This window comes from Hydrogenovibrio marinus, from assembly GCF_013340845.1.
GTDB lineage: Bacteria > Pseudomonadota > Gammaproteobacteria > Thiomicrospirales > Thiomicrospiraceae > Hydrogenovibrio > Hydrogenovibrio marinus.
Genome location: NZ_AP020335.1, coordinates 1,960,831 through 2,017,031, shown reverse-complemented (window position 1 = coordinate 2,017,031; position 56,201 = coordinate 1,960,831). Strand labels below are relative to the sequence as shown.

The window sequence follows — 56,201 nt, the reverse complement described above, 5'->3', positions numbered from 1 at the left end:
AAACAAGGTTGAAAACACTGCTGCTATGCAATTGATTCGCGGCCTGCATAATTTGGATCGAGTGAGACATGCCTTTCAAAAAGGCAGCGTGCTGACGATTGGAAATTTCGATGGTGTTCATCTTGGACATCAGCGGATTTTAGATCAGGTTGCGGCTGATGCTGCAGTGGCTGGTCTGCCTAGTATCGTGATGTTGTTTGAACCCTTGCCAGTCGAGTTTTTTGCGCCGGAAAAAGCGCCTGTAAGATTGATGAATCTTCGTGAAAAACTGGATGCTTTTGGCAATACCCACGTTGATTATGTTCTGGTGTGCCGGTTCGACGAACGTTTTGCTCAGATGAGTGCCAATGCATTTGTCGAGGAGCTGTTGGTGGGCAGGCTGAATGTAAAGCAACTGGTGGTCGGCGATGACTTTCGTTTTGCCAAGAACCGTGAAGGCTCATTCCAAACTTTGGTGGACAGCGGTAAAAAGTATGGCTTTGTGGTCGAGGATATGTCTACGCTGCTGCATCAGGGCGAGAGAGTCAGTAGCACTCGTATTCGACAAGCACTGGCCGCACATGACTTGGACTTGGTTCAGCACTTGTTGAACAAGCCTTTTTACTTTAAGGGCCGAGTGATCCACGGCAAACAACTGGGACGACAGCTAGGCTTTAGAACGCTGAACTTGAACCCTAAGCGATTGCAAATGCCTGTAGAGGGCGTTTATACCGTTTATGTTTCAGGCTTAGCGGATGAAGACTGGCCGGGTATTGCCAATATTGGCGTGCGTCCAACAGTTGATGGGCTTCGCCCTTCGATAGAAGTGCATTTGTTTAACTGGACAAAAGACATCTACGGCTGTCACGTTGGCGTGAAGTTGCATCAGTTCATTCGTTCTGAAATGAAGTTTGATTCGCTGGATGCGTTGAAAGACCAGATATCGAAAGATGTGCAGCAAGCCAAACAGATTTTAAACCTAAATTAAACGCTTAGAAATTAACCGAAACGAAACCGAATTTTCAAAATTTGATTTAACGACTTAACGAAACTTAGAAGCAGATTATGGCCAAAGACTATAAACCGACTTTAAACCTTCCTGAAACGGATTTTCCGATGCGCGGTAACCTACCGAATCGTGAGCCGAATCAAGTGGAACAATGGGAAACTGAAGCACTTTATCAAACTGTGCGTGATGCTATGAAAGGGCGTCCGAAGTTTATCCTACATGATGGCCCTCCATATGCTAACGGCAATATTCATATCGGGCATGCGGTCAACAAAGTGTTGAAGGATATGATTGTTAAGTCAAAAGGCTTAAGTGGTTTTGATGCCCCTTACGTTCCAGGTTGGGACTGCCATGGTCTGCCGATTGAATTGAATGTTGAGAAGAAAAAAGGCAAGGTCGGCCAAAAAATTTCGGCAACAGAATTCAGACAGGCTTGTCGTGACTATGCCCAAAAACAGGTTGAAGGTCAGATGCAAGACTTCAAGCGTTTGGGTGTGATGGGTGACTGGGAAAATCCTTACCTGACAAAAGACTTTAAATACGAAGCGGATGAGATCCGTGCTTTGGCGAAGATGATTGAAAACGGCCATTTGGTGAAAGGCACCAAGCCGGTTTACTGGAGTGTTGGTGGACATTCTGCATTGGCGGAAGCTGAAGTCGAATATGAAGACAAGCGTTCACATGCGATTGATGTGCGCTTCAAAGTACTTGATGAAGAAGCTTTCTTCAAGCGTTGCCATCATGTCGAAAATCATTTAGGTGAAGGGTCATTATCGGTTGTTATCTGGACAACCACGCCTTGGACACTGCCTGCTAACCAAGCGGTCTCCATTAACCCAGAGTTGGAATATGTTGTCGTACAAGTTACCGGTGAGCACGGACCAGAAAGATTGTTTGTGGCCGAGGCCTTATTGAAAGACGTGATGGATAAATGGGGCTTTGAAACATATCGTGTGATTGCTTACGGTCGCGGTGACCAGTTTGACTTGATTCGTCTACAGCATCCATTTTATGACAGAGTTGTGCCAATTATTTTGGGTGACCACGTCACGACTGATGCGGGTACCGGGTGTGTACACACCGCACCTGGTCACGGTCAGGAAGACTATGCCGTTGGTTTGAAATATGACCTGGAAGTCGATTGTCCGGTTGATGGCAATGGTAATTTCGTTGCGGGGACACCACTGTTTGAAGGTGAAAATGTTCTTAAGGTTGATAGCCATGTCATCGAAGTGTTGCAAGAACACAAAGCGTTGGTGCATCACGAAGCCATTACTCACAGCTATCCGCATTGCTGGCGTACCAAGACGCCTTTGATTTTTCGTGCAACGCCTCAGTGGTTTATCAGTATGACTCAGTCAGGATTGCGTGAAGCGGCTTTGAAAGAAATTAAGCAGGTTCAGTGGGTTCCTGATTGGGGGCAAAGCCGTATCGAAGGGATGGTGGAAGGTCGCCCGGATTGGTGTATTTCCAGACAACGTTTCTGGGGTGTGCCGATCACTATTTTCGTACATAAAGTCACGGGAGAAATGCATCCGGACACCTTAGCGTTGATGGAAAAAGTTGCGAAAATGGTCGAAGAAAAATCTATCGATGCTTGGTATGACCTAGATGTTGCCTCTTTGCTAGGGGATGAAGCCGATGATTATGAACAGGTCACCGATATTCTGGATGTCTGGTTTGACTCAGGTGTTTCTCACTATGCGGTTTTGGGTCAACGCGAAGATTTATGTTCTCCTGCCGACTTGTATCTGGAAGGGTCGGATCAGCATAGAGGTTGGTTCCAGTCTTCAATGCTGACTTCCTTAGCGATTCACGGTCGAGCGCCATACAAGCAAGTATTGACTCATGGTTTCACTGTCGATAAAGACGGTAAGAAAATGTCTAAGTCCAAGGGGAACGTTGTAGCACCTCAGGATATTGCCAATAAATATGGTGCAGATATTTTACGTCTGTGGATTTCGGCAGCGGATTATCGCTACGAAATGACCGTATCGGATGAAATTATCAATCGTACGGCTGATTCCTATCGTCGTATCCGAAATACCTCTAGATTCTTGTTGGCAAACATCAATGGCTTCAATCCTGAAACTGATCAGGTTGCTTATGCCGATTTATTGCCATTGGATCAATGGGTTATTGGTCGTGCGTATAACTTGCAGCAAGAAATTATCGCTGCTTATGAAGCTTATAATTTCCATGCCATTTACCAAGCGGTAACCCACTTCTGTTCTATGGACTTGGGGGCGTTCTATCTGGATGTCATCAAAGATAGACAATACACCTGTAAGCCAGATGGCTTGCCAAGACGTTCAGCACAAACAGCGCTGTACCATATTGTGGAAGCACTGACGCGTTGGATTGCGCCTATCCTGAGCTTTACCGCAGAAGAAATCTGGGCAACCTTGCCGGGAGATCGCAGTAAGACAATTTTTGTCGAGCAGTGGTATGAAGGTTTGACGGCTCTGGACGAAAGTCAGGCGATGAACTCTGCTTATTGGGATACCATCATGGCGGTGCGTTCTGCTGTTGCAAAACAGCTTGAATTGCTACGTAATGAAGGTGCTGTAAAAGGTTCTTTGACCGCAGAAGTTACGCTGTATGCTGAAGACGCATTGTTGGCGCAGATTGAGAGCTTGGAAGATGAGTTGCGTTTTGTCCTGATTACGTCTTACGCCAAAGTTTTGCCGATCAGTGCCAAGACTGATGCAGCGGTTGAGTCTGAAATGGATGGCCTGTGGCTGGAAGCCAAAGCAACGGATAAACCGAAGTGTGGTCGCTGCTGGCATCACCGAGAAGATGTCGGTACGCATTCTGAAGATGAAGAGCTTTGCCAACGTTGTATTGATAACGTTCATGGTGACGGCGAAACGCGCCATTTTGCATAGGGTTTAGGTTTGACAAACGCAATGAATGGATGGCGATCAACCGGACTAGTCACTTTGTGGCTGGCGCTGTTGATAATTGTGTTGGATCAACTCACCAAATACTGGGCGAATAGCGCGCTGGAGTTTGGCGTGCCGGTTGCGGTATTGCCGCATTTGAATTTCACGTTGGTGTATAACGAAGGTGCGGCATTCAGCTTCTTAGCGGATATGGGCGGCTGGCAACGTTGGTTGTTTTCTGCTTTAGCGGTGGCTGTGAGTTTGGTGCTTATCTTCTGGTTAAAACGTTTGCCAAGCAAATGGACCTTGGAAGTCGTGGGTATCAATTTGGTATTAAGCGGCGCGCAGGGTAATGTGATTGATCGTTTGATTGAAGGCAGAGTGACCGACTTTGTCGATTTCTATATCGGGCTTTGGCACTATGCGACGTTCAATGTCGCTGATATCGCTATTTCAATTGGTGCGGTTGTTCTTCTCTGGTCAGAGTTCTTTTCTAAGAAGCCAAAAGAAACTGAATAACAAGATTCTTTAACGCGTTTTCTTTGTGAAAATCTGCCAGGTTGGGGGGGTAATGACACTCTCCCAACCTGGCAGATTTTTTTGTTTTAAGGCTGTGTATCTGATGCTTTGAGGGCAGAAGAGCGCTTTTGCTTTACTTCCTCATTATTAAGTTTGGTGAGTTTGCACATCAACTTCCAGAACTGATAGGCGCTTGGATAAGCGGCAGACGTTCGGTTGGACGAACGTATGTCTGTATCAATAGTGGATGTGTCGAAAGATGGCATGGATGTCATTTGTGACCAATTCTTGTTATTTATCGTTAAAGCATTAAATCTCGTTAATGCCTATTTTAACCTTTTTAATTCAATAGGTTAAATTCGAAAATAAGCTTATAAAAAGCGTTATCCCCCGACAGGGAAAAACGCTTAATTATTCTCCCTGATTCTTTCTCAGGATTTCCAGCATACGATAGGAAGGGTAACCATCCGGTGGTAGGTTGTTGTTGATCTGATAATTGCGAACTGCCTGGCGTGTTTTTCCGCCAATAATGCCGTCCAGAACCCTAATGTCATAGTGATCGCGTTTTAGTCGATCCTGTAGCTCGATGATTTGCTGATGTGAAAGCGAGCGATCATCTTTTGGTTGTGTTTTGGTGAGCCCAGGGCGTCCGACGAGGCGATCAGCCAAATGCGCGACGGCAAGCGCATAACTGTCAGAGTTGTTCCAGCGCTTGATGACGAAATAGTTGTCATAAACCAAGAATGCAGGTCCGCGATAGTCATAAGGCAAGACAAGTGCAGCGTCCATGACTTCATTAGGCAGAGCACGGCCATCGGCAAGTTTTATTCCAAGCTTTTGCCAGTAAGCAAGAGGGTGTTTGGTTTTGCCATCTGCAAGAGTTAGGTCAAAGCCTTTAGGTAGCGCAACTTCTCTCCCCCAGTTTTCACCGCGTTGCCAGCCAAGTTTTTCTAGGAAGTTCCCCATGGAGTTGAAGACATCAGGCAAGCTGTTCCATAGATCTTTCGTACCGGAATTGTCGCCATCAACCGCGTATTTAAGGTAGTTACTGGGCATGAACTGACATTGTCCCATGGCACCAGCCCAAGAGCCTTTCATTTCGTCGACAGTCACATTGCCTTGGTCGAGAATTTCTAAAGCGCTAATCAACTCTTTGGTGAAAAAGTTGGAACGACGGTCATCGTAGGATAGCGTCGCTAAAGATTCGATAATCGGTGTATTACCGGTATAGCCACCGAAATTGGTTTCCATGCCCCAGAAGGCAACCAGAAAGCGTTCAGGTACGCCGTATTTCTTAGTGACTTCTGAGAGTTCGGAGTGGTATTTCTGAAGGAAGAATTTTCCTTTCACGATACGCCAGCTAGTGACGGCACGATTGAAGTATTGCCAAAAAGTTTGGGCGAACTCAGGCTGTCTTCTATCTAACTCCAATACACGTAAATTTAAATGGACGTCTTTGAAGGCAATATTTAATGTTTTCTGCGAAATACCCTGCTTGAGTGCTTGCTTTTTAAAGTCAGTCACCCACTTTTGGAAGTCAGCTTCGTTTTGCGTTGGTGGTGGCGTGTAAGTGCTGGCAGTAGCTGGTTGTAGTATAAATAGTACCGCAAAAAAACTGAGTAGGGTTCTCAGTGCAAGCGATGTTAGTCGAGAGTGTTTTGTGCCCAAAGTCATGCGTCCAAAGTGGTTAGTGTTATAGGTTTTATTCTTTGTATGAACGTTTTATTTTACTAAGAGGACAGTCCGAATGCAGTAAAATAAAGCTTATTTTCCGAGAATATTTTCATGTGTCGTTTTTTTGCTACCTCCCCTAAAGGCCTTTCCGAACTACTAAGAGAAGAGTTGTTGTCTTTTGGGGCAGACAGTCCAAAAGTTCAACCGACGGGCGTAACCTTTGAAGGGAGCCTGGAAGTTGGTTATCGCACGTGCCTGTGGTCTCGTTTGGCGAATCGCGTATATAAAGTCATTTTGCAAACCAAGCTGGATAATCAGGAGGATTTAACTGAGCAGGTTGCAACAATCGATTGGCGTAAGCACTTAGTGGCAAATGGAACCTTCGCCGTTTCTTTTTCCGGGCAAGGCATGGGGATTACCCATAGTCATTATGGTGCCCTAAAAGTCAAAGATGGCATTGTCGATTTCTTCCAAAATCGTGGTCATCAACGCCCAGTGGTAGATACTGAAAACCCAGATTTACGTATCCATGCCCACTTGAATCGCAATGAGCTGACGTTAAGTATCGACTTGATTGGTTACTCATTACACCAACGCGGTTATCGTGAAGGTCAGCAAGTTACAGCGCCATTGAAAGAGAACGTTGCTGCTGCAATATTGATGCGTAGCCAATGGCCGGAAATCGCTAAGTCTGGTGGTTGTTTGTATGACCCTATGTGCGGTTCAGGAACCTTTTTGGTTGAGGCCGCGATGATGGCTTCTGATTGTGCGCCGGGATTGTTCAAAGCGGAGCGCATGTTATTGACCCGTTGGAAGGGTCATGATTCGTCTTTATGGCAGACACTGGTTACCGAGGCTGAAACGCGAGAAGCAGATGGTTTACAAAACCTGCCGAATATTTATGGCTCCGATTTGTCTCACCGCTCGTTGGACATAGCACGTGAAGCGGTTATGGCTGCGGGCTACGATGATGTGATTGAAATCAAACAAATGTCTGTGGAGCAAGGTCGACGGTGGGGGGATTGGCAATCGGGCTTGATCGTCAGCAACCCGCCTTATGGTGAACGTCTGGGAGACGAAGAAACTGTTAAGCAGATCTATCAGGCATTGGGTCAATATCTAAAAGCCGAATTTGTCGGTTGGCAGGCTTCTGTACTAACGTGTCATTCTGAACTCGGTTTGTATATCGGTATCAAAGCCAAGCGATCTCATGATTTCTTTAACGGCGCCATGCCGTGTCGCTTGTTCCGTTTTGATGTTGAAGAAACCTGGTTCCGTGAGCCAGCGCTGGAAATCAGCACAGATTTAGCAACACAAGTTCAAAGACATTTCCCTGAATTATCGGCTTCTGAAAATGCGGTGATGATTGCCAACCGTATCAAGAAAAACCTTAAAGGTTTAAAGCCATGGTTAAAGAAGGAAGATATCCAAGCCTACCGTGTCTATGATGCGGATATTCCTGAGTATGCGTTGGCAATAGACGTTTATGAAACCGAAGAATCGGGTCGACATTTGGTAGTGGCGGAATACGCACCACCGAAAACGGTGAATCCTGCAAAGGCAAAAAAACGCCTTTATGAAGCCATGTCGGTGCTGCCAGAAGTATTTGATATTGATCCAAACGATATCCATTTTAAAGTTCGGGAGCGACAAAAAGGCAGTGCCCAGTATGAACGTATGGATGAGCAAAAACGCTACTATACCATCACGGAAAATCAGGCAAAAATCCGCGTCAATTTCACCGATTACCTTGATACTGGTTTGTTTTTGGATCACCGTACCGTGCGCCAGAAAGTGGCAGAACTGAGTCATGGCAAAAGTCTGTTGAACTTGTTTTGCTATACCGCAACGGCTACCACTGAAGCAGCGGTTGCGGGTTGTAAATCCAGCTTAAGTATCGATATGTCCAAAACCTATCTTTATTGGGCGACGCATAACTTTATGTGTAATGGCATTGATGAAAAGCGTCATGTGCTGTTGCAGGAAAACGTCCTTGAATGGTTGGATAAAGAAGCTGAAAAACCGAGTCAAACTTACGATGTGATCTTTATCGATCCACCCTCCTTTTCGACTTCTAAACGAATGGAAGGAACGCTCGATATTCAACGCGATCATGTTGATATATTAGAAAAAACCTTGAAATTACTGAGTCAAAGTGGCAAGCTGATTTTCTCGAACAATTTGCGTAAGTTTAAATTGGAACGATCCGCTTTTGATGCAATGTGGCATATTGAAGACATTACGCAATCTACTATGCCGCAAGACTTTAAGCGTAACCCTAAAATACATCAAGCTTGGATTTTTTCACGGCAATAGGGCGGTAAAAAGTCATGTTTCAGCTATTTCATGAAATCCCAGAACAGCATTTGTCTTTTTTGGATAAGCTGGAAATGGAAGTCTTTAAGGCGCAATTATCCGAGAGAGCTTCGGACTTCAATACGGCTTTGCCGCGATGGAAAAAACAACTGGAAATAACACAAGAAGACCATGCGTTATTGATAGAAGGTTTTTATCCTAATCTCTTTTCTGATGTACTTCATGACGACTTTTACGCCTTGTTTTATAAGCAAGCCATCTTTTGGTTAGACAGTGGACTTAGTCAAAATAAAGCGCTGAGGCTTTTGGATTTCGTCCGCGCTGAACTTCTAAAATATTCTGATGACTTAGACAGCCCAGCATTGGGCGCTGCCTTGTCTAACTTCTGTCAAATTGGCGCATTGACGGTGCGTCTGGTCTACGACCTATCCTCGTCATTGGAGCAAATCAAACAGCGCTCAACCAATGAAATTCGACGTTTGAGAAACTTTTACGACCTCTTGGCGCATCCTGCAGCAGAGGATGTGTTTGATGTGTGTTTTCAACATCAAGCGTGGAAAGAGTTGGCATTTGAGTTGGCGCTGGGCAGAAATGCTGACCTTCAAGCGTTTGACCCCGACCATTTGAAATCCAGAGTGGCAGAGTGGCTTGAAGCCGACGGGAAAACGAAGATTCCAGAAAGGGAAATTCGTCAATTTATCCAAGCCCATGAAAAAGTTCACTTGCTTGGGGTTATGGCGGTGGATGCATCAAGAAATAGTCGTTCTAAAGACATTATCGCATTGTTGAATGAAATGGAGCGCAACTCTCAAATTGTTATGGATACGCTACTGGATATTCTTGAGAGAGAACTGGTGAGTAATGTCAATGACGATGCGCTTAAAGGTTTTTTGAACGGCAATTTACTGGAAATCGAGATGGAGCGAACCTGTGCCTTTGCAAAAAGGCATGACTTCTGGCTGGATTTGATTGTTGTCGGGCTTGGAGATTACAAAGAATCTCGTGTTGCTCTCGATCATATCGCTCAAGCGATTAAGTTGCTGGCAAGAACCGAAGATATGTTGTTCTATGTAGAAGAACAACAGGTTTTCGTGATTTTGTCGCTGGGTAAAGAAACCGAGGGCGCGCACATTTTTGCCAACCGGGTGTTTAACTCCATTGAGCATGACCATGTGGTTTTAGAAGATGGTCGTTCGGTGAAAATTGATATTCCATGCGGTGCTTTGAGCTATTGGGCAGGGTTGAGTTTACCGACGAATGATGTCATGGAAGCACTCATGCACCAACTGCATTTGGCTGAGAGTTCTCCAAAAGCATCAGTCAAATATACGGTATTGGATGTTATTAAACATCCTGCTCAGGAAGGTAGGTCGGGGAGCCAAAGCCAGGATCTGGAAGAGGATGCGGATGACGTTTGGTGCTAGTTTATTGACCTAGATCATTTTAAAGAAATTAATGATTTCTTCTGCGCTCGGGTGAGCGATAATGTGCGCCAATCCTGTGTCTGAAGAAATAAATCAAGGGAAATGTTGTGGAACAAACTATCCGATTTGATGAAGAATTAATAAAACGCTACAACCAAACTGGACCAAGATACACGTCCTATCCGACGGCGCTTCAGTTTGAAAGTGATTTCGGTATTGCCGACTATGAAGCGGCCGCTGAGCGCAGCAATGTTTCTGGCAGAAACCTATCCTTGTATTTCCATATTCCATTCTGCGATACCGTTTGTTTCTTCTGTGCCTGTAATAAAGTCTGGACGAGAGACCGCTCAAAAACCACGCCTTATCTGCAACGTTTGTATAAAGAAATCGAGATGCAATCAAAGCTGTTCGACCCAAGTAGAAAAGTCGATCAACTGCATTGGGGCGGTGGCACACCTACTTTCATCAATATGGATGAAATGTCTGAACTGATGGAAACCACAAGACGTTTCTTTAACCTGCATGATGATGACACCGGTGAATACTCGATAGAAATCGATCCGCGCGAAGCCAGTAAAGAGTCAGTAAAGCTATTGCGTCGTTTGGGCTTTAATCGCATGAGTCTTGGGGTGCAGGATTTTGATGAAAAGGTGCAGAAGGCGGTTAATCGTATTCAAACACAAGAGCAAACGTTTGCTGTGTTGGAAGGTGCTCGTGAAGCTGGCTTCATGTCGGTGAATGTCGATTTGATTTACGGTCTGCCGTTCCAGACAGAAGCTGGATTCATGCGCACGTTGGATCGTGTACTGGAAGCAGAGCCAGATCGTTTTTCCATCTTTAACTATGCGCACATGCCGAGCCTTTTCCCAACGCAGAAAAAAATGAATGAAGCGGATATGCCTTCTCCGGATGAGAAGTTGGCGATCTTGCATGCCACCACTAACCGTCTGTTGGAAGCAGGGTATGTCTATATCGGTATGGATCACTTTGCTAAGCCTGATGATGAGTTGGCGATTGCACAGCGTAATGAAACGCTATACCGTAACTTCCAAGGCTATTCGACGCATGCCGAATGCGACTTGATTGGAATGGGGGCGACATCCATCTCTTTGATCGACAACACCTATGCGCAAAACTATAAAGGCTTGGATGAATATTATCAGGCGATTGATGCAGGGCATCTGGCAACCTTCAGAGGCGTACACCTAACAGAAGATGATGAGTTGCGTCGTGATGTGATTACCCGTTTGATTTGTCACTTCCACTTGAACTTCGACAAGGTTGATCAGCATTGGGGTATTCATTTCGAAGAATATTTCGCAAAAGAATTGCAGGCACTGAAGCCGATGGTGGAAGATGGATTGATTCAGTTAACGGATAAAGACATTTTCGTGACGCCAGCAGGACGTTTGTTGATTCGTAACATCTGTATGGTGTTTGATGCTTATATGAAGCCGGAAGTACAAAATCGTTTTTCTAAAGTGATTTAGGCAGCTTTGCCAGACAAAAATCTACCAGGTTGGGGGAATTATCTCAAAACTTGGTGGACTTCATCCATTAGGCGTTGTAACGCGCCTGTCTGTTTTTTGAAACATTCGTAAGCTTTTTCCGCAGCTTCATTTCTTTGAGATTCGTTTTCGGCTAAGGCAATCAGTTGTTGCCCAAGTTCTTCGGCATCGTTTGAAATGATGACCGCATCGTCCTGCTTGAATGAATCATAAAGAGCTTGAAGGTTTTTGTGGTACTGGCCGGACAGCACAGGCTTCTTAAGTGCAGCAGGTTCCAAGATATTATGCCCACCAAAGTTGACAAGGCTACCGCCAATAAACGAAACGTTCGATACTTGAAACCAAAGCATTAGTTCACCAATGGTATCTGCCAAGTACACTTGTGTGCTCTCTGTGACAGTTTCATTCTTGGAGCGTATGGCTGCGGTGGAGGGCTCAAGAAGTTGCGCGACTTCCGCAAAGCGGTCGGTGTGACGTGGTACCAGAATCAGTAAAGCATCTGGTTGATGTTTTAACAGGGCTTGATGTGCTTGTAGCATCAACTCCTCTTCATGTTTGTGTGTGCTGGCGGCTACCCAAATGAAGCGTTGCTCAGCTTGGCTTTCCCAACGCCAATACTTGGCTTTTTCAACTAAATCATTCGGTACTTCAATATCAAATTTGAGGTTTCCTAGCACTTTGATTTTTGCGGTATCTGTGCCTAAGGCTTCGAGGTTGTTTTTGTCTTGTTCGAACTGCGCTGCGATGAGATGTGTTTGATTCAAGGCATTTTTGACAAGTGATCCGCCGTATTTCAGATAGGCCTGAAAGGACTTATTTTTGAGACGTGCATTGGCCAAGATCAAAGGAATGTTTCTGTTGGCGCAAGCCTGGTAGAGGTTTGGCCAAATTTCCGTTTCAATCATGATGACCAGCTTTGGCTGAACCTGATTTAAAAAGCGGTTAACGGCAAAAGGATAGTCGTAAGGAATCATTTGATGCTGCAGCTCGACAGGTGCAAATTTCAAAGCTTGAATTGCCCCCTGTGTTGAACCACTTGTCAGGGTGATCGGTAGTTCAGGGTAAGTTTCTTTAAGAGATTTTAGCAGTGGAAAAATCGATCGGGTTTCGCCTACCGATACTGCATGAACCCAAATACCGTTTTGCTTGAATGGGGTTGGGTTGAATCCAAAGCGCGCGGACAGGCAGTGAGGAATACTTGGGGTTTGTTCATCTCTGGTTTGCTCGGCTTTGCGGCATCGTTTGGCGGCTTTGTAGAGCACAAGCGGGAAGGCCAACCAAAGTAATAGACGATAAAGCAGAGCATTCATAATCGACAGAGAGCTTTAATGAGGGTTTAAGTCGTAAATTTGAATGACACCTGCAACCTGATCGTTTTCTTTGACCAAAAGAGATGTAATCTTATTTTGGTTCATTACGTCTTCAGCATCGGATAAGCGGGCGTCAGCTTCAATGGTTTTCGGATTCAGGTTCATGATGTCGGCAGCAGTTTTTTCCATCAAGCCAATCAAATCGGCTTCCATGTGGCGTCGCAAATCACCATCTGTGATAATACCTTTGCCATTATCCACAATGCATAACCCCAAACGACCTTCTGTCATGGTTTGAATGACGGTTTTGATGTCATCTGACCCTTTTACGAAAGGAAGGTTTTCCGATTTCATTTCATGACGGACGCGAGTTAAAAGCTTACGACCAAGACTTCCGCCTGGATGGAAGCGGGCAAAGTCATGCGGCTGGAAGTTTCTCGATTCCATCAGTGCCACGGCAAGTGCATCGCCCATGACTAAAGTCGCTGTGGTAGATGAAGTCGGTGCCAATTGAAGTGGGCAAGCTTCCTGTGGTACAGCGATATTAAGGTGGAAGTGGGAGTTTTGCGCCAGCGTTGATTCGGGTTTGCCAGTAATTGAGATAATGACATTACCATTGTCTTTCAGGAAAGGTAGCAGTTTGATAACTTCCTCTGTTTCCCCGGAATTTGAAAGCGCAATAAAGACATCATTTGGTGTCACCATGCCCAAGTCACCGTGAAAGGCTTCACCCGGGTGCATGAAAAAGCATGGCGTTCCTGTGCTGGCAAGTGTGGCCATGATTTTTTTACCGATCAAGCCGGATTTTCCCATGCCGCAGATGACGACACGGCCTTTGGCGGCAAGAATAGCTTTCACTGAGCCATCGAACTGCTCGTCTAACAAGGTTTCAAGGTGTTTGATGGCGTCCGCTTCAATTTGGAAGACGCGTTTGGCAATGGCGATTGTATCCATAATGTCCGTTAAATAACTCCTGATTGACTAGAACTTATAACCGATATGAAGGTTATGAAAGTCTGTACCCGGGTTAGGTAGTTCTATATTAGCATTAGAAATATGTAAATAACGATAACCTATTTCAAAGTGTTTGGTTGTGAAGCCGATGCCTAGAATATCACCAAACTGGAATTGGGTAGATTTGTATTCATTTTCTATTGTGATGTCCGAGATAAAATGAGGGCCGGCGCCTGCTTCAATATATGGGGTCAACCCGCTCAATTTCCAGTTGTAGTGGAAAATAGGCGTAAGCCCAATAATCCAGCCACTTTTGTTTTTTGGGTTCTTACGAGTTGAGTGCCATTCATTCGCACTGACTTCCCAACGACCATTAATGCTGAACCGATCACTGTCATATAAGGGTTTGTTCCAGTCGGCGCCTAAACCAATACGTGTCTGCTTCACACTGTCATCCGCGCCACCGTCCAGAGAAACAGTGGTCTTATCGGTATTGATGTCAGGGTGTAAAGAGCAAGGTGCTTGACCTTGATAACAAGCAAAACCTAAAGAGGCAATCCCGCTCCAAATCGCCAAATTCATGAATGAACTATTATCTAAAGCCTTTGCGGGTGTCGAAATTCCTAGTGAAAGAAAAGCTGCCATTAAGGCAGGAAAAATAGATTTTTTGTGCGAAAAATGAATCATGTTTTTATGGTTACTGGTTTGCTAACGATTGTGCCAGCCTATGATAGAATAGTCAGTCGTTAAAATTTGAAATTACCGTATTCTAATCCAATCATGGAATGAATGAAAATCGAATTCAATTAAATCCATTGTTCTAGAGCTGTTTATGCACGATTTTTCTAATGCCAAAATTCTAGTCGTCGGAGATGTGATGTTAGACCAATATTGGTCTGGTTCCGCGCGACGTATCTCACCTGAAGCCCCAGTTCCGGTTGTTAAAGTCAATAAAGATGAAGTACGTGCCGGTGGCGCAGCTAACGTTGCGATGAACATTGCAGCATTGGGCGCTCAAGTGACCTTGATTGGAACCGTCGGCAATGACGCGTTTGGCGATCAGTTAACGCAAGTGGTTTCTGATGCCGGCGTTCGACCCGTGTGGGTGAGCTCCGAGAGCGGTACGATTTGTAAGTTGAGAGTGCTGAGCCACCATCAGCAGTTGATTCGTATGGACTTTGAAAATGCCATTCCAGAAACGACAGCGCAAGGTATTGTAGAAAAAGTGGCAGCCGAGGTTTCTAACTTTGATGTTCTGGTCATTTCTGATTACGCCAAAGGTACGTTGCAATTTGTTGAACAGATCATTGCAAAAGCAAAGCAAGCCCAAGTCCCTGTTTTGGTTGATCCTAAAGGGTTGGATTTTGCGCGCTATCATGGCGCGACTTTAATTAAACCGAATCAACATGAATTCGAGCAGATTGTTGGAGAGTGCGTGGATACGACGGATTTGATTGCCAAGGCGGAAGAGCTGATTAAGACTCTTGGGTTGGATGCGCTATTGGTGACGCGTAGTGAAAATGGGATGGCATTGGTTGAGACCGATAACAAGCCTTTCCTATTAAAATCTAAAGCTCAGGAAGTGTTTGATGTTACGGGTGCAGGTGATACTGTCATGGCGGCACTTGCAACCGCATTCGCCAGTGGATTAGGGCTGAAAAAAGCTATGCAACTGGCGAATGAAGCGGCCAGTATCGTTGTGAGAAAAGTTGGCACTTCAACCGTCACCAAGGCAGAATTGGATGAGCAATTGAACGTTGCAATGCGCTACCAGGGCTATGTCGCCATGAGTGCCGAAGAGGTTAAGTCCTTGGTCGAGCTTTCTCAAGAGAAAGGTGAGCGTGTTGTTATGACCAATGGTTGTTTTGATATCTTGCATAGCGGGCATGTCCGTTATTTGAATGAAGCCGCTAAACAAGGTAACCGCCTCATTGTTGCCGTTAACTCAGATGATTCTGTCAAACGCCTGAAGGGCGAATCGCGTCCGATTGTTCCACTGGATAGTCGTATGGAGCTTTTATCTGCGTTGAGTTGTGTGGACTGGGTGGTACCATTTGATGAAGATACGCCGGAAAATCTGATCTGTTTTCTGAAACCCGATGTTCTAGTCAAAGGGGGAGATTATCGCCCTGAAGATATTGCAGGTTCAAAGTGTGTTTGGGAAAATGGTGGAGAGGTTGCGGTGCTTTCTTTTTGGGAAGGGTATTCAACCACCAAGCTTGTCGAAAAAATTCAAGAAGATTAACGTCTCAAAAAGGAATTGCATGAATATCGAAGCCGCCTATCAAGAGCATCAAAAAGCGATTGAATCAGTACTGAAGTCCGGTGACCTATTGCAGGAAGTGGTACAAAAGATGATTGCGGCGTTGGAATCGGGCGCCAAAGTACTATGGATGGGTAATGGTGGTAGTGCGGCAGAAGCACAACACATGGCAGCGGAACTGATGGTACGTTATGTCATCAATCGTCAGCCGTTGGCCTCCATCGCTTTGACAACCGATAGCTCTTTATTGACCGCACACTCCAATGACTTTGAATTTGAAACGATCTTCTCCCGTCAAGTTGAAGCACTTGCTCAACCGGGTGATGTTGTAATTGGTATGAGTACCTCCGGTACCAGTGCGAATGTCCTAAAGGCGATGGAAGTGGCTCAAGAAAAGGGCTGTTTGACGATTGCTTTGATTGGAAGCAAGGTTTCACCGCTATCGGAAACCGCTGATTATTGTTTTCCTATCCATTCCCAACAAACTGCGCGTATTCAAGAAGCGCATACGTTTTTAAATCATTTAATCTGTGAAGGCTTGGATGCGCATTTTGCCGATGGCAATGCGTAATTGATAAGCTTTAGAAAAGATTCAATTGGTCGGGACAGTAGGATTTGAACCTACGACCCCCGCCACCCCATTTAAAACTGATCTTATACAAGAATATACGAGAATATTCTTGTATATTCAAAAAAAACTATAAAAACAACGTCTTAACTTTAGTCTCTACTGGGCGTGTTTGTTTTTTTTTTGCATGCTGATGTATCTAAATGTATCACTTTGTATAGTCAGTTTGCTACCTATTTGCTACCTGAAAAATTAGTCAATAATATAAGAAATGGATTTAAATGAAGTGCAATCTCCATTGCATTCACAGATTCTCTAGCTAAATAGATTTGGTCAAAAACTAGCTTGTTCGTATTCAAAACTGAACTTAGCTGAGAAGTTTCTAGAACTTTAGTGGCAATTCAGAAGATGTTTTTGCTGCACTATATAAGAGGCACGGGTGAATGTTGAAGGTGTATTTGTACGCTTTGGAAAAGGTGTGGGTAAGTTAGAAGAGTGCAGAGTGGTGATAGATATCTATAAGGTTTTAGTGGGGCTTCAATTGTATTGATTTTGTAGGGCTTAAAAATAAAAGCGAGTTTGTTTGGAGAGTTTGATAATGTCTTCGTTATCAATGTTAGTCGATTCTTTTCTACTTCTTCCTTTCGGCGTTAGTATATTAATTTCTTGCGAATCTTTAAGCTCTGCAAGAGCTTTTGCAAAATGATTTCTTCCAGCAGGCGTAGAAGTTCCAATCTGTTCCTCTAGTAGTGAAGAAAAAGTTTTTTGCAGTGTTGTATTGTTTCTAAGATACTTTAAGAGGTCTTCGATCAATGTCTGGTGAACAGCCTCTTCATCTTTGCAGTTAAACTCAAATTCAAAACCAGATTGAACATCGTTGATAGGGTCGTACTCAAACATTTTTGTGCCTGAACCTGCATCTTGCACAAAGCCATTCTTTGTTTCCCAAATAACGCTATTCATTTCATCTCGAGCTCTAAAATTATTTGAAAGATGAAGGTATAAATAAGCACCATTTGCGCTTTCTCGTGATCTAATAAATAAGACGTTACTCCAACGAGCTCCTGATTGCATAATGATATCTCGAGCAATCAGGTATTGAATGGCGATTCTATGAATTTTTCTGTAAGTAGCTGAAGCATCCCTGAATTCTTCTATAACTTCTTGTGTAAGCACATGTTCAAGTCGTACGGATTTTATAACCTTCTGGATTCTTTCATCCATACTTAAAAAATTAATTAGTTTATCTGTAGCAAAAGTAAGGATGATCTCTGCTCTTGAGCCTAATGTTGAGAAAATTTGTTGAATTTCAGTGATTGTTGCGTGTTTATATCCATACTGGTCTAACAAAAATATAACCTTGTTTCGTTGCTGTTTGTTTGCAGTATATTTTTGCAGTATTGAGGGGAGTACTGATTTAAAATCATTTTGGATTATTTGGATGTTTGAATTATGTGTTTTATAGTCGTATCCGAATTGATCAAGGTAATACCGTAGCTGTTGATTTGCTTCAGGAGAGGGGTCGATAAATATTCGTTTACCTACAATTTTGAAATCTTTTTCTCTTTCACAATTAAGTATTGCTTCCGCCTCTTTTAATGTTTCAAGAATGAGTAAGGGCGACCCTAAATGAAGCTCTCCGGACTCCGTTTGATATAGACCTCCTCCACTAAAGCCATCGATGATATCAATGTTTAACCTTTCTTGAGCAGGGCTAGGAGAAAGAGCTTTGGCAAATCTGATAAGGTACTCTTTCAAAGTTTCATGCTTAGAAATGCTATGAGGTTTTATTATTGGTGGGTTATGAATATCCCAATCGTATTCTGTTTTAGCCATTTTTTATTGTGTTGTAACTGAAATTCCTTTTAATGAATCGTATTGTGGCATGTCATCCCATGTACGACCTTTGAGCAAACGTCCATTGTCTTTTTTGGAGCGTTTCTTTCCGTCAGCTCCCCAGCCTCCCCACTGTTTGAAGAAAAAACTTACATCAGCAATTTCACATTGTTCTTGAATGTTTTCAGCCCATTCGGGTTTCATTGGTCGAGCTTTTGGACCAGATTCGCCCCCAACAATCACCCAGTCTATATTTTTCAAGTTTATCTTACCAAGGTCTTCGAGGAGAGGCTCTACAGATAAAAAGCGAATGGTTGCATTGATAGTTCTTAAGTGATCAATACGTCTAAGTCCCTGTTTTTTGTTTTCGACCGTTACTCCAATCCATGCGTTTTCTGGAGGGATTCGGGTTTCGAAATACTTAGCCATTCGTGCAGAACGCTTGGTCAGAATTTGATATATATGATGAGGAGTTTTGTTAATTACATCAAATACTTTATCAATAAATTCAAAAGGAACCTTTTCGTGAAACAGATCACTCATTGAATTCACGAAATATTTTGTGGGCTTTTTCTTTTTTAGAGGTTGTTCTAAGCGATTTTCAAGGATGCTGATTTCAAAGCCATTTTCATAACCAGGAGTGTTCATCGCCTTTAATCGTCTCGCCATAGCTTCCGCATAGCAATGTTTACAGCCATCAGAAACCTTATCGCAACCAGTAATGGGATTCCACGTTTCTTCTGTCCATTCAATTTTTGAACTCATGTGTCTTTACCTGTGTCTATGTTTGTATTTTGTGATGTTTCTTTAGGATTTACAAATGGTTTTAGAGAGTTTAGTAAGTTGATTAAGTGTTCTTGGTTGTTTGTTGAGTGCAATAAGTCCCTAATCACATCTTCAATTTCTTTTGGTAATGAAGCATTTTGTTTTTGGTAGTTTCGTATTATTTCATGAGCAAGTTTTGGCTTTTCAGAGTATCTTTGTATAGAACCGTTTTTCCAATCAGTAATTCTGGAAGGAGAAACACCAACCGCCTTAGCTAAAAATGAGCTGCTTTTCCCACTTTCTTTTAGGAACTTGTTTAAGTCAGCAACGAATATATTAATCATTTATAAATTCTATTTTTTTCTGTAAATGATATCATAATCAGAAAAAAGTAGAAAATATTTCCTTGTAAAAGAGATATTGCTTGATAAGCTGAGATTATCTTTGATAAAAAATAGAGTATAGATATATGGTGTGAATTCTATTAGAATGCGCAACTAATTAGATGGAGCCGAACCAATGAATGATAGTGTGGTAATTCTAAAACAACTGTATGAAGAGCTAGGAATTAATCCGACAGTTTCAGAAGAAGGTATGTCTGGCGTAGATAAAAGGTTAATTCTTCAGAAAGCAGTGTTTCTAGCACAATTATTAGGAGTGGATCTTGGGTATCGTTACAACTGGTATGTGAGAGGGCCATATAGTCCTGATTTAGCATCTGATTATTATCGATTTACTGATCTTGGTGATTACGAGAATGTTGACTTTGCAGAAAATGTGAAAGAAAGAATTGCTCATGTGAGAGAGTTGCTAGAATATCAAAAGGAAGAACATAAAGGTGATTGGCTTGAAGCTTTAGCTTCTATAGCTTTTCTAGTTACCAAATCAAATAAAACTATTGGGCAAGCAAAAGCTGTTGTGGCAGAAGTTAAAGATCATATTTCAGAAGAAATTAGAGACAAAGCTGCGGAAGTGCTACAGGAACAAGGTCTTATCTAAAGCATGAGAACCATATTTGATCCTGTGTATGGCTCAGTACAAATATCAGAAATTGAGTATAAAATAATCTCAACTTCTGCTTTTCAAAGACTTCAAAATGTAAAACAGCTCGGGTTGGCTCACTTAGTATTTCCAGGAGCCAACTATTCTAGGTTCTCTCATTCAATTGGTGCACTTCGTAATGCAGGGAAATTCTTAAACGCAATAGAACAAAACGCCTGTATTGATCACGTAGAGCTTAGTCCTGGAACTGATCATCCATACAAACTTGATGTTAATGAGCAGCAAAAATATAGGCTAGCGGCGTTGCTTCACGATATCGGCCACTTTCCTTTCTCTCACGCTACAGAACACGCCTTTGAAGAGTATTTACAAAATCAAAAGCTAATCCAAGGGCGAGATATTGAGATTGTAGATGACCATGAAGCATTTGGTTCATTAATAATAAATAATGACAGCGAATTGAAGAGTGTTTTAAATGAAGCAGGGTTCTCACCAAATGATGTTGCATCTGTTTTCGCTTCAGACAATTATGTATCGAAAACTGAAATAAATTTAAAGCCTGTTATTAGTTCAGAATTAGATTGTGATCGTTTAGATTATTTAAAAAGGACTTCCCATTTTAGTGGGCTACCATTCGGTAATGTTGATATTGATTACTTAATCAGTAGTTCCCGCATTCAGAGAAATAAGCTATGTTTTGATATAAAAGCAAAAAAATCAATAGAACATATGCTTTTAGCAAGGTATTACGACTATCAACAGGTAGTATTTAATAAGAATTTAATTTCTTTAGAATGGTCTCTAAAAGAGGCGATCAAAATTTGTATTAAGATTGACGATAATGGGATAAATATTGAAAAATCTGAGTTATTAAGGATGATTGAAGATAACAATATTAAAGGGCTGGATGATTACAAGTATACATCGGCTATTAAAAGCGCTCATAACACCCTTTCGTTAACCCCAAAAGATTCCAAGTATATGCACTTGGATGCAATCTTATACCGGCATCAAGCAAGACAGGTTTTCTATAGCCAAAAATATATTAGGGCAGATGATTCATATCACGGTATATGTCTACAAGAAGTTAGAAATTTAACTGATAAGTACATTCAAGACAATGGACTCGATCCTGAGTATTTTCATGTATGGGATAAAAAACATCAGTTGTCGAAGGTTAATCCCAGTGAGTTGTGTAGTGCCAATTCTCCGTCTGATTTAGAAACTACTGAAGAATTAGTCCATATTTATAATCAGCACTCACAAACACATCCAGTGTTTCCGTTAGTGTTTGAATCTAGTAGTTTATTAAATTTATTGTCCAAACAATATTTCTCAGATATTCGGGTTTTTATGCTCCCATTTGATGGATATAAAGCACACCGAGAAAATTTAGCTAAAATTCTGTTTGAATTGCCAGAATCTACATAGACATTTTTTTCTTACAATGCTAGTCTGACTTTTTGCCTTGCTAGAGATGGTTGGTCAAACCATTGAGTCTTAGTATAAAAGTAAACTTAGAGGGCTGGTGGTAATGTCTAAAGATAAGTCTGATTTAAGCAATTATTCTACAATAAATTCGAGTAATCCGGCATCTGTTAAGCTTATTAAAAACAATGAGTTAATGTCTATTAATTCTTCCGAGCCGGCACCTCCTCTTTCTCACCAACACCCCTTGGATCTTGGCATTGAAGTCGAAAAAGATGTAGGTGGAATTGAGATGGGGGTTTTAGAAAATGGAATTCCTTATCTTACTCAAAATGGTTTGTCTCAGATATCAGGTACTTCCAGAAGAGTTCTATATGACATAACTCAAGAGTGGGAGCATCACTTTGATGATTCGGTTTTAACAAAAGGAAGAATGTCTTTTATAAAAGATTATTTGTTAAAAAATGGATTCAATGAACCTCAACTATACATCGAGACAGTAAAAGATGGATCAGTAAGTTACGCATATCCGGATATTGTTTGTATGGCTATTTTGGAGTTTTATGCTTTTGAATCAAGGACGCCAAATCCGGTCGCCATAGAAAATTACAGACGTTTTGCGGCTTTTGGACTGCGTAAGTTCATTTATGAAGCTCTTGAATATACGCCATCAGATAAATGGAAGTATCATCATGATAGAGTGTCTCTTCTCAAGGATAGTTCTCCATTAGGATATTTTACAGTTTTTAATGAAATTACTGGTCTTATAGTTGATTTAATAACTGCTAATTTGACAGTCAATGATAAGACTGTTCCTGATATAAGCGTTGGACTTGCTTGGGGCAAATATTGGAAAGAGAACAATCTAGCGTCGAAATATGGGGAAAGGATGCCTTATGAACACAATTACCCAGATTATTACCCTCAGGCAACAAGTAATCCTCAGACTCCTAATGCTTACCCAGATCAAGCGCTTCCTGAATTTAGGGCGTGGTTTAAACAAATATATTTGAGGACCAAGTTCCCGGCTTACATTTTGAAGAAAGCGGACCTTTTACCAGGTGGCGAGCCGGAAATGGTTAAGATTGCCAATATGTATGCAACCAAAGAACTAGAAAAGTGATTTAAACTTAAAATACAAGAAACTGGGGTTATGCCGTTCGGAGCAATTTCTATGGGACAAAAGGCTATTAGTGATGAGTATATTGGATAACGCAATTTCTTCTATAAAACTAGGACTAGAAGATTTTCAGTCTGATAACCCTTCCAGAATAACTCTTTCATGTGCAAGAAATTTATATTCCGGCATTCTCCTTTTATTCAAACATAAATTAGCTCAACTCAGTGAAGATGATACAGATGAGGCGTTAATCAAGGAGAGAATTAGCCCTATTAAAACTCCAGAAGGGATAAAGTGGGTAGGTAAGGGTTCAAAAACTGTAGACCTCCATAAAATTCAGGAACGACTGACGTCATTAGAAATAGGTGTTGATTGGAAGAGAGTTAGTGATATTCAACAATATAGAAATGAAATTGAACACTACTATACCCAAAATCAAATTGATTCTATCCGTAAACTCATATCAGATACATTTATTGTCATAAATGATTTTGTAAGGAATTATTTAGATAGCGACCCTCAGGAGTTGCTAGGCGTAGAAACATGGGCTGTTTTAATTGAAACGAAAGAGGTGTATGAGGCAGAAAAAAATGCTTGTAATGAAGTAATGGAGACTTTGACTTATGAGAGTCCGAGTTTGTTATTGGCACTAAAAGAATTCAAATGCCAAGATTGCGGTTCAGATTTAATCGAACCGATTGATAATTCTACCCATTCGATAGAAACAGAATATATGTGCCGTTCTTGTCATGCACGATATACTCCGGAAGAGATAATACCTGCCGCTATTTCCGAATATTATTATCCTGAGACATACCTAGCTGTTACTGATGGAGGTGAAATTCCTTATTGTGATTGTCCTTCATGCTGGTCCTCTTCATCATATATCTATGATGAAGGTGTTTGTGTTATATGCGGACATTCAGCTAATCATACTTGCCTAAGGTGTGTACTGGTCAAGCAATTTCGGACACATCACGTTTATAATTTTCATATTCAATAGGACTCATGTCACCATTGCTTGTATGAAGCCTTTCTAAGTTGTAATAACGCATATACGCTTTCACATCGTCAATCATATGCTCATGGTTAGGTTGATGTACTTTGAGCAGCCAGTCATGCTTTAAACTGCCAAAGAACCTTTCAACCACGGCATTATCCCAACACGCGCCAACATCGCCCATTGAGGCTCGGATTTTGAATTGTTTCAGCTGCGCTCTAAATGCGTCACTGGTGTATTGTGATCCACGATCACTATGGAAGATCACCCCTTTGGGCGGCTTTCTAAGCCAGTAGGCTTGCTTGAGCGACTCAAGCACGAGTTCGGTGGTCATGCGCGGGCTGATTGACCAACCGATAATCCGGCGTGAGTACAAGTCCATCACCACGCTCAGGTATAGCCAACCCTGTGCGGTTTTTAAATAGGTGATATCACCGGCCCACACTTGATTCATGCCTGTGGGGTTAAAGTCCATGTTCACAAGGTTATCTGCCACAGCGTGGCTTGGGTCCCGTTTTGTGGTGACTTTGAATGCAACACGCTGTTCAACCTTTAGGTTTAAGATTTCCATTAACTTGATGACTTTGTGGCGCCCAACCTTAAAGCCTTCTTTACGTAATCGCTTCATCAGTTCTCGTGAACCGAGACTGTTTCGACTGGCTATAAAAAGGGCTTTAGCTCGCCGATACAGTCGCAGTTGTTCTTCGGTAATAATAGCCTTGGGACGCTTGATCCAATCGTAATAGCCGGAGCGGCTAAAACTCATCACCTTACAGCTTAATTTAACCGAGTAGCCTTCTTGCGCCAACGTATGGATAAACTCAAATCCTAGTGCATTTCTCGGGCGAAGAAGGCTGAGGCCTTTTTTAAAATGTCTTTTTCCATTCGAAGCCGCTTGTTTTCAGCTCGCAGCTTTTTGAGTTCTTCACGCTCATTATCGCTTAAGGCCGCACCATTGGTTTGCGCTTCAAGCTTGTCTTTCCACTTGTAAAGCAAGTTTGGATTAACGCCTAGCGCTTGCGCCGCTTCAGCAACGCTATAACCTTGTTCAGTGACAAGCGCGACCGCTTCTTGTTTAAATTCTTTGGTGTAAGTTTTATAAACTCGCTTCTGATTCATAACCACTCCTAGATTCGACAACATCTATTGTCTCTCATTGAAGTGTCCGTTTCCATTAGACCAGTTCAAGGCCTTGAAGCGTGCAAAAGAATTCCTTAAAGACTGCTCTGAAATTAATTCAATTAATAAAGACTTAGATAGTTTGTTACTAAGCGATTTATCTGTAAAAGAAGAGTCTGTAAAGGTGCATCTATTCTCAAACATTTTGATATGGGCGACAGACATTTTGATTTGAAAAGTCTAGCTAAAAAGATTAACTCTAATCTCAATGGCGTAAATTATTTTGTGTGCGTAAGTCCATTAAATGGTGAAAAATTAGAAAAATTCCAAGACCTAATTGGTGGTGATGGGATTATTTCAGTTGATGATTCAGACATTGGTCGTTGGAGCCGAATTCATAGAGTATTTAAGAAGGTGGCGTAATGAAAGACTTGTTTGAGGATTTAGAAATAGATGGCATGCATCAACCCCCTATAGAACTACCAGATGAAGATGGTTATAGCTGATTTAAAGGGGTTTGAAATATACGTGCCCAATGGTTATTTATTTTATGCAGAAGCTTTTATAGAAAAAAATATCAGTGACCGAAGTGTCGAGTATTTTTTAGAGAATGATTCAAATGATTGGCAATCGGTGGACTGGCATTCTTTAGATAAAGATGCGCTGTCAAAGGTGAAGTTCAAAAACATTAACTGGCAGCATGACAAAATTAATATGTATGGAAAAGAGATGTATCTTCCACGTTATTCAGCCTGGTACGGTGATACAGACAAAAGTTATACCTACTCTGGAATCCATCTAGAACCAAATGTTTGGAATAAGGGATTGCTTTATCTCAAAGAAAGAATTGAGTCGATAACAGACGTCAAATTTAATAGTGTTTTGATGAACTGGTATAGAGATGGTTTTGATCATATTGGTTGGCATACAGATGCAGAGTCAGAATTGGGACAAAATCCTGTCATAGCATCATTAAACTTTGGTGCATCTAGAGATTTTGTAATCAGAACAAAAGATAAATCTCAAAAGATGTCCATTCCTCTAAAACATGGAACATTGCTCATTATGGGGGGCGCTTTACAGCATTTCTGGGAGCACTCTGTTCCCCCTCGTAAGAAAGTTAAAGAGGCTAGGTTTAATCTAACTTTTAGAGTGATTAAGCATGACCATGCGTAATGATTATATCGATTTTAAATTCGCTACTTTAAGGAAAGTGCAGAAGGTATTGTTATGAGAAAAGTATTTGCAGCTGTAACAGCTATTATAGTGTTTTGGTTTTTTGCCACTTTAAGTGCTGTACTAAAAAATGCGATTCAAGTTGTTTTAGTAAAATCTGACGTTTCAGAAGCGGGGTTTTTATTACTGAGTAATATTTGGATCATCGTCTTATTGGTTGGTTTCTGGCTAGCCAAATTCAGCTGGAGAAAAGTGGCGCACTCTAATTTGCCAAGAGGTGGTCACGATGAAAATTAAATTGTTATGGATACTATTCTTAAGCGTTCTCTCATGCAGTGTATGGGCTTCAAATTATCCAACATTTACTTTATTGAACAATTCGGTGCAAGCAACATTCCCTAGCTTGCCGAAAGAATATGATCTTTCAGGCTATCAAAAGTATGTGCCTGGTTTGAGAATGTTTGCTGCTGGAGATGTGCCGAACAAAGCGGTATATATTTTAAGGTATAGAGAGTTTGAGCAGGACAAGGATGTCGGTGCTTATAATCAAAAAATCAAAGGGATGTTGGATTGGTCACTAAAAAAATCCTTTGAAGCTAGTGGTGGAATTCTTGATGAATTCACCTCTATCTTTGATCGAAAAAGAAATATTTACAAAGCAGAATTCTCCGGTCGCTATTTAGAAGAAGGAATCTGGAGGTATAAAAGTGCCATACAAATAATCTACAAAAGACGCGTCTATGACTGGAGTGTAATGTACCCAGATAAAAGCTTGAAGTGGGAGTATTTTGATAAATATAAAAGTGAGTTTAAAGTGTTTAAATAGCTTTTCTGGTGGCTAGATCAATCAATTCACTTTCGAGTTAGCATTATAAAAATTGTTTTTTAAGTTATTTTGTTAATTTTGAAAACAAATCATCGTTTAGTTAGTTGAAACAAATAAAAGGAGTTTCAATTATGCTAAACGTTCAATACCCACAACACTGTTCAGAAACATCTCTTTGTACTGGTCAAGCAATTTCGGACACATCACGTTTATAATTTTCATATTCAATAGGACTCATGTCACCATTGCTTGTATGAAGCCTTTCTAAGTTGTAATAACGCATATACGCTTTCACATCGTCAATCATATGCTCATGGTTAGGTTGATGTACTTTGAGCAGCCAGTCATGCTTTAAACTGCCAAAGAACCTTTCAACCACGGCATTATCCCAACACGCGCCAACATCGCCCATTGAGGCTCGGATTTTGAATTGTTTCAGCTGCGCTCTAAATGCGTCACTGGTGTATTGTGATCCACGATCACTATGGAAGATCACCCCTTTGGGCGGCTTTCTAAGCCAGTAGGCTTGCTTGAGCGACTCAAGCACGAGTTCGGTGGTCATGCGCGGGCTGATTGACCAACCGATAATCCGGCGTGAGTACAAGTCCATCACCACGCTCAGGTATAGCCAACCCTGTGCGGTTTTTAAATAGGTGATATCACCGGCCCACACTTGATTCATGCCTGTGGGGTTAAAGTCCATGTTCACAAGGTTATCTGCCACAGCGTGGCTTGGGTCCCGTTTTGTGGTGACTTTGAATGCAACACGCTGTTCAACCTTTAGGTTTAAGATTTCCATTAACTTGATGACTTTGTGGCGCCCAACCTTAAAGCCTTCTTTACGTAATCGCTTCATCAGTTCTCGTGAACCGAGACTGTTTCGACTGGCTATAAAAAGGGCTTTAGCTCGCCGATACAGTCGCAGTTGTTCTTCGGTAATAATAGCCTTGGGACGCTTGATCCAATCGTAATAGCCGGAGCGGCTAAAACTCATCACCTTACAGCTTAATTTAACCGAGTAGCCTTCTTGCGCCAACGTATGGATAAACTCAAATCCTAGTGCATTTCTCGGGCGAAGAAGGCTGAGGCCTTTTTTAAAATGTCTTTTTCCATTCGAAGCCGCTTGTTTTCAGCTCGCAGCTTTTTGAGTTCTTCACGCTCATTATCGCTTAAGGCCGCACCATTGGTTTGCGCTTCAAGCTTGTCTTTCCACTTGTAAAGCAAGTTTGGATTAACGCCTAGCGCTTGCGCCGCTTCAGCAACGCTATAACCTTGTTCAGTGACAAGCGCGACCGCTTCTTGTTTAAATTCTTTGGTGTAAGTTTTATAAACTCGCTTCTGATTCATAACCACTCCTAGATTCGACAACATCTATTGTCTCTCATTGAAGTGTCCGTTTCCATTAGACCAGTTCAAGTCTTTAAATTTAAAGAGAGGAAAAAAATGAAGAAGCTATTTTTAGTTTTTTTGGCGGTTAGTGCTTTGCAGTTGACTGGTTGTTCTACCATGATGACAAAGGAGAACAATAATAAAATTGTATCGGGATATTATGTGAAGCTTGACAATGATAAACGAATCACCGATAAAGTGATTAATTTATCTTTTGAAGTAAGCAAAGAAGCAAATCTTAGAGGGTTTGAACTTAGCAAGTTGGAATCAGATGTTCGTGATGACTTAATTTCAAAAGGAATTACGTTATCGCCGACAGGAAGAAAGGTTACTGTAAGATTAAATTCTTTGAAATTATGGAAAAATAATTTTAGAAAATCTAATAGTTACAGCAACGGTATTTCTGATGGTGTTGGTGACGCTTTAGGATTAGGGTTGGCAGCTAGGGTTGTTGGTGGTTTGGTTGAAAACAAAGTCAACAAGTCTATGCAGTCCACCAAGCCAGAGCTAAACTGCACTGAAGATTGCTCTCCTGAGATGAATTTTTCAATAATTGCTGATAATTATGAAACCAATGTACATCTTCGAGCAGTGGGTAAGGTTAGTTATTATTACAGTTATATTAGAAACTTCACTGAAAGAGCTGTTGTTGAATTTTTTGAACCAAAGTGATGAAAATTCTTGAACAAAATCAAACCCGCCTTGCGCGGGTTTTTTTACGTCTAAATTGCAGAAATTCAGACTTAATCAAAAAGTAAACATTTCCACCAATCTATCCGAAACTAGCTTCTGAGTATCAACATTCAGTTTCCCAAGTTTTTTCACAAATCTGCGTTTATCCACCGCACGAATCTGATCTAACAATACCAATCCATTCTTACCGGCAAACACACAATTTATTCTGGACGGGAACTCAAAGCCTTGAGAGGTCATGGGAGCGACCAGTACAGTCGATAAAGCCGCCATTTCATTGGGAGAAATAACCAGACATGGCCGCGTTTTATTGATCTCTCGACCGACGGTCGGATCAAGGTTAATCAACCAAACTTCAAACCTTTTCATTACCACGTCCAATCTGATTCTGTTTGAGATTCGCCAATATCTGATTCAAGCCATTCCTTGTCTTCATTGGTAGTAGGTTGATGTGCCAATAATGAAAACTTTTCAGCCCAACCTTCTCTTACTTTTTTGACAGGACTGATTAAAATCCCTTCCGGCAAAACAGAAAACTCCAATTCTTTATCTTGGATTTGCGCTTGCTCAATAAGGTTTTTAGGTATCCTAACGCCTTTTGAATTTCCAATTGTGATTAAGTGTGCCATCAGAAACGCCCCTCTCTTAAAGTAATTACAATGTAATTATACTAGAAGTGTATAATGAACAGCAAGATAGAAGTTTTTTTAAAAATAGATTTGCTTAAAAGGAAAAATAAACCGCCATCAAGCGATTATTTTTAATTTACGCACCTTACCCATTGCGGAAAGTTTTTTGTTTAAATTTGATACCATATTGATGATTTCAGAGCGTTCTTGAAGCAACTCAATAGCCTCTTTTATCAGTCTTTTGGTTTTTTCGGAAGATTCTTTAAAATCACCAGAGCGTTTTACCTTTCTTAAAGGTGTTTTTGTTTTATAGGACAAAAATACAGAATCATCACCTTTCTTTGTAGAATACCAAACCAACCATGATGGATGTGGGCATCCAAGACAATCTTTTCCGCATGAATATAGATGTAAAGTAATTGCGCCTGGTTTTTTAGGTTGACTCTTTTTGATCAGCTCAGATAAGGATTCAAGTCTCAGATTAATTTCTGTAATTCTATCCAAGGCATCGCGCCCTAGAGATTCAAAAGATTCGTAATGTTGTTTGGTAGGCATATCAAAATCCCGCACCACACTTTAAGTGTGTTTTTTATGTGTGTAGAAAAAGAAAGGCCCAGAAGGAGCACAAACTCAATCTAGGCCATAAGTAACTAAGGTGCCAGCCTAAAAGCGGAGAAGACCACTTTCGGGGATAGTCGTTGGAATAACTCACAGCACGATAACGAGGCGGCTTACAGTCATGTGACTTCGCCTAATGTGGATAGCGGACATTTAGCTCTCCGTGCTATGGAGGGAGGTATTGTAAGAATAGCTTCTAATGGAACGGATTCTTATGATGGTTCTCAAGCAACGACAACAGGATTACCTGCTACTGCAAGCATTGCAAGTCAAGTAGCACAATCACATAAAAACCAGGCTGCACATTTAACTGAGCAAGCTAAAACTGATAGTGTTGCTTCCGCAATGCAATTGGCTACTGCGTTTGGAATGGTTGCTTCTCACATGACAAGTGCTGAAATGGCTAATTCATTTGACTGGAAAAAGGGTGCAGCATCAAGCAAAGAAGTCGGTGAGAACTGGGAACATAGTTATGCGGCGGCTAAAGACCTTTTAAGTAAATATGGTATTAATGATAAACAGTCAATAGCTAAAACTGCAACCGCATTAGCGCAAGGTGGGATTGATACATCAAAAACTTTATGGGGTTCTGTTGAAGAAAAGATTGTAGGTGCTTCTGTTTCAGCTAAATGGACTGATGAAAAGAAAGCGCAATTTGCTAAAGATTTAGCTCATACTCAAGAACAAACCTCTAAAGGAACAACGCAAGATGTTCAAAAACAAACTGTTTCTGACATGCAAAAAGCTCTAACTGACGAGAACTTCTTAACTAAAGCTGGAGTAACAGGAAAAGATGCTACAGACGTTAAAGGAAGTGTTGACGAGTCAAGAAAACTCGACAAGATTTCTCAAGATACCTTGAAAAAAGCCCAATCTGAAACTGAAGCTTATGAGCGTTTAGAGCAAATATCAAAAGATAAAGGCTTTAACTTGACGGCGATGATGCATACGCCTGAAGGAAGAGCTATGAGTAGAGCCTTCCAGCAAGGTGACTTGCCTAAAGCGGAAAAACTTGTAAACAAACTTTTTGACCAATATAAATTGTCGCAAGGGCAAACTTCAGTTACAAAACCGAAGGGTTACACTGATCCTGCGGGTGAACATAAATCAAATGAACACAAACTGGCTGCCGACTATGCAAAACAATCTGCTAAGTTGCAGCAGAAAGGTCCCTCTGAACAAGTTGGCAAAAATATAAGTACAGTACAAACCGCAGTTGGTAATGCTCTTCATCCAATGGTACAGAAAGAAAAAGAAGTGGCGACCAAGGGACAACCAACTAAGAATGAAGTTGCATCAAATCAAAGTCATGCTCCTAAACAAACCAATCTAAAAGACAAGGTAAAAGAGGCTACAAATAATGGAGAAGGTGTTTCTCAAAATAAAGCTTTAGCTACTTCAATAGTTGGGAAAAATAGTTGGGAAGAAGCACCTACCACACCTAAAGATGATAGTCCAAAAGTGGCAGAAACACCTATCGAAACAGCTCAAAACCTTGATGCATCGAGAAATATGATGATCTCAAACTATGAGCAAGCGGGATACTCAAAGAAAGAAGCAGCTAAACTAGCTGATGAAGCTATGATGAACCAACAAACAGCTCCACCTCCTGCGCCGCAGGAAACACCAGCATCAAGAGAACAAAGACCTCAAGAGCCAAGTAAGCCAACTGAAGTAGCGGCGGCGAGTAACGCCGGGCAATATCCGGGGCAAACAGTTAGAACTGAAGGTGAGCCGGAGCCTCAGAATAATCCAAGAGAACCTATTTCACCTAGAAAAACCTAACAAAAAGTTAAATAATGGATTAACCTTGTATTAGTGAATCAATTGCTTGGAGGTATCCATGGAAAATTTAAAACCAAAAGACTGGGAGCAATCTCAGTCAAACAACCAGTTTGTAGATGTAGAAGATGTCTATGAGGAAGAAGATCATTCTGCTTTGAATGCGGCTGGATTTATGACTGGGTTTATTGTTTATTTCATCGTGTATGCTTTCGCTTCTGGCGGCTTTGATATGGAGTATTTCTTTCTTGAGCATATTTATGCTTGGATTGCTATTTCTGTCATATTCCTATTTTTAATAGGAATTTTTTTTAAAGGAGCTAAAGCGGAACTTACTGAAAAGGAAATTCATTATTTAGAACTAAAAAGACAAGAAGATTTTAGTAAATCTTATAACCCGTTAGATCCTGATCCTAATGTTTCATTAGGAACTTATTCATGGAATGATGATAAGTAGTAAGAGTTTCAATATATCCACTTAATCGACATATCCCTCTGATATGTCGATATTTTCCCAAAAAATAAACACATCCCCTTTCTTGTTTTTTGGTGTCCCCATTTTGTGATTAATGCCAATACTTGATTAATTATAACGCATTGCGTTATATAACGATACTCGTTATAATTAACTCATGATTCAGACGTTTAAAGACAAAGATGCTGAAAAGGTATTTAAAGGCCAGTTTTCCAAAAAATTACCGCAAGCGATTCAGCGCAAAGCTCGTATGAAGTTGCGTATGCTTGATGCGGCTCTGACTCTGGAGGATTTGCTTATTCCTCCGGCGAATCGTCTGGAGACATTGAGCGGTGACAGAAGCGGCCAGCACAGCATCCGCATCAACCAGCAGTGGAGAGTGTGCTTTGTTTGGAATGATGGACAGGTTCAAAACGTTGAGATTGTGGATTACCACTAGGAGGAAAGATGAACAGAATTGACAATATCCACCCAGGTGAGATTTTATTAGAAGAATTTTTAGAGCCTTTGCAGATTTCTCAAAATAAACTGGCAAAGGTAATGAAAGTACCGCCACGCCGCATTAATGAGATAGTTCATGGCAAGCGCTCGATTACTGCGGATACCGCCATACGATTGGGTTTAGCGCTGGGAACCACTGCACAGTTCTGGACGAATTTGCAGGCGGCTTATGAATTGGAAGAAGCTAGTTTAGCCAAAGGCGCGGAGTTTGTGGCAATTGAACGCATTGTGGCGTAGAGGTATCAATTCCGGCCACAAAAAAACTTAACTTACAACCTAGTCTAAAACCGCATTTAATGGTTGGCATCAATCACAAAATGTGGATGCCCGTTTTTTCAACTCCATTCACTCCTTACACTTAAAATGTGTTTCCAAAAAAAACAACCGAACCAAAAGGAATGGGTAGTAATTGTATTTACCTTTTCTCTTGTATATACTTATAATATATAGTTAATATTGGAGGTGCTATTTTGATTAATGCAACTGTTTTTGAAAACAACAAAACACAAGCTGTTCGCCTACCCGTTGCTGTTCGTTTTCCTGATTCAGTAAAAAAAGTTGTTGTTCGTGTTGTGGGTAAAGAACGAATTATTAGCCCGTTAAAAAATACATGGGACAGTTTCTTTTTAAATCCAGAAACATCGGTTTCAGATGATTTTTTGAATGAACGTGCTGAACAAACAGAAGCTTTGAGAGAGTCGTTTGATGATTAAGTATTTACTGGACACGAATATTTGTATTTATGTCATCAAGCGTAGACCAATCGAGGTTCTTGAAAGATTCAATGAGGCATCAGGACATATCGCAATATCTTCTATTACGCTTGCTGAACTGTTGCATGGTGTTGAAAAGAGTAAGCATGTTGCCAAAAACCTGAAAGCGGTTGAAGACTTTTGCAGTCGTTTGGATGTCATAAATTATGACGAAAACGCGGCATCACATTACGGTGATATTCGCGCCGATTTAGAAAGAAAAGGCAAAACGATTGGTGTCAATGATTTGCACATAGCAGGTCACGCAAGAAGTATTGGCGCTATTCTTGTGAGCAATAACCTAAAAGAATTTGAACGTGTCGAAGGTTTAAGGTTTCAAAACTGGATTGGCTGAAATTTCTATCAAATCTAAAAAATCCCTATTCAACTGAAATTTCTCCCTTGTGTTTTTATCTAAACCCATTTTTCGTGGGTTTGGCTTTAAAAAATGCAAAAACGGAGAAACAAAGATGTCAGATGAACTAGACGTTGCAACACAAACCAAAGAAAAAAACCAAGCGCATGAAGAAAAACACACTGAAAGTGTGAAAGACGAAACAGCAAAAACAACCTGTAAAAAACGGCTTATTTTTGTGATGCGAATTCAGGTTCCAAATTATTTTTCGCCCTTTTATCTCTGAAGATAAAAAAGGAGAATGAAATGGCATTCGATGGTTTTTTAACGTCAAAAGAAGCAGCTGAATTTTTGGGGTGTGCCGAGATTACACTTAGGGCTGCAAGAGTAAGTGGTGTGTTATTTGGTCTGCCTGCACCTGCGTTCAAAAAGTTGGGTAGGAGAGTTTACTACTCGATAGAAGAGCTGGAAGCATGGGTTTTACAAATTAAAAATTTGCCTGATCATGTTAACACATTAACGGTTTAGTTCATTGCTTGTATATGAAGGCATTCTATTGTCTGTAATTGATTATAAAAGTAGTGCTCAGCTGTGACCCATTTGTGACCTACAAAAAATTTATTAAAAATTGTATAATAGTTAAGTTATTGAAATTAAAGATATTTAATTGGTCGGGACAGTAGGATTTGAACCTACGACCCCCGCCACCCCATGACGGTGCTCTACCAGGCTGAGCCATGCCCCGAAAATTGAAGACTGTATTATAGGGTTCGGCTAGAAATTATCAAGCTTTTGTCTGTTGCAGACTGTTAATTAATCACTGCCGCGAAGATGGCTTGGCGGTTTGCCTGTCCAACGTTTGTAAGCGCGGGAAAAAGAGCTGATATTACCAAATCCAAGCAGGAACGAAATCTCACTCAAAGATAGGTTGCTGTCCTTGATGTAGGTAGCCGCTAAATCTTCTCTTACTTCGTTCATTAGCGTCTTGAACGTGGTGTTCTGTTCTTTCAAGCGTCTCTGTAGGGTTCTGTCGTTGATATGTAACGCTTGCCCAACCGTTGTATCGGTGACATTGCCATTTGGCAATTGTTTGATGATCTCGGACTTCACTTGCTCGACAATATTTTTGCGATCCATTTTCGCTAGGTACTCAATCATCACCTGATCATGAAGTTTTGCCAATTGTGGTTGTGCGCCCTCGGACATCTCCAGCGCATCTTTCATGTGGATGACGAAACGGTTGTCTTTAGCGCCAAAGAAAACCGGGCATTTGAAAAGTTCTTCAAACGCTGAGGTATCTTCTGGAGCGCTATGCTTAAGGTGAATTTCCGCTGGTTGGAAATGTTTACCAAAGTTCGCTCGGCACATGGCAAGCATAATCGCCATGAATCCATCTGTGCGATATGGCAACTGTCTTGCGACACTTCGATAATGCAAAATCAAGCTTAAATATTTTGGTGTTTCCTCGATCTCAAAATATGCACCTTCGGTGACAACGCGAGAGTAACGCTGAAAACGCCCCAAAGCATTTTTAAGGTTTTCGCTCGAAAGCCATGCATAGCCCAAAGCGCCCATTTGTGAAGGGTGCCAGCACTCTACGGCCTTTAAGCCAAATGCAGGGTCTTGGATATGTGTTGCAGCCTCTGCCCAAATATCGTCCAACGTCGAATATGGCAAACGAGCGTTAGGGTCATTCAACCTTTTAGGATCAATCTGTAACTTTTTTAAAATCTCTGCTGGGTTAATACCGTAGGATTCAATCAGTTTTAGAGAAAGCTTGGACGTTTGAGCGGAAAAGGTTAGGGCCATATTGGACTCATTGTTAATGCAGTTGTTTCATTTTAGAGTTTTTTACCTAAAAAGAAAAGATAAGTGTCGCGTTTTGCTTAGCGTAGCTAGCGTTAGGAGTTGGAGTGGCGAACAGAGAAGGCCCAAACCAAAAAGCGTTTGATGTAGGGAAAGTAGCCAATCAAAACATAAAAGATTGAGCCGAAAATAACGCCCAGCATTACGTTTCCAAGGAAGAAAGGTTGCCAGATGGTAGGGAAGACTTCGCTAAACCATTGTGACGAAGCGATTGGAATGTTTTGGGCATGCCCAGCCAATTCTGCGGAAGAAGGGGTGTTCAATACCCAAGTACCAAAACGGTAGCCGCCATACCAAATAGGTCCCATGGTTAAAGGGTTGGTAATCCAAGCCAAAGCGGTTGCAAATGGAATGTTGGCGCGAACATAGTAGGCGATGATTGAGCCCAGCAGCATTTGGAAGGGTATAGGTAGCATCATGCAAAAAGCACCTACAAAGCCTGCGCGTGCAAAGGACATGCGATCACCTGCCCAATAGACAGGGTCTTTAAACTTTGGGAAGTACTTGTTGAGAAAAGGCGAGCGTTTGACTTTGCGTCCGATTTGCACGACTTTTAAATGCAGGTAACGTTTCATGATTTCATTATATAGCAGTCGGTTGACTCTAACTGTGAAGTAAAGAGTAAGGTAAGGATGCTAGCCCCAACCTGGCAGATTTTTAGCAGAATCTGCCAGGTTGGGGTGGTGGTTTAATGTGCCGTCGTATCGAAGATGCGATCAATATCTTCTTTGGTGAGTCGCAAGTGGAAGTTGCACATTTCGTTGTGTACGACGATTTCCCCTTGTTCTTCCAGAAGCTGTCTGGCATCAGCTTCCCCTAGAGAGCGAATCATCATTTCAATGCGTTCAGGATCTTGAGGGCAGTTGTACTCGACCGTGTTGGGTTCAAATAGCTCAATGACTTCTTCGTGGAATAGCCTGTGGAGTAGGGTTTCTGAATCAAGCGAAACCAACTCTTCGGTGGTGAGGGTTTCGGTCAGCATGCTGATGCGGTTCCAGCCGTCACCATCAGTCTCTTCTTCGGTTTTGTTTGAAGAAGGCGGCATCTGCTGAATTAAAACCCCGCCAATGCCTTTTTCGTTAGCGGCTAGCCAAAGCTTTGATGGAAGTTGTTCAGATTGAGTCAGGAAGGCTTCAAATGCTTCAGTGACGGTACTGCCTTCGCGATCGACATAAGATTGGAACAGGGAGTCAGTTAGAGTGTTTTCCATGGTCATTAGGATTTGACCATCGCCCAACAACTCATCCAAAGTGCTTTCATTGGTCAATGCTCTGTTGGTTTTGGCGACGCCGCGAATCTGTAATTCATGTGTGGCTTCAACTACTAATAGGTTTACAGGGCCTTGGCCTTGGATTTGAATAATGACTTTTCCAGGGTGCTTGAGACCGTTTGCCATCATGATTGTCATGGCGGTTAACTCGCCTAACACTTCAATCAATGCAGGCGTGTAGTGGCGGTCTTCAATCATCTTTTGCCAAACATCGTCCAGTTGCAGGTGTTGGCCGCGAATGTCCAAGTCTTTAAACAAAAAACGTTTAATGGTGTTCATTAAAATTTCCCTTGTGCCTGTAAGTCTGCATGGTACGAGGAGCGCACCATCGGCCCGGATGCCACATGGGTAAAGCCCATTTCATAGCCGGCTTCCTCGACAGCCTTGAACTCATCCGGTGTCCAATATTTCTTAACCGCCAGGTGGAAGTTAGATGGTTGTAAATATTGACCGACAGTAAGCATTTCAACATCATGCGCACGTAAATCGCGCATGACTTCCAGTAATTCTTCCATGGTTTCGCCTAACCCAACCATTAAGCCGGATTTGGTGGTGGTTTCCGGTTTCATTTGTTTGAATCGTTTGAGTAGATCCAATGAGGCTTGGTAGTCGGCACCTGGGCGAGCTTCTTCGTAGAGGCGGGGAATGGTTTCCAGATTGTGATTCAGTACGTCTGGTGCTTGCGTGCTCAGAGTCTCTAATGCAGTGGTAAGTCTGCCGCGGAAATCTGGCACGAGGGTCTCAATTTTCACTTCCGGTGTACGTTGACGAATCTCGGCTATGCAGTTGCGGAAGTGCGTGGCTCCGCCATCCCTTAAATCATCTCGGTCTACCGAGGTGATAACAATATAGTTTAGCTTCATCGCTTCTATTGTCTCTGCAAGGTGCTGAGGCTCGTTTTTGTCCAATGCTTTTGGTCTGCCGTGTGTCACATCGCAGAAAGGGCACTTGCGTGTGCAGATGTGACCCATAATCATGAAAGTAGCGGTACCGTGGCCGAAGCACTCTCCAAGGTTTGGGCAAGAAGCTTCTTCACAGACGGTGTTGAGACCTTGCTCACGAAGGATGTTTTTGAGTTCTTTAACACGACCGATATGACGAGCGGCTGGAAGCTTGGCTTTAATCCAAGTCGGTTTTTTCAGTTTTGGTGCGCTAGGGTCAGGCTTGTGCTTAAGGGATTTTGTTTTGTATTCTCCCTTAGACATTTCTTCTCGACGTTGTTTTAGGTCCGAGGAAGCTTCGTCAGATGTTTTGGTTAATCCGGTAATTTGATTGACAGGAATTTCTTGAAAGTTTGGTGCGCTCATAAGCTAGGTTCTGTGTTAATTTTGGCTATTATACAATAATGACGATTACGGGATATTGATTGCGCGGAATCAGTTGGTGTTGCTAAGGTGTAAGCGCAGCATATCAAGGGCTTGGTTTTCCAGTGCGGCGTAGTCGATTTCGTTTGCATGTTCCGAAAGCTGTGTCATTTCCATGCCCACCAATCCGCAGGGATTAATCCAGTGGAAAGGTTCCAAGTCCATATCCACATTGAGTGCCAAGCCATGATAGGAACGGAATTGTCGAATCTTGAGACCAAGAGAGGCGATTTTTCTGCCATCAACATAAACACCCGGTGCATCTGTTCTGGCCTCTGCCGAAAGTTGGTAGTGCTCTTTTAGCAACGCAATCAAAGCATTTTCAATACGGTGAACAAAGTCTTTTGCCCCCAACCTGGCGCGTTTTAAGTCCATCAGAATGTAGATGATGAGTTGCCCCGGAGCATGGTAAGTCACTTGTCCGCCTCTGTCTGTTTGTACGAGCGGAATGGTGGGGTGGGTGCTGAGCAAATGCTCCGCTTTGCCGTTCAAACCCTGAGTGAAAACAGGTGGGTGTTGCACCACCCAAAGTTCGTCTTGGGTATCAGGGGTGCGATTGTTTGTGAAGGCTTGCATGGCATCCCACGTGGTGTCGTAGGGTTGCAAGCCGAGGTGTTTGATGATGAAAGGCATCGTCACACAGTTTTAGAGTGTCATCAACACTTCAGGGTGCTGTTTGAGTTCACCATAGATGGCATGTAGCTGCGCCAAGCTGGTAGCGTGGAAAGTGATATTTACCGACACAAAGTGACTGGCTTTGGAATCTTTTAGGTGAATGTTCTCTCTGGTAACATCTGGAGCATGCTTTTTGGTAATTTCAAAAACCGTGTCAATAAATGTTTCCGATGTGCGTCCCATGGCTTTAAGCTGATAGTCGCATGGAAATTCAATCAGACTCTCGTTATCGGGAGTATGTAAATCAACCGTCATGTTGTTATCCTTTTTTATTGTCGGTCAGTGTTCGGCTTGCATCAGCGAGTGTTTGGCTTGTGCGAAATAAGATTGCATTTTAAGCCAAATCGGGCCTGGTTTTCCACTGCCTACAGGGGCATTGTTCAGCAAGCAAACGGGCAAGGCGTCCTTAGTTGAGCTGGTTAGCCAGATCTCATCTGCCGCTTCAAGGTCTGCCAATGTGAGTGTTTGTTCAATGACTTTAATACTATGGTCATTTGCGATTTTTTCAATGATCATGCGAGTAATGCCGGGAAGAATTCGATCACTTAAAGGAGGGGTGAGTAAGACCTCATCCTTGACAATGAAAACATTGCTGGCCGTTCCTTCTGAAATTTGACCGTCTCTACCGATCAAAATGGCGTCGTCCGCACCTTGTTCCTTTGCGGCGATTTTCATCATGACATTCGGCAATAAAGTGGTGGCCTTTATGTCGCATCTTAGCCAACGAATGTCTTCCAAGGTAACGATCTTGATGCCGTTTTGCAGGATACTTTCGGAAACGGGTTTTAAGGGGTTGCAGTAGGCATAAATGGTAGGGGTAAGGTCTTTATCGGGTGTATGATCCCGCACCCATTGAATGCCACGAGTGACTTGTAAGTAGATAAACTGGTCGTTCCATGGATGTCTGTTTACTAAATCATTTAAAAGGGCTTTCCATTGCTCATCCGAGTAGGGGTCTTGCATGGAAATGGCGGTAAGGCTTTTGCGAAGCCTATCAAGGTGTGCGTCAAGCTGAAACAGTTTTTTTTGGAAGACAGGGATGACTTCATAGATGCCATCCCCAAATAGAAAGCCGCGATCTTGAGTCGAAATTTTTGCCTCTTCAAGAGGCAAAAAATCGCCATTTAAGAAGGCGATCTGTTCCGGCATATTACAAGCCTATGAAATTCAACAGGGCTTGGAAAAGTAGCTTGATTTGATCGATAAGCTTTTTGAAGAAAGAACCTTCATCAATTTCACTGGTTGCAACCAATGGTCTCTCTGCAACTACCTTTCCGTTCAGGGAAACGTGTAGATCTCCTAACACCTGACCTTTTTGGATTGGCGCGCGAATGTCTGACTTAATAGACGTTTCGATTTTCAGGTTTTTATACTGGCCACGAGGAATGGTGATGTATAGATCATTTGCCAAGCTCAAGCCAACCGTGTTTTGCTTGCCTTCCCAAACACGTGCGTCATGCAAGCGTTGATCAGCGGAATACAGTTTATGTGTTTCAAAGAAACGGAATGCATAGTTGATCAACTTTTGACTTTCAGAAACGCGTTTTGCTGCCGAAGGGGTGCCGACCACAACAGAGACAATACGCATGCCGTTTCGGTGTGCAGAAGACACTAGGCAATAACCTGCGGATTCGGTATGACCTGTTTTTAAACCATCCACAGAAGGGTCTTGCCACAACAGCTTATTACGGTTGTATTGGGTAATGCCATTGAAGGTGAATTTCTTCTGGTCGTACCACTTGTAGTCTTCTGGAAATTTTTGGATCAGTGCTTTTGCAACTTTTGCCAAATCAGTAGCGGTACTGTAATGTTCTGGATTAGGCAGGCCTGTCGCATTTGCAAAGTGCGTGCCTGTCATACCCAGCATCTGGGCATATTTGTTCATAATTTCTACAAAGACGCTTTCACTACCTGCAACATGTTCAGCCAAGGCAACGGTTGCATCATTCCCCGATTGAACGACCATTCCTTTAATCAAGTTGCCGACTGATACTTTCTGACCAACTTCAATAAACATCTTCGAACCAGGCATTTTCCATGCCTTTGGCGAAATGGTCACCATGTCATCAAGAGACATATTACCGTTTTTCAGCTCACTAAGAATGACATAGCCTGACATGATTTTTGTCAAACTCGCAGGTTCTATACGGTCATCAGCGTTGTAGCTGGCAAGCACTGCGCCGCTATTAAAGTCGACGACCAGATAAGCTTTGGCATCCAGTTTTGGCGGAGATGGAATGACATACGGCATCGGAGGCGATACTGTTGTTGTCAGGGTTGGTTCTGGTGCATCCGCTAAACTGTTAGTTGAAACAAACAAGAGTGCGAGGAAAATACTAAAAAGCTTTGTCATGGGGAATCTTTTAAAGTTGAGTATGAATGTAAAAGTCATAGCGACAATTTGACGCATAATTTAACACAAAACTACCTACGCTTAAAGGTTAGTAAGGTTTGAAATAGGCTTAAGTTTTTACAGAAAAATTTCTTCACAAGGATTAAGAAGTCAGTAGCTTTTTGTGAGTGTGGATTGACATCAGTATGCCGAAACTGATCATCAGCGTTACCAGCGAGCTTCCGCCATAACTGATTAATGGTAGTGGGAGTCCCACAACGGGTAAAAGACCGCTCACCATGCCAATATTGACGAACACGTAAACAAATAGTGTCATCACCAAACTTGAAGCTGCAAGTCGTGCGAAGTTGTCTTGTGCTTGCGATGCGATATAAAGTCCTCTGCCAATAATGAGTGTGTAAAGAATTAAAAGAGAAGTGACGCCAACCAACCCGAACTCTTCGGCAAGTACAGAGAAAATAAAGTCGGTAGTCGATTCTGGCAAGAAATCTAAGTGAGCTTGGGTGCTGCCCATAAAGCCTTTCCCTTCCAATCCGCCTGAGCCGATGGCGATTTTCGACTGGATAATGTGGTAGCCACTGCCTAAAGGGTCAGATTCCGGGTTCAAGAATGTCATGACCCGCTGTTTTTGATAGTCATACATATAAAAATGCCAGACGATAGGTAAAGAGGCAGCAACTACACCTATGGCGGACAATATTAAGCGCCAGGACAGTCCCGCGAAAAAGATAACGAAGAGCCCACTCATGGCGATAAGAATTGATGTTCCTAAATCTGGTTCAACAATAATCAAGCCTGCTGTGAACAGCACGATTATGATGCCGACCAGCATTTTACGGTTTGGTGGTGGCAGGGTGTCGTGCGCAAATAGCCAGGCAATGGTGAGTGGCAGTACCAGCTTCATCAGTTCAGAAGGTTGGAAACGGAAGAAACCAAGGTCAAGCCAACGACGGGCGCCTTTGCCGATTTCTCCAAAGAGCAATACACTCGCCAGCATGATAATGCCGATCAAAAATAGCCAAGGCGTGTAGACACGCATCAGATTTGGAGGGATTTGGGCAAATAGCAACATCAATAAGAAGGCAAAGCCGTCACGAGCTAAATGGCGATGCAGTACTTCTGCGTCTCCGCCGGACGCACTGTAGACAATCATGCTACTGGCTAGCATAAGGAGTAAGATGCCAGCCAATAACCAGGCGTCAAGATGAAACGATTCCAGCCAGCCTTTGTTTCGGCGATAAACTTTTTCTCTAACGTCCAGCTCAATCTTCATCAGGATTCATCTTTGTGCAGTTGTGTGAGGTAGTAGCGCGCAATGTCAACAGCCACAGGAGCAGCCTTCACACTTGAGTTCTCAATAATAACACTTATCGCAATTTTAGGTTTTTTCACTGGGGCGAAGCCAATAAATAACGAGTGGTCACGGAGTGTCTTTTTAATGTTTTCTTCGTCATAGTCCTCGTCACCAAGACTGAATACCTGAGCGGTACCCGTTTTGCCGGCTATAGTAAATGGAAGATCCTTGGCATAACGGTAAGCCGTACCATGGTAGCTGCTCATGACGTTCATCATGCCTTTAATAACTTTTTCCCAGTTGGAGATTTTTTCAATTGAGATTTGAGGTTGAGGCTCAATGTCTTTACCTTTTAGTAAATGAGGGGTAATGATTTTGCCTCGGTTTGCCATGATTGCGACCGCTTTTGCTAACTGTATCGGTGTTGCTAGGAAGTAACCCTGTCCGATGGCGGCAATGATGGTTTCACCCTTGAACCATGGTTTGTTCTTGGTTTCACGCTTCCATTCTTTAGAGGGCAAGATTCCGCTGGACTCTCCATGTAGGTCGATGCCTGTTGTGTGGCCAAAACCAAAAGGATAAAGGTCGTCGTGAATCATTTGAATACCCATTTTCAAGCTGAGCTCATAAAAATAGGTATCGCAAGATTCGGTGATGGCTTTGTTCATGTCAACCAATCCGTGGCCGCCACGTTTCCAGTCGCGGTAACGATGGTTTTTGAAGTCGAAATACCCAGGGTCAGAAATTTTGGTGTAAGGCGAGATAACACCATTTTCAATCGCAGATAGTGCAACAAAGGGTTTGATGGTTGAGCCCGGAGGGTACTGGCCATTAATGACACGGTTGATTAAAGGTCTGTACGGGTTGTGGAGTAGCGCAGAATAGTTTTTGCTACTGATTCCATCTACAAAAAGGTTAGGATCATAGCCAGGAGAGCTGACATAGGCGAGGATTTCTCCTGTTTTTGGCTCGATAACAACCACTGCCGCTTTTTTGTTGCCCAGATATTCTTCAATAAATTTTTGAAGTCTGATATCGATAGTCAGTTGGATATCTTTTCCTGGGGTGGCGGGTTCTGTCTCCAATTTACGAATGACTTTACCTCTGGCATTGGTTTCTACTTGTTGTAGCCCAGGTTTGCCATGCAGTACAGATTCATAAGTGCGTTCAACGCCTGTTTTTCCTATGACATCGGTACCTTGATAGTCAGATTCATTTAGGGTCTTTACTTCAGCAGGGTTGATTTTGCCGACATAGCCTATGGCATGCACAGCAACCGGACCAAACGGATAGATACGTTTTAGCTTGCCCGTTAGGGTGACCCCTGAAAACTGATAGCTGTTAGCCGCAAAGACGGAGGCTTCACTTTCACTTAAGCTGTAAGGCAAGTAGATTGGGCGATATTTGCTGGCAACTTTTAAACGGTTATAGAACTTTTCCAATTTGCTGTCAGGGATGTCCGGCAGCAATTTTTTCAAAAGGTTAATGGTCGCGTCAATATTATCGATTTTGTCCTTGGAAAACTTTAGCGCGAATACAGGCTGGTTGTCAGCAAGTAGTACATTGTTTCGATCATAGATTTTGCCTCTTACCGGTGGGAGCGCTTCAACTGAAATACGGTTACCTTCGGACATGGCATGGTAGTGGTCGTAGTTCAGCCACTGTAGGTAGGACATTCTTCCAAAAAGGACAAGAAAGAAGACAATAACAAAGCCTAAGGCGAAGTAAAGTCGCCCCCTAAACAGCAATTTTTGCTGATTGACTTCGTTTTCTGATTGATAGTTGTTACGTCTTGGTTGCATGAGAGCTTACTTGAATAAAGCCCTCTGAGTCAGTGACTGCATGACGTTGGAAACCAAAGGCCAAAGCGCAATGGCAAAAATGGGTTCTAGCCAGTAATAGAGTAGTGTGTTTCCTGAGAGTGTCGGGTGAAAAATAAACCAGCCGGCAACTTGGAAGAACAGGATGTAGAAAGCCACGATAATTGATTGTTGCCACATAGGGTAACTTCTAAACCTAAGGCGTATTCGCAGCATGAAGAATGTGACAGTTAAGAATAACAAAGCATGAGCGCCTAAGGGCGTATTCAGTGAAGCGTCATTTAATAACCCAAGAACAAATGCTGTAAAAAGATGCGTCTGGTTTAAAATTTGCGAACTCCAGAACAATAGTAGCAGCAGTGTAATTGGCGGGGCATAGTGCAGTGCAAAACTGAAGTTTAATGCACTATCAATAATGAGTCCTGCTAAGTAGCTGAAGAGTAAAAGCCACTTAACATGGGAAAAACTAAGAGAAAAAACCTTATCACTCATCTGCGGCAGTTCCATTCAGTTTGGTGTCGATATGAACGTCTATACTTGGGTTTTTAACCGGAGAAAGAATTAGAACTTTGTCGGCCAAATTGATGTCTGCAACAGGGTCGGCCATAATTTCGTAATAGGGTTGATCTTTCAGGGTATTGATGCTGCTGACAGTGGCGACAGGGTAGCCGTTAGGATAAACATTGCCTAGGCCAGAGGTTTCGATGATATCGCCGATTTTAATAGAGCTTGTGTTAGGGATGAACTGTAGTGATAGTTGGGATTGTCCCATTCCTGTCAAAATGCCTCGTTGTCCAGTGCGTTGTATGCGAACTGGAATCTGGATGTCAGAGTCGGTAATAAGTTGAACTCTAGAAGTTGTCGGAGTCACCGAGGTAATTTGTCCGATGAGCCCCTTGGCATCAATTACAGCTTGGTGGAGTTTAACGCCATCGAGGGATCCTTTGTCCAGCGTGAAAAACTGAGAGTAAGGAGATAGGTTATAGTATTTGATGTTGGCAATTTGCACATCCGAAGTAGACATTTGGCTGGCAGTGCCTAACAGCAAATTCAAACGTGACACTTCATGCTGAAGTTTATTCAGTTGTTGTTGTCTTGCCTTTAAGAGCAGGTTTTCAGTTGCTAGCTGTTGATTGCGTTTTTTAAGGTCTTCTACTGTTTTGAAGTCCTGCTGGAAATACTGGTATGTGCTAAGAGGGATAGTTGCTGCCCGTTCAATAGGGTCAATGGTTGTTAATAGTAGAGCACGGAAATTAATAAGAAAATGGCTGTAGTGATCCATAACCATCAGCGCGATGCACAGGACAAAAAATAAGAGGTACTGAGACCCTTCTTTTTGTGGAGAGGTTGTGCTGAGGTTAATGGTTCGACTCCTTGGTTATCGTTGAGTTAAATCTAATAGATTTAAATTAAACAAATACATTGAGCCGAACCTTGTTAGTTGTTAAGCGTGGAAATCAGTCAAAAGAGAATACGTCGATACCTTTTTCATCCATTAGTTCTAGCGCCCGCCCGCCACCACGAGCAACACAGGTCAATGGGTCGTCAGCAATAATTACGGGTACACCTGTTTCTTCAGAAAGCAATGTGTTCAGGTTTCTCAATAAAGCACCACCACCTGTTAGCACGATACCGTGCTCTGCAATGTCAGCACCTAATTCTGGTGGTGTGTGTTCTAGAGCGGTACGTACGGCACTAACGATAGCAGCCAATGGCTCTTGAAGTGCTTCAAGTACTTCGTTACTGTTTAGTGTAAAACGACGAGGAACAGCTTCAGCAATGTTACTACCATGAACTTCTAAAGTATCAGGGTCAATCTCGTGATAAGCCGTACCAATTTCTTTTTTGATTTTTTCAGCAGTAGCTTCACCGATGATCATGCCGTAGTTGCGGCGAACATATTTGATGATAGCATCATCAAAGCGGTCACCACCGACCTTAACTGAGTCAGACCAAACGATCCCATTTAGTGATAGTGTGGCAACTTCGGTAGTGCCACCACCGATATCCACAACCATAGAACCGGTAGCTTCACTCACTGGCATACCCGCACCAATCGCAGCGGCCATAGGTTCTTCAATTAAGTACACTTCACGCGCGCCAGCACCGGCAGCAGACTCACGAATGGCTCGTCTTTCAACTTGAGTTGATCCACAAGGAACACAAACCAATACTCTAGGGCTTGGTTGGAAGAAGCGGGCTTCATGTACTTTTCGGATAAATGCTTGAAGCATTTTTTCGGTGACTTCGAAATCGGCGATAACACCATCTTTCAAAGGGCGAACCGTTTCAATGTTTTGGTTCTCTTTCCCTAGCATTTGCTTCGCACCTTCACCAACAGCAACGATGGAACGTGAATTACCGCTCTGGCGATTGGTTCGAATTGCAACCACTGAAGGCTCGTTTAGAACCATGCCTTTGCCACGAACGTAGATCAATGTGTTTGCTGTGCCTAAATCAATAGATAAGTCGTTAGAAAAAAGTCCGATGATTTTGCGTAACATGTATTGCAATTCCTTAAGCTAGAAACGAAGGGATATTAAGGTATTAAATGTATTTATGAATACCCTAAAAGACCGGCAATCCTGTCCGGCTGTCCCACTAAACGAGATTGAGCCATTTTATAACAAACTCACTGAAAAAAGTCACCATTTTATATCTGATTTTTTTATAGAAAAAAGGAGCTGTCTCTTTTTAGAAAAGCCGAAATGTGGTAATTTAATAGGAATTTTTTTCAGTGAAATTTTTGGTGTACATTCTTTAGTGTTTGTGCGCTTGTTGTGAGGAGTTTTATCAGTGTCCATCGGAAAAGATGATGTTAACAAAATCTCGCGTTTAGCAGCCATTTCTGTTTCTGAGCAGGAAGTCGATCAGGTTGCTGATAAGTTGAGTAATATTTTAGATCTTTTTGCGCAGATGCAAGCGGTCAATACGGATGGTGTTGAGCCGATGTCTCACCCATTAGACCAAGTACAGCGTTTACGTGAAGATGTTGTGACCGAAAGCAACAATAGAGATAAGTATCAAAAAATTGCACCTTCGGCAGAAGGTGGAATGTATTTAGTGCCACAGGTGATTGAGTAAGTTATGCATAGACTTTCCATTAAACAAATGAGTGAAAAGCTCCAAGCCAGAGAAATTACCAGTGTTGCTTTGACTCAGCACTATTTGGATCGTATTGAAAAATATGATGGTGATTTGAATGCATATATCACCGTTACGCCGGAGTTGGCGATTGAGATGGCAAAAAAAGCCGATGAAATGTTGGATAAGGGTGAAGGCTCACTGTTAACAGGTATTCCTGTTGCGCATAAAGATATTTTTTGTATCGATGGTGTGAAGACATCCTGTGGCTCGAAAATGCTACATAATTTTGTCGCGCCCTATGATGCGACGGTCGTGGAAAAACTTAAGGCTGTTGGAATGCCTATCTTGGGTAAAACCAATATGGATGAGTTTGCGATGGGATCATCTTCTGAAAGTAGTTATTATGGTCCAACCAAAAATCCATGGAGGTTAAATGCTGTTCCAGGTGGTTCGTCCGGCGGTTCTGCGGCGGTGATTGCTGCAGGTCTTGCGCCTTTGGCAACAGGTACCGATACGGGGGGATCTATTCGACAACCGGCTTCATTCTGTGGAATTACGGGTATTAAGCCGACTTACGGTGCAGTGTCTCGTTATGGGATGATCGCTTACGCTTCTAGTTTTGACCAAGGTGGCCCTATGTCGCGTAGCGCCGAAGATGCTGCTTGGTTGTTGGATGCTATGTCTGGGTTTGATGCCAAAGACTCAACGAGTCTTGAACAAGAAAAGCCGGATTACACGACTCGGTTGGCTGAATCTTTGAAAGGTTTGAGAGTTGGTGTGCCGAAGGAATACTTTGGTGAAGGGCTTGATGCATCTGTGTCAGATGTCACGAAAGCTGCTATTGAGGTTTTACGTCAGCAGGGTGCTGATATTGTCGAAGTCAGCTTGCCGAATAAGGATTTAGCGGTGCCTGCTTATTATGTACTGGCGCCAGCGGAAGCATCTTCGAACCTGTCTCGTTTCGATGGTGTACGTTATGGACATCGTTGTGAAAATCCAAAAGATTTGAGTGACTTGTATATGCGCTCACGTTCTGAAGGATTTGGTGCGGAAGTAAAACGCCGAATTATGGTTGGAGCTTATGCGTTGTCTGAAGGTTATTATGATGCTTATTATCTGAAAGCGCAGAAACTACGCCGCATGGTGCGCGATGATTTCATTAAAGCATTTGAACAGTGTGATGTGATTGTTGGGCCAGTTGCCCCAACACCAGCATTTAACATTGGTGAAAAATCAGATGATCCAATCAGTATGTATTTGGCCGACCTTTATACGATTCCAGTCAATTTGGCAGGGTTGCCGGCAATGTCGATCCCAGCAGGATTTTCGGAAGGTCTACCGGTAGGGTTGCACTTGATTGGTACTTACCACTCTGAAGGCAAGCTGCTAAATGTTGCTCATCAATTTCAACAAGTGACTTCCTGGCATGAGCAAATGCCGGAAGCATATCAATAGGAGGTGGTCATGACTTGGGAAGTGGTTATCGGTCTTGAGATTCATGCTCAGCTCAATACAAATACAAAGATTTTTTCAGGTTCTTCCATTGCTTATGGTGCGGAACCAAACACCCAGGCAAACTTATTGGATTTAGGGATGCCGGGTCAATTGCCTGTGTTGAACAAGGCGGTGTTGCCTAAGGCAATTCGTTTTGGTTTGGCGGTTGGTGCGACGATTGGACGCAGATCAGTTTTCGACCGTAAGAACTATTTTTATCCAGATTTGCCGAAAGGGTATCAGACCTCACAGTTTAGCTACCCAATTGTTGATAAAGGTGGCGTTTTGGAAATAGAAGTGGATGGTGAAACCAAAAAAATTGGTATTACACGTGCGCACTTGGAAGAAGATGCTGGTAAGTCGGTTCATGACGCGTTTCCTGGTCAAACGGGCATTGACTTGAACCGTGCTGGGACACCATTGTTGGAAATTGTTTCTGAACCAGATATGCGTTCAGCGCAGGAAGCGGTGGCTTATGCTCGCAAGATGCATGAGTTGGTTCAGTATCTTGGTATTTGTGATGGCAATATGCAGGAAGGTTCATTCCGTGTTGACTCGAACGTATCTATCCATAAGCCTGGAACGCCTTTCGGAACACGTGCTGAGCTGAAAAATATCAACTCATTCAAGTTTATCGAACAGGCGATTGAATATGAGATCGCTCGTCAAATCGAAATTCTTGAATCTGGCGGTAAAGTTGTACAGGAAACTCGTTTGTACGACTCTGAAAAGAATGAAACACGTTCTATGCGTGCAAAAGAAGAGGCGAACGATTACCGTTATTTCCCGTGTCCTGATTTATTACCCGTCGTGGTAACTGATGAGGATATCGAGGCGATTCGTGCCGAAATGCCGGAGTTGCCAGGAGCTAAACGTGCACGTTATGTGTCCGAGTTCGGATTGTCTGATTATGATGCTAGCTTCTTGACCGGTTCAAGAGCGATGGCAGAATACTTTGAAGCTGTGGTTTCGCATTCCAAAGATGCGAAAATGAGTGCAAACTGGGTCATGGGAGAATTGTCTAAATCCTTGAATCAGCAAGGTATCGATATTAATGAATCTCCGGTGTCTGCTGAAGCTTTGGCTGGTTTGTTGGCGCGTATTCAAGATAACACCATTTCTGGAAAAATTGCCAAGCAAGTGTTTGATGCGATGTGGAACCAAGAAGGCTCCGCGGATGAAATTATTACGGCAAAAGGATTGAAGCAAATCACCGATTCATCAGCAATCGAAGCTTTAGTCGATGAGGTTTTAGCAGCAAATACTGCACAAGTTGAAGCCTATCGAAATGGTCAAGATAAGATGTTTGGCTATTTTGTCGGGCAAGTGATGAAAGTGTCTCAAGGTCAGGCAAATCCTGGTCAGGTTAATGAGATATTGAAGCGCAAGCTATCCTAATTTTCCACGCATAATGCTAACCCCAACCTGGTAGATTTTTGCCAGGTTGGCGTGCTTGGTTAAACCCTAGGGTTTAATTCTTAAAAAAGTCTGACTCTTTCTTCTTTTTCTCTTGAAAGAGCATAAAAAAACCTTATAGTAGCCATTAAATACGCTTTAAATAACAAGTTCACAATGTCTAAAAAGTGGACGTTTGTAGTCTAATGGAGGTTTCGATGAAACGTATTGGTCTGTTTTTATTAATGAACTTTGCCGTCATTGCGGTGGCAATGATCACCCTGAATTTGTTGGGTGTCAAAGGCTATATGAATAGCCAAGGCTTGGATCTGAAAAATCTATTCATCTTTGCTTTGGTGTTTGGTTTTGCGGGTTCTTTTATCTCTTTGGCAATGTCAAAGTGGTTGGCAAAAATGTCTGTGGGTGCTCAAGTTATCGAACAACCACGTAATGCTGATGAGCAATGGTTGGTCGAAACGGTTTGTGAGTTTGCACAAAAAGCGAACATCGGTATGCCTGAAGTGGCTATCTATGACTCACCAGAACCTAACGCTTTTGCAACTGGGATGACAAAGAACTCATCAATGGTTGCGGTATCTACCGGTTTGATGCGTAACATGCAGAAGAACGAAGTAAGAGCGGTTCTTGGGCATGAGGTGGCGCACGTTGCAAACGGCGACATGGTAACAATGGCCCTGTTGCAAGGTGTATTGAACACCTTTGTAATCTTCTTTGCGAAAATCGTGGCTTACATTGTTGACCGCGTGATTCTTAAGAATGAAGAAGAAGGTATGAGCTTTACATTCATTGCCGTTGATTTCATTGCTCAGATTCTATTCGGTATTCTGGCAAGTATCGTTGCGATGTGGTTCTCACGTGTTAGGGAATTCCATGCGGATAACGGTGGTGCTTACTTGGCTGGCAAGGAAAACATGATTGCAGCTCTACGTAGATTGCAAACCATGCATCCAGGTGAGTTGCCAGATCAAATGGCAGCATTTGGGATTTCAGCAGGTCCTTCTAAATTGGGGCAGTTATTTATGTCTCACCCACCTTTGGAAGAGCGTATTGCTGTTTTGGAAAACACAGCACAAGCGCAATTGAAAATCGCATAATTCTCATTAAATAGTTAGCGAAAAAAAAACCGGCATCTGCCGGTTTTTTTATGAGAAGGCCTAGAAAGTTGTCTATATTCTTGATTGCGCTTCGGATTGTATGCGTTTAATCATGTGATATAGCCCAGTGGATCGGTTGGCAGATAGGTGTTGTATCAGGCCGATTTCAGCCAAGAAGCCAAGAGGCGCTTCGCTGATTTCTTGAGGGGTTCTGCCTTGGTAGACTTTGAGCAGTAAGGCAATTAGCCCGGCAACGATTGCAGCATCTGATGTGGCTTGCATATAGAGATGCCCATCATGTTCCTCAATGTAAATCCATACTTGGGACTGACAGCCGTGAATTCGGTTTTCTTCAGTTTTAAACTCGTCTGGCATACCTTGAAGGGTTTTGCCCATGTCGATGAGGTATTTGTAGCGATCCTTCCAGTTGTCGAAGTGGGTGAAGCGCTTGACCAAATCGGCTTGTATGTCAGCAATGCTTTTTTCTGCGGGTTGATAGTTCATAAGGAAATGGAGTGTAGTTTTTCAAAATGGCTATTCTATCAAAAAGTAGAAATGGATGTGTCGTACTGGTTTTGCTGGTTGGTTTTTGATTTGCGCAAAATAAATAAGATTGATTTAAAAATAGATGGAAAATGTTTTATCGTTTCATCTGATATTAAAAATAAAAACAACAAAAAAGAAATGAAAGTTTTTAAGGAGAAAAACATGGAACAAATGTCACGTCGTAATCTTCTGAAAAAGACGTTATGGGGAAGTGCTTCATTGGTCGGTTTGTCCGCAATGACACCTCTTTATGTTCATGCTAGTATGGAATTTAAAGGCCCTAAAGTGCCTGATGTTGATGCAGTGAAAGTGTCTGATCACTGTTATTACATTCCAGCACTGGGGTCATCACCTTCGCCAGAAAACTATGGGATGTTTAGTAACCCAGGTTTCGTGGTAACGCCAAAAGGGGTTGTGGTGATTGATACTGGTAGTTCTGTTCAGATCGGTGAAATGATTTTACGACAAATCAAAAAAGTGACTGACAAGCCTGTTGTAATGGTGATTAACACCCATTATCACGGAGATCACTGGCTGGGGAATCACGCGTTTGTCGCAGCCAATCAAGATGTTAAGCTTTACTCTCATGAAGCGGTGCAAAAAGTATTGAAAACAGATGGTGGGAAGTTCTGGTTTGATTTTATGCAAAGAAACACCGACAACAAAATTACCGGGACAGTAGTAACGATTCCGAATCAAACCCTGAAGGGGGGTGAAGTGTTTGGAATGGGAGGCGTGACTTTGAAGGTCCACCACTTTGGACGTATGCACACCGAGTCTGACGTGGCGGTTGAAGTGGTTGAAGATAAGACGATTTATATGGGGGATATGGTTATGCGTCGTATCGCCAATATGGAAGATGGTTCTTATAAAGGAACAATCGCCGGCTTGGACAGTGTTTTAAGCCTACCTGTGAATCAGTATATTCCGGGTCATGGTAAGCATGAAGGCAAGCAGTTGATTTTGGATGGTAAAGAATTTATGGAAACCATCTATAAAAACACCGCTAAATACTATGATGAAGGTTTGTCAGATTTTGAAATGAAGCCTAAAATCATGGTAGAGCCATTTATGAAAAATGTGGCTAGCCAGTGGTCAGGCTATCAAAGTACCTTGGGAAAATTTATTGTGGTTGCCATTAAAGAGTATGAGCAATCGATGTTCTAAGGGATGATTTTTTTGGCGTCCATTGTGGTGGGGCAGGCTGGATCAGCCTGTCTCCGCTTTGGCGCGAAAAAATAAATTCTTCTAGTCATTTTTGGGCAAAAAAAATGTCATAAAAGTGTAGTAAAAAGGCTAAAGGGGGTTTGCTAATATTCCCTCCGTTGAGTTAGTCGCCAATTAAGGGGACCAACAATTAAAGCCAATTCCTTTTAGGAGAATATCGTGAAAAAACTATTAGCGACTGCGGCATTAGCTGCAAGTATGACAACAACAGCTTTTGCTTCTACTATTGAAGGCACAGGAGCTTCTTTCCCATATCCAGTATATAAAGCGTGGATTTCAGAATACTATAATGCTACAGGCAATAAAGTAAACTATTCACCAACTGGTTCTGGTACTGGTATTAAAGAAATCACTGCTCGCCACGTTGATTTCGGTGGTTCTGATGCGCCTTTGAAGCCATCTCAACTTCACAAAAGCGGTCTTTACATGTATCCAACAGTTGTTGGCGCAATCACTTTCTCTTACAACATTCCTGGTGTTAGCAGCCTAAAACTTTCTGAAAAGTCTATTTCAGGTATCGTTATGGGTCACATCAAGTACTGGGATGACGCTTCTCTAAAGCATGACAACCCAAGTGCTAGCCTACCACACAAAAAAATCCTTTTCGTTCACCGTTCTGACAAGTCTGGTACAACTTTCAACTTCTCTTATTACTTGGCGAAGATGAACAAAACTTGGAACAAAGAGTTTGGTGCGAAAAAAGCAATCAACTGGCCTATGGAAAACCGTATTGCTGGTAAAGGTAACTTCGGTGTTTCAACTGCAATCAAAACTAACCCTTACTCAATTGGTTATGTAGATTATGCTGATGCTAAGAAAAACGGTCTAGAAATGGCGACTGTTCAAGGTCAAGGTGGTAAGTTCTACGCACCTACAGTTGATAACTTTATCGCTGCTGCTGGTCATGCTAGTCTAGATCCTAAGAAAGATTTCTACTCTATCATTGCATATCCTGAAAATGCATACCCAATGGTAGCTGCAACTTTCATTTTGCTACCAAACGACTCTAAGAAAAACAAAGAAGTAACTGACTTCTTCAGATATTCTTATGAGCATGGTGATAAAGCTGCTGCAGATCTAGGTTACGTTCCACTGCCAAAAAGCGTAAAAGAAAAGATCTACGGTTACTGGGCTTCTAAAGGTATCAAGTAATATCTTAGTTCTCTAAAATATGGTGCCCCTAAGTGGGCACTATGTTTTTAGAGTCTTTGTAAAAGCGGCCAATATCTTCTTTTACAAGGGTTCTAAACAGATTTACCTTGCAGGCATTATGGATGTTATGCCGCTCTTGGATGTTGACATGATGGTTTTATCCTCTAGAATTTAAACACTTTTAAAGTCAAAGAAAAAATTAGGGCGGTTATGGAAAAAATATTTGCAAGGCTCTCCCAGATTAGTGCGAGTCTGGTCTTTGTTGTTTTAGTCTCGACACTTGTGACTCTCTATATTTCGGCAAAGCCTGCTATTGAAGAGTTTGGGGCGAAGTTCTTGATTGACGCTCGTTGGGGTGTTGATGTTCCAGTTGAAACGCCTTCCTCTTCTGACCAAAAACCTGCTCAACAAGCCTCACAGTCTAGTGCACCTGATGCTCATTTAGATGGTGGTATCAATGTCGGCGACGATGGTGTTAATGTTGACGACGACGATGGTGTTAATGTTGGTGATGACGATGGTGTTATCAGTAACTCGCCAACAAAAGAAGTGTTTGGTGGTGCGGTTGCAATCGTCGGAACTGTTTTTTCAACTATTATTGCCTTATTGTTTGCCGTTCCGCTTGCAATGGGGATCGCCATTTTCCTATCAGAAATTGCTGCGCCAGCTATTTCTAAGCCTGTAGGGGTTGCTATTGAGTTGCTTGCAGCCATTCCGAGTATTATTTATGGTATGTGGGGCTTGTTCTATTTTGGTCCATTCATTGCCTCGATTTTTGGTGGGCATTCAGTATCTTTGTTGGTAGCGGGTCTAGTGCTTGGCGTAATGGTCATTCCATTTATGGCTGCTTTGAGTCGTGATGCAATCAACACTACTCCAGATGTATTAAAAGAAGCTGCTTATGCTGTGGGCGCTACTAAGTTTGAAGTGATTAAAGATGTTGTGTTTCCTTATGCCAAGGCGGGCATAATCGGTTCAATTATTATTTCATTAGGCCGTGCGCTGGGTGAAACAATGGCGGTCGCCTTTGTTATTGGTGGAGTCTTTGAATTTGCGAAGTCTGTTACAGACCCAACCAACTCCATCCCAGTAGTATTGGCAAATAACTTCTCAGAATCTAGTGGTCTGAGCTTGGCATCTCTGTTCTACTTGTCATTGATTCTGTTCGTTGTCAGCTTCATCGTAATCTTTACGGCGAAACACTACTTCTTGAGAAGAGGCAAATAACATGAGATTGTGGATAAATAAACTAGTTTTGGGTCTGTCTAGCCTTGCGGCAATTATTGGATTGGTATTTCTTGGCTGGATATTGATTACGCTAATTATTAAAGGCTCTGAGGCGCTTTCACCATATATCTTTACACATGATTTGATTAACAATGGTATTCGAAATCTGTTGTTTGGACAGTTTGTGCTAGCAGGTTTGGCAACAATTATTGGTATTCCAATTGGGATTATGGCTGGGATTTACCTGCAGGAATATAGCAATGGTAGCAAGTACGCCGATTTTATCCGTGACTTGTCAGATGTTATGATGTCGGCACCATCTATCGTTATCGGTACCTTTGTTTATGCTGTTGTGGTTATGCCGACAGGTCATACGGCTGGTTGGGCGGGCGTGTTCGCTCTATTTGTTATGATGTTACCCATTGTTGTGCGTGCAACAGA

Annotated in this window: 60 protein-coding genes and 1 tRNA gene (2 of these 61 only partly in view); 33 read left to right on the top strand and 28 right to left on the bottom strand. The window is 42.3% G+C overall.

Annotation, left to right across the window (positions count from 1 at the left end):
* The 3 genes from ribF to lspA all read left to right on the top strand — a co-directional run.
* Positions 1-967: the 3' portion of a bifunctional riboflavin kinase/FAD synthetase gene (ribF, locus tag HVMH_RS09635; protein WP_232087761.1), read on the top strand. The gene continues 11 nt to the left of window position 1, outside the view; only the last 967 of its 978 coding nucleotides appear in the window; its start codon lies beyond the left edge, outside the window; the stop codon is at positions 965-967.
* A 77-nt stretch (positions 968-1,044) separates the two neighbouring features.
* On the top strand, positions 1,045-3,876 hold the full coding sequence (ileS, locus tag HVMH_RS09630; protein ID WP_029912778.1) for an isoleucine--tRNA ligase: 2,832 nt from the start codon (positions 1,045-1,047) through the stop codon (positions 3,874-3,876).
* A gap of 21 nt (positions 3,877-3,897) precedes the next feature.
* Positions 3,898-4,392: a signal peptidase II gene (lspA, locus tag HVMH_RS09625; protein WP_029912781.1), complete on the top strand. Its 495-nt coding sequence runs from the start codon at positions 3,898-3,900 to the stop codon at positions 4,390-4,392.
* 86 nt (positions 4,393-4,478) lie between these two features.
* Here lspA and HVMH_RS09620 read toward each other — a convergent pair whose 3' ends face one another.
* Positions 4,479-4,667, bottom strand: a complete 189-nt coding sequence (locus HVMH_RS09620) for a hypothetical protein (RefSeq protein WP_155837699.1) — start codon at positions 4,665-4,667, stop codon at positions 4,479-4,481.
* 136 nt (positions 4,668-4,803) lie between these two features.
* Positions 4,804-6,066 (bottom strand): lytic murein transglycosylase, encoded by a 1,263-nt coding sequence (locus HVMH_RS09615; protein ID WP_051623140.1) that lies wholly within the window; start codon positions 6,064-6,066, stop codon positions 4,804-4,806.
* 111 nt (positions 6,067-6,177) lie between these two features.
* Here HVMH_RS09615 and rlmKL point away from each other — a divergent pair, with 111 nt between their 5' ends.
* The 3 genes from rlmKL (at position 6,178) to hemN (ending at position 11,296) form a co-directional block, all read left to right on the top strand.
* The gene (gene rlmKL / locus HVMH_RS09610) at positions 6,178-8,382 is read left to right on the top strand and encodes a bifunctional 23S rRNA (guanine(2069)-N(7))-methyltransferase RlmK/23S rRNA (guanine(2445)-N(2))-methyltransferase RlmL (RefSeq protein ID WP_029912786.1); all 2,205 of its coding nucleotides are present in this window, start codon (positions 6,178-6,180) and stop codon (positions 8,380-8,382) included.
* A gap of 14 nt (positions 8,383-8,396) precedes the next feature.
* Positions 8,397-9,806: a hypothetical protein gene (locus HVMH_RS09605; protein ID WP_029912788.1), complete on the top strand. Its 1,410-nt coding sequence runs from the start codon at positions 8,397-8,399 to the stop codon at positions 9,804-9,806.
* A 107-nt stretch (positions 9,807-9,913) separates the two neighbouring features.
* Entirely contained in the window at positions 9,914-11,296 is a 1,383-nt protein-coding gene (gene hemN, locus HVMH_RS09600; protein ID WP_029912791.1) for an oxygen-independent coproporphyrinogen III oxidase, read from the top strand.
* A gap of 38 nt (positions 11,297-11,334) precedes the next feature.
* On the opposite strand, the gene waaA is transcribed toward hemN, so the two are convergent.
* Genes waaA through HVMH_RS09585 form a run of 3 tightly spaced genes read right to left on the bottom strand, consistent with a single transcriptional unit; the run spans position 11,335 to position 14,160 of the window.
* A complete protein-coding gene (gene waaA, locus HVMH_RS09595) occupies positions 11,335-12,624 on the bottom strand; it encodes a lipid IV(A) 3-deoxy-D-manno-octulosonic acid transferase (RefSeq protein ID WP_029912795.1) in 1,290 nt (429 codons plus the stop codon).
* 15 nt (positions 12,625-12,639) lie between these two features.
* Positions 12,640-13,578, bottom strand: coding sequence for a KpsF/GutQ family sugar-phosphate isomerase (locus HVMH_RS09590; RefSeq protein WP_029912797.1), 939 nt, complete (start codon positions 13,576-13,578; stop codon positions 12,640-12,642).
* A 27-nt stretch (positions 13,579-13,605) separates the two neighbouring features.
* Positions 13,606-14,160, bottom strand: a complete 555-nt coding sequence (locus tag HVMH_RS09585; protein ID WP_232087760.1) for an acyloxyacyl hydrolase — start codon at positions 14,158-14,160, stop codon at positions 13,606-13,608.
* A 250-nt stretch (positions 14,161-14,410) separates the two neighbouring features.
* Between HVMH_RS09585 and hldE the strand changes: the two genes are divergently transcribed.
* Both hldE and HVMH_RS09575 read left to right on the top strand, forming a co-directional pair.
* On the top strand, positions 14,411-15,823 hold the full coding sequence (hldE, locus tag HVMH_RS09580; protein ID WP_029912801.1) for a bifunctional D-glycero-beta-D-manno-heptose-7-phosphate kinase/D-glycero-beta-D-manno-heptose 1-phosphate adenylyltransferase HldE: 1,413 nt from the start codon (positions 14,411-14,413) through the stop codon (positions 15,821-15,823).
* 19 nt (positions 15,824-15,842) lie between these two features.
* Complete coding sequence (locus HVMH_RS09575; protein ID WP_029912803.1) at positions 15,843-16,412, top strand: D-sedoheptulose-7-phosphate isomerase; 570 nt, start codon at positions 15,843-15,845, stop codon at positions 16,410-16,412.
* A gap of 558 nt (positions 16,413-16,970) precedes the next feature.
* Here the strand turns inward: HVMH_RS09575 and tcmP are convergent.
* From tcmP to HVMH_RS09560, 3 genes are read right to left on the bottom strand one after another with little or no spacing between them, the layout of a single operon-like run.
* A complete protein-coding gene (gene tcmP, locus HVMH_RS09570) occupies positions 16,971-18,245 on the bottom strand; it encodes a three-Cys-motif partner protein TcmP (RefSeq protein WP_029912805.1) in 1,275 nt (424 codons plus the stop codon).
* Positions 18,246-18,248: 3 nt separating this feature from the next.
* Positions 18,249-19,010 carry a phage Gp37/Gp68 family protein gene (locus tag HVMH_RS09565; protein ID WP_029912808.1) on the bottom strand — a complete coding sequence of 254 codons (762 nt, stop codon included), beginning with the start codon at positions 19,008-19,010 and terminating at the stop codon, positions 18,249-18,251.
* Complete coding sequence (locus HVMH_RS09560; RefSeq protein WP_029912811.1) at positions 19,007-19,354, bottom strand: helix-turn-helix domain-containing protein; 348 nt, start codon at positions 19,352-19,354, stop codon at positions 19,007-19,009. Before HVMH_RS09560 ends, HVMH_RS09565 begins: the two co-directional genes overlap by 4 nt.
* 175 nt (positions 19,355-19,529) lie before the next feature.
* Between HVMH_RS09560 and HVMH_RS09555 the strand changes: the two genes are divergently transcribed.
* The 4 genes from HVMH_RS09555 to HVMH_RS09540 all read left to right on the top strand — a co-directional run bounded on the left by HVMH_RS09555 (position 19,530) and on the right by HVMH_RS09540 (position 23,563).
* Positions 19,530-20,009 (top strand): hypothetical protein, encoded by a 480-nt coding sequence (locus HVMH_RS09555; RefSeq protein ID WP_051682478.1) that lies wholly within the window; start codon positions 19,530-19,532, stop codon positions 20,007-20,009.
* Positions 20,010-20,012: 3 nt separating this feature from the next.
* Positions 20,013-21,443, top strand: a complete 1,431-nt coding sequence (locus HVMH_RS09550) for an HD domain-containing protein (RefSeq protein WP_029912818.1) — start codon at positions 20,013-20,015, stop codon at positions 21,441-21,443.
* A 103-nt stretch (positions 21,444-21,546) separates the two neighbouring features.
* Entirely contained in the window at positions 21,547-22,563 is a 1,017-nt protein-coding gene (locus HVMH_RS09545) for a hypothetical protein (RefSeq protein ID WP_197942625.1), read from the top strand.
* Between the two features lie 73 nt (positions 22,564-22,636).
* Entirely contained in the window at positions 22,637-23,563 is a 927-nt protein-coding gene (locus HVMH_RS09540; RefSeq protein WP_051682479.1) for a hypothetical protein, read from the top strand.
* On the opposite strand, the gene HVMH_RS09535 is transcribed toward HVMH_RS09540, so the two are convergent.
* Positions 23,517-24,679 (bottom strand): IS3 family transposase gene (locus HVMH_RS09535; protein WP_155988733.1). Its coding sequence is split into 2 segments (ribosomal slippage): positions 23,517-24,415 and positions 24,415-24,679, totalling 1,164 coding nucleotides; the frame shifts between segments, so codons are not numbered across the junction. The genes HVMH_RS09540 and HVMH_RS09535 overlap by 47 nt on opposite strands.
* 210 nt (positions 24,680-24,889) lie before the next feature.
* On the opposite strand from HVMH_RS09535, the gene HVMH_RS09530 reads away from it, so the two are divergent.
* The 4 genes from HVMH_RS09530 to HVMH_RS09515 all read left to right on the top strand — a co-directional run bounded on the left by HVMH_RS09530 (position 24,890) and on the right by HVMH_RS09515 (position 26,681).
* Positions 24,890-25,102, top strand: coding sequence for a hypothetical protein (locus HVMH_RS09530; protein ID WP_029912828.1), 213 nt, complete (start codon positions 24,890-24,892; stop codon positions 25,100-25,102).
* A 63-nt stretch (positions 25,103-25,165) separates the two neighbouring features.
* Positions 25,166-25,855 (top strand): alpha-ketoglutarate-dependent dioxygenase AlkB family protein, encoded by a 690-nt coding sequence (locus tag HVMH_RS09525; protein ID WP_155837701.1) that lies wholly within the window; start codon positions 25,166-25,168, stop codon positions 25,853-25,855.
* 54 nt (positions 25,856-25,909) lie between these two features.
* A complete protein-coding gene (locus HVMH_RS09520) occupies positions 25,910-26,152 on the top strand; it encodes a hypothetical protein (protein ID WP_029912831.1) in 243 nt (80 codons plus the stop codon).
* On the top strand, positions 26,142-26,681 hold the full coding sequence (locus HVMH_RS09515) for a hypothetical protein (protein WP_029912833.1): 540 nt from the start codon (positions 26,142-26,144) through the stop codon (positions 26,679-26,681). Before HVMH_RS09520 ends, HVMH_RS09515 begins: the two co-directional genes overlap by 11 nt.
* A 184-nt stretch (positions 26,682-26,865) precedes the next feature.
* On the opposite strand, the gene HVMH_RS09510 is transcribed toward HVMH_RS09515, so the two are convergent.
* A protein-coding gene (locus HVMH_RS09510) for an IS3 family transposase (RefSeq protein WP_155988733.1) occupies positions 26,866-28,028 on the bottom strand; the annotation gives its coding sequence in 2 pieces (ribosomal slippage) (positions 26,866-27,764 and positions 27,764-28,028; 1,164 coding nt in all).
* 96 nt (positions 28,029-28,124) lie between these two features.
* Here HVMH_RS09510 and HVMH_RS09505 point away from each other — a divergent pair.
* Positions 28,125-28,742 (top strand): hypothetical protein, encoded by a 618-nt coding sequence (locus tag HVMH_RS09505; protein ID WP_029912836.1) that lies wholly within the window; start codon positions 28,125-28,127, stop codon positions 28,740-28,742.
* 75 nt (positions 28,743-28,817) lie between these two features.
* Here HVMH_RS09505 and HVMH_RS09500 read toward each other — a convergent pair whose 3' ends face one another.
* The 3 genes from HVMH_RS09500 to HVMH_RS09490 form a co-directional block, all read right to left on the bottom strand.
* Positions 28,818-29,132: a type II toxin-antitoxin system PemK/MazF family toxin gene (locus HVMH_RS09500; protein ID WP_029912839.1), complete on the bottom strand. Its 315-nt coding sequence runs from the start codon at positions 29,130-29,132 to the stop codon at positions 28,818-28,820.
* Positions 29,132-29,392 carry an AbrB/MazE/SpoVT family DNA-binding domain-containing protein gene (locus HVMH_RS09495; protein WP_029912842.1) on the bottom strand — a complete coding sequence of 87 codons (261 nt, stop codon included), beginning with the start codon at positions 29,390-29,392 and terminating at the stop codon, positions 29,132-29,134. Before HVMH_RS09495 ends, HVMH_RS09500 begins: the two co-directional genes overlap by 1 nt.
* A 117-nt stretch (positions 29,393-29,509) precedes the next feature.
* Complete coding sequence (locus HVMH_RS09490; protein ID WP_029912845.1) at positions 29,510-29,947, bottom strand: hypothetical protein; 438 nt, start codon at positions 29,945-29,947, stop codon at positions 29,510-29,512.
* A gap of 186 nt (positions 29,948-30,133) precedes the next feature.
* Here HVMH_RS09490 and HVMH_RS09485 point away from each other — a divergent pair, with 186 nt between their 5' ends.
* The 8 genes from HVMH_RS09485 (at position 30,134) to HVMH_RS09450 (ending at position 34,403) form a co-directional block, all read left to right on the top strand.
* Positions 30,134-31,795, top strand: coding sequence for a hypothetical protein (locus HVMH_RS09485; RefSeq protein WP_155837702.1), 1,662 nt, complete (start codon positions 30,134-30,136; stop codon positions 31,793-31,795).
* A 58-nt stretch (positions 31,796-31,853) separates the two neighbouring features.
* Entirely contained in the window at positions 31,854-32,249 is a 396-nt protein-coding gene (locus HVMH_RS09480) for a hypothetical protein (protein WP_029912851.1), read from the top strand.
* Between the two features lie 175 nt (positions 32,250-32,424).
* Positions 32,425-32,706: a type II toxin-antitoxin system RelE/ParE family toxin gene (locus HVMH_RS09475; RefSeq protein WP_029912854.1), complete on the top strand. Its 282-nt coding sequence runs from the start codon at positions 32,425-32,427 to the stop codon at positions 32,704-32,706.
* Positions 32,707-32,714: 8 nt separating this feature from the next.
* Positions 32,715-33,005 (top strand): HigA family addiction module antitoxin, encoded by a 291-nt coding sequence (locus HVMH_RS09470; protein ID WP_029912856.1) that lies wholly within the window; start codon positions 32,715-32,717, stop codon positions 33,003-33,005.
* A gap of 233 nt (positions 33,006-33,238) precedes the next feature.
* Positions 33,239-33,481 carry a type II toxin-antitoxin system VapB family antitoxin gene (vapB, locus tag HVMH_RS09465; RefSeq protein ID WP_029912860.1) on the top strand — a complete coding sequence of 81 codons (243 nt, stop codon included), beginning with the start codon at positions 33,239-33,241 and terminating at the stop codon, positions 33,479-33,481.
* Positions 33,474-33,875 carry a type II toxin-antitoxin system tRNA(fMet)-specific endonuclease VapC gene (vapC, locus tag HVMH_RS09460; protein ID WP_029912863.1) on the top strand — a complete coding sequence of 134 codons (402 nt, stop codon included), beginning with the start codon at positions 33,474-33,476 and terminating at the stop codon, positions 33,873-33,875. The genes vapB and vapC overlap by 8 nt, the downstream gene beginning before the upstream one ends.
* Before the next feature lie 115 nt (positions 33,876-33,990).
* Entirely contained in the window at positions 33,991-34,161 is a 171-nt protein-coding gene (locus HVMH_RS09455) for a hypothetical protein (protein ID WP_155837703.1), read from the top strand.
* Between the two features lie 20 nt (positions 34,162-34,181).
* On the top strand, positions 34,182-34,403 hold the full coding sequence (locus tag HVMH_RS09450; protein ID WP_029912865.1) for a helix-turn-helix domain-containing protein: 222 nt from the start codon (positions 34,182-34,184) through the stop codon (positions 34,401-34,403).
* Positions 34,404-34,543: 140 nt separating this feature from the next.
* On the opposite strand, the gene HVMH_RS09445 is transcribed toward HVMH_RS09450, so the two are convergent.
* From HVMH_RS09445 to HVMH_RS09380, 14 genes are all read right to left on the bottom strand, one after another.
* Positions 34,544-34,620, bottom strand: a tRNA-Pro gene (locus HVMH_RS09445).
* A 68-nt stretch (positions 34,621-34,688) separates the two neighbouring features.
* Positions 34,689-35,684 (bottom strand): AraC family transcriptional regulator, encoded by a 996-nt coding sequence (locus HVMH_RS09440; protein ID WP_051623142.1) that lies wholly within the window; start codon positions 35,682-35,684, stop codon positions 34,689-34,691.
* A 92-nt stretch (positions 35,685-35,776) separates the two neighbouring features.
* A complete protein-coding gene (locus HVMH_RS09435) occupies positions 35,777-36,316 on the bottom strand; it encodes a DUF2062 domain-containing protein (protein WP_029912871.1) in 540 nt (179 codons plus the stop codon).
* Positions 36,317-36,429: 113 nt separating this feature from the next.
* Positions 36,430-37,290 carry an Hsp33 family molecular chaperone HslO gene (hslO, locus tag HVMH_RS09430; protein WP_029912874.1) on the bottom strand — a complete coding sequence of 287 codons (861 nt, stop codon included), beginning with the start codon at positions 37,288-37,290 and terminating at the stop codon, positions 36,430-36,432.
* Complete coding sequence (gene lipA, locus HVMH_RS09425) at positions 37,290-38,318, bottom strand: lipoyl synthase (protein WP_029912877.1); 1,029 nt, start codon at positions 38,316-38,318, stop codon at positions 37,290-37,292. Before lipA ends, hslO begins: the two co-directional genes overlap by 1 nt.
* 69 nt (positions 38,319-38,387) lie before the next feature.
* Complete coding sequence (gene lipB, locus HVMH_RS09420; RefSeq protein WP_051623143.1) at positions 38,388-39,008, bottom strand: lipoyl(octanoyl) transferase LipB; 621 nt, start codon at positions 39,006-39,008, stop codon at positions 38,388-38,390.
* Positions 39,009-39,020: 12 nt separating this feature from the next.
* On the bottom strand, positions 39,021-39,305 hold the full coding sequence (locus tag HVMH_RS09415; RefSeq protein ID WP_029912882.1) for a YbeD family protein: 285 nt from the start codon (positions 39,303-39,305) through the stop codon (positions 39,021-39,023).
* 24 nt (positions 39,306-39,329) lie between these two features.
* Positions 39,330-40,199 (bottom strand): D-amino acid aminotransferase, encoded by an 870-nt coding sequence (locus HVMH_RS09410; protein ID WP_029912885.1) that lies wholly within the window; start codon positions 40,197-40,199, stop codon positions 39,330-39,332.
* A 1-nt stretch (position 40,200) separates the two neighbouring features.
* On the bottom strand, positions 40,201-41,403 hold the full coding sequence (locus tag HVMH_RS09405; protein ID WP_029912887.1) for a D-alanyl-D-alanine carboxypeptidase family protein: 1,203 nt from the start codon (positions 41,401-41,403) through the stop codon (positions 40,201-40,203).
* A gap of 142 nt (positions 41,404-41,545) precedes the next feature.
* Positions 41,546-42,676: a rod shape-determining protein RodA gene (gene rodA, locus HVMH_RS09400; RefSeq protein ID WP_029912889.1), complete on the bottom strand. Its 1,131-nt coding sequence runs from the start codon at positions 42,674-42,676 to the stop codon at positions 41,546-41,548.
* Positions 42,676-44,499, bottom strand: a complete 1,824-nt coding sequence (mrdA, locus tag HVMH_RS09395; protein ID WP_029912890.1) for a penicillin-binding protein 2 — start codon at positions 44,497-44,499, stop codon at positions 42,676-42,678. Before mrdA ends, rodA begins: the two co-directional genes overlap by 1 nt.
* Before the next feature lie 6 nt (positions 44,500-44,505).
* Positions 44,506-45,009 (bottom strand): rod shape-determining protein MreD, encoded by a 504-nt coding sequence (mreD, locus tag HVMH_RS09390; protein ID WP_029912892.1) that lies wholly within the window; start codon positions 45,007-45,009, stop codon positions 44,506-44,508.
* A complete protein-coding gene (gene mreC, locus HVMH_RS09385; protein ID WP_269473372.1) occupies positions 45,002-45,880 on the bottom strand; it encodes a rod shape-determining protein MreC in 879 nt (292 codons plus the stop codon). Before mreC ends, mreD begins: the two co-directional genes overlap by 8 nt.
* Before the next feature lie 94 nt (positions 45,881-45,974).
* The gene (locus HVMH_RS09380; protein ID WP_029912899.1) at positions 45,975-47,021 is read right to left on the bottom strand and encodes a rod shape-determining protein; all 1,047 of its coding nucleotides are present in this window, start codon (positions 47,019-47,021) and stop codon (positions 45,975-45,977) included.
* A gap of 292 nt (positions 47,022-47,313) precedes the next feature.
* Here HVMH_RS09380 and gatC point away from each other — a divergent pair, with 292 nt between their 5' ends.
* From gatC to htpX, 4 genes are all read left to right on the top strand, one after another.
* On the top strand, positions 47,314-47,601 hold the full coding sequence (gene gatC / locus HVMH_RS09375) for an Asp-tRNA(Asn)/Glu-tRNA(Gln) amidotransferase subunit GatC (RefSeq protein ID WP_029912902.1): 288 nt from the start codon (positions 47,314-47,316) through the stop codon (positions 47,599-47,601).
* Positions 47,602-47,604: 3 nt separating this feature from the next.
* Positions 47,605-49,059, top strand: a complete 1,455-nt coding sequence (gene gatA / locus HVMH_RS09370) for an Asp-tRNA(Asn)/Glu-tRNA(Gln) amidotransferase subunit GatA (protein ID WP_029912905.1) — start codon at positions 47,605-47,607, stop codon at positions 49,057-49,059.
* 9 nt (positions 49,060-49,068) lie between these two features.
* Complete coding sequence (gene gatB, locus HVMH_RS09365; RefSeq protein WP_029912908.1) at positions 49,069-50,496, top strand: Asp-tRNA(Asn)/Glu-tRNA(Gln) amidotransferase subunit GatB; 1,428 nt, start codon at positions 49,069-49,071, stop codon at positions 50,494-50,496.
* A 215-nt stretch (positions 50,497-50,711) separates the two neighbouring features.
* Positions 50,712-51,608, top strand: coding sequence for a protease HtpX (gene htpX / locus HVMH_RS09360; RefSeq protein ID WP_029912911.1), 897 nt, complete (start codon positions 50,712-50,714; stop codon positions 51,606-51,608).
* A gap of 72 nt (positions 51,609-51,680) precedes the next feature.
* Here the strand turns inward: htpX and HVMH_RS09355 are convergent, their stop codons facing one another.
* Entirely contained in the window at positions 51,681-52,112 is a 432-nt protein-coding gene (locus HVMH_RS09355; RefSeq protein ID WP_029912914.1) for a SufE family protein, read from the bottom strand.
* 204 nt (positions 52,113-52,316) lie between these two features.
* Here HVMH_RS09355 and HVMH_RS09350 point away from each other — a divergent pair, with 204 nt between their 5' ends.
* The 4 genes from HVMH_RS09350 to pstA all read left to right on the top strand — a co-directional run.
* The gene (locus tag HVMH_RS09350; protein ID WP_029912917.1) at positions 52,317-53,321 is read left to right on the top strand and encodes an MBL fold metallo-hydrolase; all 1,005 of its coding nucleotides are present in this window, start codon (positions 52,317-52,319) and stop codon (positions 53,319-53,321) included.
* A gap of 219 nt (positions 53,322-53,540) precedes the next feature.
* Positions 53,541-54,533, top strand: a complete 993-nt coding sequence (pstS, locus tag HVMH_RS09345) for a phosphate ABC transporter substrate-binding protein PstS (protein ID WP_029912919.1) — start codon at positions 53,541-53,543, stop codon at positions 54,531-54,533.
* A 210-nt stretch (positions 54,534-54,743) separates the two neighbouring features.
* On the top strand, positions 54,744-55,760 hold the full coding sequence (pstC, locus tag HVMH_RS09340) for a phosphate ABC transporter permease subunit PstC (RefSeq protein WP_029912922.1): 1,017 nt from the start codon (positions 54,744-54,746) through the stop codon (positions 55,758-55,760).
* 1 nt (position 55,761) lies between these two features.
* A protein-coding gene (gene pstA, locus HVMH_RS09335) for a phosphate ABC transporter permease PstA (RefSeq protein WP_051623144.1) crosses the window boundary here: on the top strand, positions 55,762-56,201 show its 5' portion. Its footprint extends 370 nt past the window's final position; 440 of the gene's 810 nt are visible here — the first part of the coding sequence; its start codon is at positions 55,762-55,764; the stop codon falls past the right edge of the window.

Coding starts and splice junctions, on each gene's coding strand:
- HVMH_RS09515 (WP_029912833.1), top strand. CDS start 26,142: ATGAAAATTAAATTGTTATGGATACTATTCTTAAGCGTTCTCTCATGC.
- HVMH_RS09605 (WP_029912788.1), top strand. CDS start 8,397: ATGTTTCAGCTATTTCATGAAATCCCAGAACAGCATTTGTCTTTTTTG.
- HVMH_RS09615 (WP_051623140.1), bottom strand. CDS start 6,066: ATGACTTTGGGCACAAAACACTCTCGACTAACATCGCTTGCACTGAGA.
- lipB (WP_051623143.1), bottom strand. CDS start 39,008: ATGCCTTTCATCATCAAACACCTCGGCTTGCAACCCTACGACACCACG.
- HVMH_RS09555 (WP_051682478.1), top strand. CDS start 19,530: ATGAATGATAGTGTGGTAATTCTAAAACAACTGTATGAAGAGCTAGGA.
- HVMH_RS09435 (WP_029912871.1), bottom strand. CDS start 36,316: ATGAAACGTTACCTGCATTTAAAAGTCGTGCAAATCGGACGCAAAGTC.
- vapC (WP_029912863.1), top strand. CDS start 33,474: ATGATTAAGTATTTACTGGACACGAATATTTGTATTTATGTCATCAAG.
- HVMH_RS09500 (WP_029912839.1), bottom strand. CDS start 29,132: ATGAAAAGGTTTGAAGTTTGGTTGATTAACCTTGATCCGACCGTCGGT.
- HVMH_RS09410 (WP_029912885.1), bottom strand. CDS start 40,199: ATGCCGGAACAGATCGCCTTCTTAAATGGCGATTTTTTGCCTCTTGAA.
- HVMH_RS09530 (WP_029912828.1), top strand. CDS start 24,890: ATGGGCGACAGACATTTTGATTTGAAAAGTCTAGCTAAAAAGATTAAC.
- mrdA (WP_029912890.1), bottom strand. CDS start 44,499: ATGCAACCAAGACGTAACAACTATCAATCAGAAAACGAAGTCAATCAG.
- HVMH_RS09490 (WP_029912845.1), bottom strand. CDS start 29,947: ATGCCTACCAAACAACATTACGAATCTTTTGAATCTCTAGGGCGCGAT.
- gatB (WP_029912908.1), top strand. CDS start 49,069: ATGACTTGGGAAGTGGTTATCGGTCTTGAGATTCATGCTCAGCTCAAT.
- htpX (WP_029912911.1), top strand. CDS start 50,712: ATGAAACGTATTGGTCTGTTTTTATTAATGAACTTTGCCGTCATTGCG.
- HVMH_RS09380 (WP_029912899.1), bottom strand. CDS start 47,021: ATGTTACGCAAAATCATCGGACTTTTTTCTAACGACTTATCTATTGAT.
- HVMH_RS09440 (WP_051623142.1), bottom strand. CDS start 35,684: ATGGCCCTAACCTTTTCCGCTCAAACGTCCAAGCTTTCTCTAAAACTG.
- HVMH_RS09355 (WP_029912914.1), bottom strand. CDS start 52,112: ATGAACTATCAACCCGCAGAAAAAAGCATTGCTGACATACAAGCCGAT.
- hslO (WP_029912874.1), bottom strand. CDS start 37,290: ATGAACACCATTAAACGTTTTTTGTTTAAAGACTTGGACATTCGCGGC.
- hldE (WP_029912801.1), top strand. CDS start 14,411: ATGCACGATTTTTCTAATGCCAAAATTCTAGTCGTCGGAGATGTGATG.
- waaA (WP_029912795.1), bottom strand. CDS start 12,624: ATGAATGCTCTGCTTTATCGTCTATTACTTTGGTTGGCCTTCCCGCTT.
- HVMH_RS09620 (WP_155837699.1), bottom strand. CDS start 4,667: ATGACATCCATGCCATCTTTCGACACATCCACTATTGATACAGACATA.
- HVMH_RS09565 (WP_029912808.1), bottom strand. CDS start 19,010: ATGAGTTCAAAAATTGAATGGACAGAAGAAACGTGGAATCCCATTACT.
- HVMH_RS09545 (WP_197942625.1), top strand. CDS start 21,547: ATGTCTAAAGATAAGTCTGATTTAAGCAATTATTCTACAATAAATTCG.
- gatA (WP_029912905.1), top strand. CDS start 47,605: ATGCATAGACTTTCCATTAAACAAATGAGTGAAAAGCTCCAAGCCAGA.
- tcmP (WP_029912805.1), bottom strand. CDS start 18,245: ATGGCTAAAACAGAATACGATTGGGATATTCATAACCCACCAATAATA.
- HVMH_RS09470 (WP_029912856.1), top strand. CDS start 32,715: ATGAACAGAATTGACAATATCCACCCAGGTGAGATTTTATTAGAAGAA.
- pstC (WP_029912922.1), top strand. CDS start 54,744: ATGGAAAAAATATTTGCAAGGCTCTCCCAGATTAGTGCGAGTCTGGTC.
- HVMH_RS09520 (WP_029912831.1), top strand. CDS start 25,910: ATGAGAAAAGTATTTGCAGCTGTAACAGCTATTATAGTGTTTTGGTTT.
- HVMH_RS09480 (WP_029912851.1), top strand. CDS start 31,854: ATGGAAAATTTAAAACCAAAAGACTGGGAGCAATCTCAGTCAAACAAC.
- HVMH_RS09505 (WP_029912836.1), top strand. CDS start 28,125: ATGAAGAAGCTATTTTTAGTTTTTTTGGCGGTTAGTGCTTTGCAGTTG.
- HVMH_RS09475 (WP_029912854.1), top strand. CDS start 32,425: ATGATTCAGACGTTTAAAGACAAAGATGCTGAAAAGGTATTTAAAGGC.
- HVMH_RS09525 (WP_155837701.1), top strand. CDS start 25,166: ATGAAGATGGTTATAGCTGATTTAAAGGGGTTTGAAATATACGTGCCC.
- HVMH_RS09560 (WP_029912811.1), bottom strand. CDS start 19,354: ATGATTAATATATTCGTTGCTGACTTAAACAAGTTCCTAAAAGAAAGT.
- HVMH_RS09575 (WP_029912803.1), top strand. CDS start 15,843: ATGAATATCGAAGCCGCCTATCAAGAGCATCAAAAAGCGATTGAATCA.
- HVMH_RS09405 (WP_029912887.1), bottom strand. CDS start 41,403: ATGACAAAGCTTTTTAGTATTTTCCTCGCACTCTTGTTTGTTTCAACT.
- ileS (WP_029912778.1), top strand. CDS start 1,045: ATGGCCAAAGACTATAAACCGACTTTAAACCTTCCTGAAACGGATTTT.
- lipA (WP_029912877.1), bottom strand. CDS start 38,318: ATGAGCGCACCAAACTTTCAAGAAATTCCTGTCAATCAAATTACCGGA.
- rodA (WP_029912889.1), bottom strand. CDS start 42,676: ATGAAGATTGAGCTGGACGTTAGAGAAAAAGTTTATCGCCGAAACAAA.
- HVMH_RS09350 (WP_029912917.1), top strand. CDS start 52,317: ATGGAACAAATGTCACGTCGTAATCTTCTGAAAAAGACGTTATGGGGA.
- HVMH_RS09455 (WP_155837703.1), top strand. CDS start 33,991: ATGTCAGATGAACTAGACGTTGCAACACAAACCAAAGAAAAAAACCAA.
- HVMH_RS09590 (WP_029912797.1), bottom strand. CDS start 13,578: ATGGATACAATCGCCATTGCCAAACGCGTCTTCCAAATTGAAGCGGAC.
- HVMH_RS09540 (WP_051682479.1), top strand. CDS start 22,637: ATGAGTATATTGGATAACGCAATTTCTTCTATAAAACTAGGACTAGAA.
- HVMH_RS09495 (WP_029912842.1), bottom strand. CDS start 29,392: ATGGCACACTTAATCACAATTGGAAATTCAAAAGGCGTTAGGATACCT.
- HVMH_RS09585 (WP_232087760.1), bottom strand. CDS start 14,160: ATGAATTTGGCGATTTGGAGCGGGATTGCCTCTTTAGGTTTTGCTTGT.
- HVMH_RS09450 (WP_029912865.1), top strand. CDS start 34,182: ATGGCATTCGATGGTTTTTTAACGTCAAAAGAAGCAGCTGAATTTTTG.
- lspA (WP_029912781.1), top strand. CDS start 3,898: ATGAATGGATGGCGATCAACCGGACTAGTCACTTTGTGGCTGGCGCTG.
- mreD (WP_029912892.1), bottom strand. CDS start 45,009: ATGAGTGATAAGGTTTTTTCTCTTAGTTTTTCCCATGTTAAGTGGCTT.
- HVMH_RS09415 (WP_029912882.1), bottom strand. CDS start 39,305: ATGACGGTTGATTTACATACTCCCGATAACGAGAGTCTGATTGAATTT.
- HVMH_RS09550 (WP_029912818.1), top strand. CDS start 20,013: ATGAGAACCATATTTGATCCTGTGTATGGCTCAGTACAAATATCAGAA.
- rlmKL (WP_029912786.1), top strand. CDS start 6,178: ATGTGTCGTTTTTTTGCTACCTCCCCTAAAGGCCTTTCCGAACTACTA.